The organism is Caballeronia sp. LZ028 (assembly GCF_031451415.1).
GTDB classification, from domain to species: domain Bacteria; phylum Pseudomonadota; class Gammaproteobacteria; order Burkholderiales; family Burkholderiaceae; genus Caballeronia; species Caballeronia zhejiangensis.
In genome coordinates this window covers 704,270-748,562 of sequence record NZ_JARUXN010000002.1, presented here as the reverse complement: position 1 = coordinate 748,562, position 44,293 = coordinate 704,270, and the positions used below count along the sequence as shown (strand labels likewise).

The following is a 44,293-nucleotide window of genomic DNA, read 5'->3' as shown; positions in this document are numbered from 1 at the left end:
GGCGATTGCAGTGAGATGGAGACGTTAGTAGAGAAGCACGCGCGGACCCGATTGACCGGTCGGCCGCGAAGCGGGCCGGAGCTATTTGGTGCTGAACCCATTTGTTATGTGGTGCGATGTGGCAGACCGTGCGCGAGCCAAGCCCGGTTGGGCCTATGAGGGCACTCTTTAGGCGAGTGCCGCCTAGGACGAGAGAACTACCCAAATTGCGTGTGACCGCGGGCATCAGTAGCTGCTTTCTTTGCTTACTTTCTTTGCAGCAGCAAAGAAAGTGAGTGCCGCCCCGCACAGGGGCAGTGCCAATAGACCGACGCGAAAGCGGGATCCGGCGAAAGCGAAAGCACGGCGAACAGAGGGCGATTCAAACTTCAAACAAGAGCCCGACTAGCCCGCCCCCGCAACCAATTGATGCTGGCAAAGAGCAGAACAGCAAACACGATCAGCATCGTAGCAACAGCAAGAATGGAAGGATCGATGGAATCGCGAATACCGCTCCACATCTGCCGCGGCACGGTTCGCTGATCCGGCCCGCCGATAAAGAGAATGACGATAACTTCATCGAACGAAGTAGCAAACGCGAACACGCTGCCGGTAGCCACAGCCGGCGTAATGAGCGGCAAGGTCACGCGCCGGAAGGCGATCCACGGCGTCGCCCCGAGCCCCGACGCAGCACGCAAGAGACTTTGATCGAAGGACAACAACGACGCCGTCACGGTAATCACGACAAAGGGCGTGCCAAGCGCCGCATGCGCGAAGATCACACCGGGATAAGAGTTGACGAGCCCGAGCGGCGCAAAGATCAGATAGAAGCCGGCCGCGACAACGACAATCGGCACGATCATCGGCGAAATGATGATCGGCATGATGACCGAGCGCAGCGGAAACTGCGAACGCGAAAGGCCGAGCGCTGCAAGCGTGCCGAGACACGTCGCGATCAACGTCGACGCCGCACCAATGCCGATGCTGTTCAAAAGCGAGCGCTGCCAGTCGGGACTCGTGAGCGCCTGCTCATACCAGCGCAACGAAAACCCCTGCAACGGATAAGAAAAGTAGGATCCCGAATTGAACGACAAAGGGATGATCGCGAGAATCGGCGCGACGAGAAAGAACAGCACGAGCGCGGTATGCACGCGCACCCATCGGGAAGCGATGCGTTCGGTCAGCACCCGGTTGCGTGATTCCGTCATGGAAGAATGGCCCCTTAACCGAAGCGCAACCGGTCGATGCCGACGATGCGGTTGAACAGGAAATAGAAGATCGCGGTGAAGATCACGAGGTACGCCGAGAGCGCGCCCGCAAGCCCCCAATTGAGCTGCGTATTCGTCTGCAGCGCGATGAGCTGGCTGATCATTTCATCGCCCGCGCCGCCGAGCAGCGCGGGCGTGATGTAGTAGCCGAGCGCGAGCACGAAAACGAGAAAGCATCCCGCGCCGACACCCGGCAACGTCTGCGGTATGTACACGCGCACGAACGCGGTGAACGGATGCGCGCCGAGCGATTGCGCCGCGCGCAGATAGACCGGCGACACGCCTTTCATCACCGAGAAGATCGCCAGAATCATGTACGGCAGCAACACATGCGTCATGCCGATCAACACGCCCGTGCGATTGAAGATGAGCGGCAGCGGATGCGTCGCGAGACCGAGTCCCATCAAGAGGCCATTGATGACACCGCCCGGCTGCAGCAACACATACCACGCAGTCGTGCGTACGAGCAGCGACGTCCAGAACGGCACGATCACGAAAAGCATCAGGCGGTTGCTGCTTTGCGTCGGCAGATTCGCGAGCAGCCATGCGACCGGATAACCGAGCACGAGGCACAGCAGCGTGACGGACGCGCTGATCGATATCGTGCGCAGAAACGCCTGTCGATACACCGACGAGTTATCCGCCACGAACGCGACGTTGCCTTGCGGCGTCACTTGCGCATCGACGGCGGCAAGCAGATAGTCCGGCGTCGGCGACGTGGCCGCGCGTTTCAACAGACGCCAGATCTCCGGCGAATTCCAACGTTCATCCATGTCGATCAAAACCGGCTTCCACGCGGGCGGCGTCTCCTCGCGCACGCTGCGCGCGGTCCGCATCAGCAAGCTGCGAAACTCGGGCTGCGCGAAGTTGAGCCTGCGCGCGACGGTGCCGAGTTGCCCGTTCTGTTGCGCATCCTTCAGGCCCGAGGCGAGCAGCGCGAACAGATGTTCATCGGGCACGCCGCGGCCGTCCCAGGCATCGAGAGCACGAGTGAGCGCCGGCATGCTGTCCGGCACCTCCTTGTTCTCGACACTGCGCGCAAGCAGCATCGCGATTGGCGCGATGAACGTCGACAGCAAAAACACGATCAGCGGCAAGGCAAGCAACAACGCCTGCACCGATGCGCGGCGGCGCGCTCTTTGATACGAGGCGCGGCCATCGGCTCTCGTCGGAGAACCGGCGGCGTGCGCGTGAATCGATGCAGGCATGTCGTTACTCTCATCCATGAACAGCGTTATTGCGTGAGCCAGACCTGGAAGCGCTTGTTGATCTGATCTGCGTTGTCGGCCCAAAAGTTCGCGTTGATCTGCACCGCGCGCTTGAAGTTATCCGGCGCGGTCGGCATGTCGGCGAGTCGCTGCTTGTCGACGAGCGCGACCGCATCCTTACGCGGCGGCGCATACGCGATGTACTTCGAGAGATCCGCCGATGCCTTCGGCTGCGCTTGCGACACGATGAACTTCGCCGCGGTATCGGCGTGCTTCGCGCCCGTCGGAATAGCCCACCACTCGAAGTCGTAGACTTGCGCGTCCCACACGGCCTTGAACGGCTTGTTGTCTTTCTTCGCGGCGTCGTCGATGCGGCCGTTGTAGGCCTGCACCATCACGACCGCGCCATCGGCGAGCAGTTGCGGCGCCTGCGCGCCCGATTCCCACCACACGATGTTCTTCTTGATCGTGTCGAGCTTCTTGAACGCGCGATCGACGCCGGCGGGCGTGCCGAGCACCTTGTAGACATCTTTCGGGTCGACGCCATCGGCGATCAGCGCCCATTCCATCGACACCTTCGGCGACTTGCGCAGGCCGCGCTTGCCGGGGTATTTCTGCAAATCGAAGAAGTCGTTGACAGTGGTCGGCGCGGTCTTCAGCTTGCTCGCGTCGTAGGCATAGACCGTGGACCACACCATGCTCGCAACCGCGCAATCGCTGATCGAGCCGGGGATGAAGTCGCTCGTCTTGCCGAGCATCTTCTTGTCGAACTTCTGCAGCAGGCCTTCATCGCATGCGGTGATCGCGTCGTTGGTTTCCAGATCGATGAGATCCCACGTCGTGTTCTTCGCCTGCTCCATCGCGGAGAGCTTGGCGAGGCCGCCGTCATACGATTCGGTCGAGAAGTTCACGCCCGTTGCCTGCGTGAACGGTTCGAACCAGGCTTTCTTGGCGGCGGCTTCGAACGCGCCGCCGAACGTCACGACGGAGAGTGTCTCCGCCGCCTGTGTCGAGATAGTTGCAAACGCAAATACTGCGAGTGCGGCGCATTGTGCTTTGATGTGATTGCGCATGTCAGTTGGCTCCTGCGGGTGCGGTCGGGATGAGAGAAGGTGAGGGCGGTGTGCTCGGGGCAATCGCGGGCGCGTTTTTTGGCGCCATCATCGCGAGAATCTTGCAGTCGTCGTGACGCCACGCGATATCGATCGTGCTGCCTGCGCAGGGCAATGCGTGACGCTGGGTATTGGGCACTTTGACGACGATGGAATCGCGCGAGCCGAGCTTCAGATGCACGCGATGATGATCGCCGCAGTACACGAGCTCCTCGACGCGTGCGCGCACGACGTTGCTGTGCTCGTCCGCGTGCGCGTCTTCCGTGCCGGGAATGTGCGCGCGTTCGGGGCGCAGCGCGAGCATCGCTTCATCGCCGGCGCGCAGGCCGTGCTCGCAGCGTCCGCGAATGACGCTGCCGTCCGATAGCGCCAGCGTCGCCCATTCGCCGTTCGCACTGACGACGCGCCCCGTGAGCCCGTTGTTCTCGCCGACGAAGTTCGCAACGAACGCGTTCTGCGCGTTCTCGTAAAGCTCGCTCGGCGTCGCGGCCTGCTGGATGCGGCCATCGGAAAAGACGGCGACCCGGTCCGACATCGTCAGCGCTTCGGCCTGATCGTGCGTCACGTAGACGATCGTCAGCGAAAGCTCGCGGTGCAGCCGCATGATTTCGTATTGCATCGTTTCGCGCAGGCGCTTGTCGAGTGCGCCGAGCGGCTCGTCCATCAGCACGACGCTCGGTTCGAACACGAGCGCGCGTGCGAGCGCGACGCGCTGCTGCTGCCCGCCGGAAAGCTGTGAGGGTCGCCGGCTCGCGAGATGGGGCAACTCGATCATCTCCAGCGCGCGCTTCACGCGCGTCTTCTGCTCGGCGCGGCTCACGCGTCGCACGGAAAGCGGAAAGGCGACGTTCTCCGCGATCGTCAGATGCGGAAAGAGCGCGTAGTTCTGAAAGACCATGCCGATGTCGCGCTGATGCGGCGGCTTGTCGTCGAGACGCCTGCCATCGAGACGAATCTCGCCTTGCGTCGGCGTTTCGAAGCCCGCGAGCATCATCAGCGTCGTCGTTTTACCCGAGCCGGACGGACCGAGCAGCGAAAGAAATTCTCCCTTGCGCACGTCGAGGTTCAAATCCTCCACGACGTAATGGGCGCCGTCATACGATTTGCTCACGCCGGAGAAGGAGATGAAGGAAGGGGCTGACATCGTGTTCGTGTCCTGTCTTTCAGTGCTGTGCGAGCTTCGTCGCGATATAGCGCGCAAAGTCGAAATTGGGCCGTTCAAGGTGGCTCAGATTTCCGGGCTTCGCGAGCGGCGCATGCACGCCGCGAAACACCGCTTCCACGCCGCGCCTGTCTTCCGCGTTCACTTCGTCGAGCAGCTTCTTCAATGTCGACATATGCGCGTTCGCTTCCGCGTCGGCGATGAATTCAGGCGCGAGACCGCCGCCGAAGCGGATATGCACTTGCCCGACGCCGCGCGGCTGCAACACGAGATACCAGAAATAGCCGGGCGTAAGCGTGACGAGATGCGTCGGATAGATCGCGAGCAGTGCGGTCGTCTTGCGCCAATGACCCGTTAAACGCGTGTTATCCGGATGAGCATTGCCAATGGGCAAGCTCGCTTCCTTCGTGATCCAGTGATAGTTGAACGCGGGATAACCCGGTGGACATTCCATCTCTTCGAGCTTCGAATGCGGCCCTACGGTCGCGCGATGCAGCATTGGCAAGTGATAACTTTCCATGAAGTTTTCGGCGAGGATCTTCCAGTTGGTATCCCACACATGCTCTTCATAGAAAGTTTCGATGTAGTCCGTCATGCCATACGCGCCGATCAATTCGCTCAGTTCGGCTAGCTGCGTTGCGACGGGCGGCGCGCTTTCATCGAGCGTCACATAGATCCAGCCTTGCCATTCCTCGCAGCGCACGGCGGGCAGCCTATAACTTTCCTTGCAGAAGCCTTCTTGCCGGTCCATGAGCGGCGCGCCCTTCAATTCGCCGTCGAGTCCATAACTCCACGCGTGATACGGGCACACGATGCGCCGCTTGTTGCCGCGCCCTTCGAGCAGCACCGACATGCGATGCAGGCACACATTCGACATCGCCTTGAGCTGCATCTGCTCGTCGCGCAATACGACGATCGGCTGCGCGCCGATCTGCGCCGTCAGGTAATCGCCGGGTTCCTTCAACGCGCTCGCGCGGCCGACGCATTGCCATTCATGCGCGAAGATCTCGCGCTCTTCGAGTGACAGGAAGTCGGGCGATGTATAGACGCCAGGCGGCATGGCGTGCGCATCGCTGAATGGTCGTTCGCAATTCGACCGTAACTGGTCGATGAGCGTGTCCACTGCGATCATGAAGCCCTCCTTGTCTCGACTCGTGAGAGCGCGCTGGCGCGGGCTTTGACCGCATTGCGCTCGACATGGACATCAATCTATCAAGCCAAATTGCCAGCCAAAATATTGTTTTCGGATACAAAGCAAAGCTTTTATCTATGCAGCGCCGATAACTTCACGTGTCGATATGCAGTCGCCTAATATAGTTCTCGCAGAACGACGAGAAGCGATGCACCACTTGCCGCGGACGCATCGTGCGAGATTGCGCGATGCCTAACGTAGTCGCGTTGACGTTGTCCTTGAAGCGCTTAATCACGAAGTCCTCGCCATCCACCGTGCGATTCGACTTCAGCGGAAAGTTGAGGATGCTATAGCCGAGGCCGTTCGCCACCATGCCGCGCACGACTTCCGGTTGCGATGACCGGAACGCGGGCACGGGACGGCTGCCGACCGCATCGAAGAGCGCGGCGAAATACTCGCGGCTATGCGGCAGATCGAGCATCACGTAAGGCTCCGATTGCAAATCGGCGAGCGATACCTTGCGCGCTCGCGCAAGCCGATGCGTCTTCGGCAAGATCGCATAAGGCGGCAACGAAAGCAGCGGCGTGAACGCGATGTCCTCGGTCAAGTCCAGACTATAGGTGAGGGCGATATCGAGCGAACCGTCATGCAGGCCGCGCAACAAGCCGTCCTGATGCGCTTCGACCGTGCGAAACGAAATGCCCGCGTGCCCTGCCGTGAAGCGGCTGATGAGTCCCGGCATCAAAGGCGGTGCGAGCGACACGAGACAGCCGAGCGCGATGGAGCCGGTCATGCCGCCATCCATTTCTTTCGCGGCCATTTGCAGTTCTTCCGCGATCTTCAGCAGATTGCGCGCTTGCCCGAGCAGATCGCGGCCGGCCTGCGTGAGCGACAGACCGCTCGCATGATGGCGAATGAATAGCTGCACGCCGAACGATGCTTCGAGATCGGCGAGGGCGGTCGATATCGACGGCTGCGAAATATGCAGTTTTTTCGCGGCGGCGGTGAAGGACAAGGCTTCGGCAGCGACCACGAAGTAGCGCAATTGCCGCAGCGAATAGCGCAAGGGATGGCTTTCCATCGATGACATTCCGGAAATGGAGCTTCGATGAGCCGCATTGTGAAGTGCTCAAAATTCATTGCATAGCCAAATCCGATGCCGTGCATTTTTTAAATATATTTTTCGGATTCGACCGGGACGCGTAGATTTTCACGAAGACATCACGGATACAACGGCCTTTCAGAAGGACATAGCCATGACAGTGGAAACAACGTCTATCGACACGCTCGTGGTCGGCGCGGGCCAGGCTGGCGTCGCGATGAGCGAACACCTGAGCAAGCTCGGCGTGCCGCATCTTGTGCTCGAACGCGATCGCATCGCCGAACGCTGGCGCACGGGCAGGTGGGATTCGCTCGTCGCCAATGGTCCCGCATGGCACGATCGTTTCCCTAATCTCGAGTTCGCGGATTTCGACCCCGATGGTTTCGCATCGAAAGATCAGGTCGCGGAATACTTCGTCGAGTACGCGAAGAAATTCGATGCGCCCATTCGCACCGGCGTCGAAGTGAAGAAGGTCGTGCGCAATGCGGGGCGGCCGGGCTTTACCGTCGATACATCCGACGGAACCATCGAAGCGAATCGCGTGGTCGTCGCGACGGGTCCGTTTCAGCGCCCCGTGATTCCGCCGATCGCGCCGTCGTCCGCAAAGCTCACGCAGATCCATTCCGCCGACTATCGCAATCCGCAGCAACTGCCCGAAGGCGGCGTGCTCGTCGTGGGCGCGGGATCGTCGGGCGTGCAGATCGCCGATGAATTGCAGCGCGCGGGCCGGCGCGTGTATCTGTCGGTCGGCGCGCACGATCGTCCGCCGCGCGGATATCGCGGACGCGATTTCTGCTGGTGGCTCGGCGTGCTCGGCGAATGGGACGCGGAAGTGATGAAGCCGGGCCGCGAGCATGTGACCATTGCCGTGAGCGGCGCGCGCGGCGGCCATACGGTGGACTTCAGGCGCCTCGCGCATCAGGGCATCACGCTCGTCGGTCTGACGAAATCGTTCGACGATACGCGCGTGAGCTTCGAAGCCGATCTCGCGGATAACATCCGTCGCGGCGACGAGAACTATTTGTCATTGCTCGATGCCGCCGATGCCTATGCGCAACGCAACGGCCTCGATCTGCCCGAGGAGCCCGAAGCGCGCCATATTCCCGCCGACCCGGAATGCATGACGCATCCGCTTCTCGAACTCGATCTCGCGCAAGCGGGTGTTACGTCGATCATCTGGGCGACCGGTTATGCCGTCGATTTCAACTGGCTGCAAGTCGATGCATTCGATGACAAAGGCAAGCCGAAACATCAACGTGGCGTCGCCAAAGAACCGGGCATCTATTTTCTCGGCTTGCCGTGGCTTTCGCGGCGCGGCTCCGCGTTCATCTGGGGCGTGTGGCACGACGCGAAACATATCGCCGATCACATCGTCACGCAGCGCAAATACCTCGCTTATTACGACGCGCCGCAACGTGCTGTCGAGACGAAGCGCGAAGAAGGCGTGGCCGATGCATCGCGCGTCCACAAGGTCAGCGAGATGGGCGTCAACTGATCAGAAACTATCCGGAATCAAGGTGCATTCGATGAGCCAACCTACGCATACCCGTATCCGCATGTTCAACACGAAGGATACGTACCCGAATCAGACCCTCGATAACGATCTCTGCCAGGCCGTTCGCGCGGGCAATACCGTTTATGTGCGCGGTCAGATCGGCACGGACTTCGACGGCAATCTCGTCGGTCTCGGCGATCCGCGCGCGCAGGCCGAGCAGGCGATGAAGAACGTGAAGCAGTTGCTCGAAGAAGCGGGCAGCGATCTCTCGCATATCGTCAAGACGACGACTTATCTCACCGATGTGCGCTTTCGCGAGCCGGTGTATCGCGAAGTCGGCAAATGGCTGAAGGGCGTGTTTCCGATTTCGACGGGCCTTACCGTCGTCGCGCTCGGACAACCCGAATGGCTGATGGAGATCGACGTGATCGCCGTCATCCCCGATGGATGGACGCCGCCTCAGGAGCGCGCATGACATTCTCGATCGTCGGACGATGTGAAGAGACCGGGCAGCTCGGCATCGCGATCAGTTCGTCGAGCATCGCGGTGGGCGCGCGCTGTCCGTGGGTGCGCGCGGGCGTGGGCGTCGTCGCGACGCAGAACGTCACGCTGCCCGCGCTCGGTCCGCAAATTCTCGATTACATCGAAAGCGCCAAGCTCGATGCGAACGCCGCACTCGAACGCGCGTTGAGCGCGAACGAATGGAGCGAGTATCGGCAGGTGACGGTCGTCGATGCGCAAGGCCACACCGCGTTCTTCAGCGGCAAGCAAGCGCTCGGCACGTATCACGCGGTCGCGGGCAGGCAATGCGTCGCGGCGGGCAACATGCTCGCGGGCGTGCATGTCATCGAAGCGATGATTCCCGCATTCGAGAACGCATCGGGCCAGCTTGCGGATCGTCTGCTTGCCGCGATGCATGCGGCGATCGCGGCGGGCGGCGAAGCGGGGCCGGTGCATTCGGCTGCGCTGAAGATCGCGGGCGAGCAAAGCTGGCCGCTCGTCGATCTGCGCGTCGACTGGGCCGATGACGATCCCATCGGCAAGCTCGATGACCTGTGGCATGCGTACGAGCCGCAGATGCAGGACTACGTGACCCGCGCATTGAACCCGACCGCTGCGCCGAGCTACGGAGTGCCGGGCGATGAGTGACACGACGAGCCGCGATCTGCTCGACAAGCTGATTAGTTTCGCGACCGTCAGCCGCGATTCGAATCTCGCGCTGATCGAGTTCGTTCGCGATTACCTCGCGCAGTTCGACATCGAAAGCGAGCTGTTCTACAACGCGGAGCGCACGAAGGCGAATCTGTTCGCGACGATCGGACCGCGCGATCGCGGCGGCATCGTGCTCTCGGGGCATACGGATGTCGTGCCGGTCGATGGCCAGCCGTGGACCGTCGATCCATTCCGTCTCACGGAAAATGATGGACGGCTCTATGGCCGCGGCACAGCCGACATGAAGGGCTTTCTCGCGTCGGTGCTGGCCGCCGTGCCGATGTTGATCGAGCGCGAACTGAGATTGCCCGTGCATCTGGCGTTTTCATACGACGAGGAAGTCGGATGCCTCGGCGTGCGGCCGATGCTCGCGCAACTGGAGAAGCGCGCGCACAAGCCCGTTCTGTGTCTGATCGGCGAGCCGACATCGTTGAAGCCGGTGCTCGGTCACAAGGGCAAGCTCGCGATGCGTTGTCAGGTGAAAGGCGCGCCTTGTCATTCCGCCTATGCGCCGTATGGCGTGAACGCGATTCAATATGCAGCGCGCCTCATCAATCGGCTTGAAGAAATCGGCGAACGGCTGGCGCAGCCCGAGCATCACGACGAGCGCTTCGATCCGCCGTATTCGACCGTGCAGACGGGCGTCATCAAGGGCGGTCGTGCGCTCAACATCGTGCCGGCGGAATGCGAGTTCGATTTCGAAGTGCGCGCGCTTCCCGGCTTCGAAGCGAGCACGGTCGCCAGGGATTTGCAGGCGTACGCACAAGCCGAACTGCTGCCGAAGATGCGCGCCATTGAACCCGAGACGGACATTCGCCTCGAAGCGCTATCCGCGTATCCCGGACTCGCGACATCGCCCGAAAGCGAAGCGGCGCGTCTCGTCGCGCTCTTGAGCGGATCGTCGGAATTCGGCACGGTGGCGTTCGGCACGGAAGGCGGACTCTTCGATCAGGCAGGCATTCCGACTGTCGTATGCGGTCCCGGCAGCATGGATCAGGGACACAAGCCCGATGAGTACGTAACCCTCGAACAACTCCACGATTGCGACGCGATGCTGATACGCCTCGCCGATCATCTTTCGACCACAGCCTGATTTCTCACACGCCGCAGGCGATACGGGCGCGATGCGCGTCAGGGCATCGCTTTGCCGCGCACAAACTGGAGACAACTTTGACTAGTGCATCACGCAACGCTTCTCCGTTGATCGAGAAGCACACCATCGGCTATGTGCCGCCCGAGGATCGTCACGGCAAAGTGCGCGACCTGTTCACGCTATGGTTCGGCGGCAATATCGCGCCCTTGCCGATCGTGACGGGCGCGCTCGGCGTGCAGATCTTTCATCTGAACCTGCTGTGGGGCATCGTTGCGATCGTCGTCGGACAGGCGGTCGGCGGCGTGCTGATGGCGTTGCATTCCGCGCAAGGGCCGCAAATGGGCATTCCGCAGATGATCCAGAGCCGCGCGCAGTTCGGATCGTGGGGCGCGTTGCTCGTGACCGTCATCGCGGGCGTGATGTACGTGGGCTTCTTCGCGTCGAACATCGTGCTCGCGGGGAAGTCGCTGCATGGCATCGAGACGTCGGTGTCGGTGCCCGTGGGCATCGTGATCGGCGCGCTGGGATCGGGACTGATCGGCATCATCGGATACAAGTTCATTCATATCCTGAACCGCATCGGGACGTGGGTCCTCGGCATCGGCATTTGCGTGGGCTTCGGCTACATCCTCACGCATGTCTCGACGGACGATTTCCTCACGCGCGGCGGCTTCAACTTCGCCGGCTGGCTCGCGACCGTATCGCTTTCCGCGCTGTGGCAGATCGCGTTCGCGCCTTACGTGTCCGACTATTCGCGCTATTTGCCGGCGACCGTGCGCGTCTCGTCGACGTTCTGGGCGACGTATCTCGGCTGCACGATCGGCTCGACGCTCGCCTTCGTGTTCGGCGCGGTCGCGGTGCTCGCGGTGCCGCCCGGCGCCGACGCGATGGATGCCGTGAAGCTCGCCACCGGACCGCTCGGCCTGCCGATGCTCGTGTTGTTCCTGTTGAGCGTCATCAGCCACAACGCGTTGAACCTGTATGGCGCGGTGCTCGCGGTGATCACGTCATTGCAGACGTTCGCGTATCGCTGGATTCCGACGGCGAAAGCGCGCGCCGTGTTGTCGGTCGCGATTCTCGTCGCGTGCTGCTATGGCGCGATCGGCGCATCGACGAACTTCGTCGCGAATCTCGTCGATCTCGTGCTTGCGCTGCTCGTCGTGCTGGTGCCGTGGACCGCGATCAATCTCATCGACTTCTATGTGATCCACAAAGGCAAGTACGACATCCAGTCGATCTTTCAGGTAGACGGCGGCATCTATGGACGATTCAATCCGCAGGCGTTGATCGCTTATGCGATCGGTATCGTCGTGCAGATTCCGTTCATGAACACGCCGATGTATGCGGGCGCGGTGCCCAAGTATCTCAACGGCGCGGATCTGTCGTGGATCGTCGGATTGCTGCTGACGTCGCCGGTTTATTACTGGCTTGCATCGCGCGATACGAGTTATCGGCGCAGACAGAACGGTGCGCGTGTGGCGTCGAATGTGGCGCGGTGATTCATAAGCGATGTCGGGCGGGACTCTTTCCCGCCCGACAATTCTGTTGTAACCCGGGCTGCATTTACGTCGAGTGTGCACATGCACATAATCGCGTCACCTGCTGCGAAAACCCTTCGCGGCGCATCGAGGCGGTGACGATCCCAGGCTTGCCGAACGGCGGCCTGCAAGTGCGGTTCAGTGATTCTGATTCGTTGCGGCAAACATCGCTCCTCCTCGCACACGCATTCAGGAGCTTGTCATGTCGAACGATCTTCCTCTCCGGACGGCTTCGCGCCGTCATTTCATCGGCGTCGCGGCGGCGAGCATCGCGGCGAGCGCATTGAGCCGCGTCGCATTCGCCGATTCGATCCAGAGCACGGCGGACATCGTGCAAGTGAAGAGCGGCGACAAGACCGCGATTCGCCCGCTTCGCGTCCACGCAACGGATGCGCAACTCGCCGATCTGAAGCGGCGCGTGCAGTCGACGCGCTGGCCCGAACGCGAAACCGTCGCCGATGCCTCGCAAGGCGTGCAACTCGCGACGATGCAGGAACTCGCGCGCCATTGGTCGACCGCTTACGACTGGCGCAAGGTCGAAGCGCGGATCAACGCGGTGCCGAACTTCGTCACCGAGATCGACGGACTCGACATCCACTTCATCAACGTTCGCTCGAAACATGCGAACGCGTTGCCGATGATCGTCACGCACGGCTGGCCCGGCTCGATCATCGAGCAACTGAAGATCATCGATCCGCTGACGAATCCGACCGCGCATGGCGGCAATGCATCGGATGCGTTCGATGTCGTGATTCCGTCGCTGCCCGGCTACGGATTTTCCGGCAAGCCGGCGACGACCGGCTGGGACCCGCAGCGCATCGCGCGCGCATGGATCGCGCTGATGCAGCGGCTCGGCTACACGCGCTATGTCGCGCAGGGCGGCGACTGGGGCAACGCGGTGACCGAGCAGATGGCGCTTATCGCGCCGCCGGAACTGATCGGCATGCACACGAACATGCCGGCGACGGTGCCGGACGATATCGCCAACGCGCTGAAGTACGGCAATCCCGCGCCCGCGGGTTTGGCCGGCGATGAAAAGCACGCGTTCGATCAACTCGATTACTTCTACAAACACGGCCTCGGCTACGCGCAGGAAATGGCGAATCGGCCGCAGACGCTGTATGGCATCGAGGATTCGCCGATCGGTCTCGCGGCATGGATGATCGATCACGACGCGGCGAGCCAGGCGCTTATCGCGCGTGTGTTCGACGGACAGGCGGAGGGTCTCACGCGCGACGACATCCTCGACAACATCACGCTTTATTGGCTGACGAACACGGGCGTTTCATCGGCGCGGCTGTACTGGGAAAACAAGCTCAACTTCTTCGCGCCGAAGCATGTTGCGATTCCGGTGGCGGTGAGCGTTTTTCCGGACGAGATCTATGCCGCGCCGCAAAGCTGGACGGAGAAGGCGTATCCGAAGCTGATCCACTATAACCGTCTGGCGAAAGGCGGGCATTTCGCGGCATGGGAGCAGCCGCAAGCCTTCACGGATGAAGTTCGCGCGGGCTTCCGTCCGCTGCGTTCGGCGTAAAGGCGGCGCATCGCGGTCAGCTCGCGCATGGACGCGCGGCCGATGCATCGGGCGGAACCCTGTCACAATCGCAATCTCCGACGTTTCTCGACGATGCGCTCGGGAGTGCGATTGACCGGGCCGTCTCATCGGATTGCGGCGCGCGAGGTGCGCCGCGCGTGTTTCTCCATGACAAGGAGCAAGCGATGCCAACGATGCAGGCAGTGCAGGTAACGAAAGCGAATGGTCCGCTGGAAGTCGTCGAGCGCGATGTGCCGGAACCGCCCGCCGGACACGTGCTCATCAAGGTGCAGGCGTGCGGGATCTGCCACAGCGATTCGCTGACCGTCGAAGGACTCTGGCCGGGTCTGCAGTTTCCGCGCGTGCCGGGACACGAGATCGCAGGCGTGATCGAGAAGCTCGGCGCGGACGTCGAAGGATGGGAAAAGGGTCAGCGCGTCGGCGTGGGCTGGCACGGCGGGCATTGCGGCCATTGCGAGCATTGCCGGCACGGCGACTTCGTGCTTTGCCAGCGCGCGCTGGTGCCGGGCATCAGCTATGACGGCGGCTACGCGGAATACATGGTGGCGCCGCAGGAAGCGCTCGCGCGTATGCCCGACGATCTCTCCGACGTCGATGCCGCGCCGCTTCTTTGCGCGGGCATCACCACGTTCAATGCGCTGCGCAACAGCGGCGCGCGAGCGGGCGATGTGGTCGCGGTGCTCGGCATCGGCGGGCTCGGTCATCTGGGCGTGCAGTTCGCGCGCAAGATGGGCTTCCAGACGGTGGCCATCGCGCGCGGACAGGACAAGGCGCCGCTCGCGAAGCAACTCGGCGCGCATCATTACATCGACAGCGAATCGCAGAACGTGGCCGACGCGCTCAAGGCGCTCGGCGGCGCGCGCGTGATACTCGCGACGGCGACGAGCGGCAAGGCGATGAGCGCGACCATCGGCGGGCTGGGGCTGAACGGCAAGCTCATCATGGTCGGGATATCGGAAGAGCCGGTCGAGGTGCCGATCACGCAGTTCATCATGGGGCGCAACTCGGTGCAGGGCTGGCCGTCGGGCACGGCGGCGGACTCGCAGGAAACGCTCGCGTTCAGCGCGCTGTCGGGCGTGAAGCCGATGATCGAGGAATATCCGCTGTCGCGCGCGGGCGAGGCGTATGAACGGATGATGAGCGGCAAGGCGCGGTTCAGGGTTGTGTTGACGCCGGGGAAGTGAGGTGAGCGAAGCCCCGCTGGGCGGGGCTTCGAAAGCCGCCTAATCCCCCTCCCTCGTCAACAGACACCAGATCGCGAAAAACGGCACATCACCCGACCGCATCGCGTGCGGATTATTCCGCACGTTATGAATCCCGCCGCCGATGCCCGGATCGCGCCATTCTCCGCCGTTCTGCCGAAACTCGCCCGGCGTGAACAGCACATAAGCTTCCTCGGGCGGATGACTGTGATCCGGATAACGCGTATGCGGCAGCATCAGCGAAAAGCCCAATTGCACGTCATAACGGCTCTCCGCGCCGCCGGGACCGCAGATCATGCCGTGCACGTGTGCATCGATATAGCCGTCGCTACCGTTCACGCCCGATGATCGGCGCGACCAGCCGAGATCGGGTTCGAGCGCCTTGATCGCGCGCGCGGCGGTGCCGAAGCCGGTGTCATCGTCGATGAAAGGCGCGAGCGTCGCGTCGAGCCATTCGCATGCGGGATAGCGCGTGCGATGCCGCGCGCCATCGTCGGATGGCGTCCGCAATCGCTCGAACACGCGCGCCGCGATGCGACGTCCCGCTTCCGGCAGCTTCTCCGATTGAAACAGCTTCTCCGCGATGGCGATGTAAGCCGCCACGTTCTGCGCACGACGATTCATGAAGCGCTCTCCGTCACAACCAGTCGGTCTCGAAGCTGCATGCCGTGAGCGGCACGCAGCCGTGCTCCGTAAGCACCACTTGTTCCTCCAGTTTCACGCCCTGACATCCGCCTTCCGCGCCGATATAGCTTTCGATGCACAGCGTCATCCCCGTTTCGAAGACGCCGTCATAGCCCGCGCTGTCCCAATCGACCTGATGCGCGATGGCCGGCGCTTCATCGACCATGCCGATGCCATGCGCGATGCAGCTATACCGGTTCTTCACGTACGGCGCGGGAATCTTCCACGCCTTCTCGGAGAACTCGCGATAGGTCATGCCCGGACGCAGCAGGTCCATGTTGAAATGCACCTGAGAATAAGCCAGTTCGTACAGCTTGCGTTGCTCGTCGGATGGACGCGTGTCGCCCACCGTCCAGGTGCGCGAAATGTCGGAGCAGTAGCCGTGCGGGCCGACCATGTCGGTATCGAAGGCAAGCAGTTCGCCGTTTTGCAGCACGCGCGACGAACATTCGCGCATCCACGGATTGGTGCGCTCGCCGGACGCGAGCAGTCGCGTCTCGATCCATTCGCCGCCGTGACGGATGTTCTCGAAGTGAAGATGCGCCCATAGCTCCTGCTCGGTCATGCCGGGCCGAAGCTCGCGACGCATCCGTTCGATACCGGCCTCGCACGCGCGCAGCGATTCGCCGATCAGCACGAGCTCGCCCGCCGACTTGATCGCGCGGGCGTCTTCCATCATCGCCTGACCGTCGAGCAAGGTAAGGCCGCGATTGACGAGCAGCGCCGAGCCGATCGGATCGAGCCGGTCGACCGCGAGCCGGCTGTCGCCGCGCGCGTGCGCGCGAAACACATCGACGATTTCGTTCGCCCACACTTCGGCGCGGCTTTCCGCTTCGTGGCCCGCGCTGAAATAAATCCAGCTCACCGCGCCGCGCATTTCGACGTTCAACTCGATGCCGTCCCAAACGTGCTCGCAGCTATGAAACTCCCACGCGACGATGCGGCCATCCGCGAACACCATGATGTAGCGCGACGGATTGCGCGCGGTCCATATCTGCATGTTGGACGTGTCCGTCGCATAGCGGATATTGACGGGGTCGTACAGCAGGATCGCGGGACATTCGTGTCGCTTCAATTGCGCAAGCACGCGCGCGAGCCGATAGGTTCTGACATCGCGCATCGTCCGCACCGGGTCTTCGACCGCCATGTGCGCGTCTCCTCACAGTTCCAGTACGAGGTCCGAAGTCGGACGGCTGCAGCACAACAGGCGAAATCCCTTCTGGACTTCCCTTTCGCGAATGCCGCCGTTGTGATTCATGTCGACGGTGCCTTCGAGCACCTTGGTCTTGCACGTCCCGCATATGCCCTGACTGCACGATGACGCCACCGCGACGCCCGCCTTCTTCGCCGCCGACAGCACCGTTTGCGATGCGTTCATCGTGAACGATTTCGACGAGCGCGACAGCTTCACGGTGAAGGTTTCCTGCGCAACGCCGGCTTCGTTCGGCGAAGGCGCGGGCGCGACGCCCGCACCGATATCGAAGCTTTCCTGGTGATAGCGCGCCGGATCGTGACCGCCTTCGCGAAGCAACGTCCGCACCGCGCTCATGTAGCCGGCCGGGCCGCACGTGAAGACCTCGCGCTCCAGATAGTCGGGCGCCCATTGCGACAGCAATTGCAGGCTGAGACGGCCGATCGGACCTTGCCACTGCGTCTCGTCGCCGATGCCTTCGCACACGAAGAACACGCGCAGGCCCGGCGAAAGCTTCGCGAATCGCGCGAGTTCATCGCGGAACACGATATCCGCAGGCGTACGCGCGCTGTGGATGAACACGATGTCGCGATCCAGCCCAAGGTCGATGCTCGCGCGCGTCATCGACATGAGCGGCGTGACGCCCGATCCCGCCGACAGAAACAGCGATTTCGTCGCGGGCGCGACGCTCGGCGTGAAAGCGCCGGAAGGACCGTATGCACGCAGTTCGCTGCCGGGCTTCATGTTGTCGTGCAGCCAGTTGGACATCGTTCCGCCCGGCACGCGCTTCACCGTTATCGAGAGCAAAAACGGGCGCGTCGGTGCGGAGGAGATCGTGTAGCAACGCTCGACCGATTGCCCTTGCACCTTCGCCGACACCGTCATGAACTGGCCCGGTTCGAACCGCACGGGCAGGCCGTCGGCGGTGCGGAATTCGAAGCTCTTGATATCGTGCGTTTCGTCGACGACGCGGCAGCACGTCAGCGTCTGTTGCTCGCCGCTCGGCCATAGCTTGCCGCCATGTTCCCAGGTGGCGGCATCGGCGAGGCGATCGTCGAGATCGACCGCGGGAGCAAAAATTCTGTCGACGGAATTCATGGCGCGAAAAAGAGTGCGTTGGCGATGAGCGAAGTATTGGATCGCCCATAAACACCGTCAACGCGCTTTATTTTCCGCGTTCCATTACTTGATGTTATGCGTCAGCCGTCGACCGGCGCGACGGGCGTTTCGAGCTTGAGCTGATAGAACGCCGCATCCAGCCAGCGGCCGAATTTGAACCCGGCTTCGGTGATCGTTCCCGAATGCGTGAAGCCGAGCCGCGTATGCAGGCGGATGCTGCCCGCATTCGTCGCATCGACGCAGCCGACGAGCACATGCACTTGTGCTTCGCGCGCGCGCCGGATCAGTTCGCGCAGCAGCCGCTCGCCGAGCCCGAGGCCACGGCAATCGCGATGCACATAGACGCTGTGCTCCACGGTGTACTTGTAGGCGGGAAACGCGCGGAACGTGCCCCAGCTCGCAAAGCCCATGAGCTTGCCCGACGCATCGACGGCGCCGACAACCGGAAAGCCGCCCGCGCGTTTCGCGGCGAACCACGTCGACATGGCTTCGGCTGGGCGCGGCACGTAGTCGTACAGCGCGGTCGAGTTGACGATGGCTTCGTTCAGTATGTCGAGGATGGCCGGCGCGTGTTCGGCCTCGTTGCAATCGATGAGGCGCACGTCGTCGTGCGGATCGGTGGTGTTCATTCGATATCCGTTCAGGCTGAAGATGAATCAGTTGGCGGACGCGTCGCCGATGGCGAGAATGTAGCGCGCCGCTTTCGAAGCCGGGTTGCTGAAGATGAGCGGGCGGTCGAGGCGCATCGCGAGGCAGTCGCCTTGCTGAAGCGCGTGAAGCTCGTCGCCGATCACGATGTCGATGCGTCCGCTCATCACCCAGACTTGCTGGTGCATGTTCGATTCGCGTCCGCCGGTTTCATACGCGACGCGCGCGCCCGGCGGAAAGTCCACTTCGACGAGCTGAAACGGCGACGGCCAGCCCGCAGGCGATAGATTGCGGCGCGTATAGCCGGATTCGGGATCGCGCCATTTCAATTGCTGGCGGCGCCGCGCGAGCGGTTGCGCGGGCGCGCCTTCCGCTTCCCCGCCGAAAAGGCTCGCGAGCGATACGCCCAGGCCCGCCGCGAGCTTGTCGAGCACGACGGCGGTCGGGCTGGCCGCGCCGCGCTCGATCATCGAGATCATCGAGCGGCTCACGCCGCAGCGCGCCGCGAGCGCGTCCAGCGTGTAGCCGCGCGCGGCACGCAACTCGCGCACGCGATCCGCGATGCGCTGGTTGATGTCGGCTTCAGCGGAAGGCTTGTCGGTATCTAGCATAGTGGACGGAGTATCCAATAAACTAGACGTCGATGTCAAGCGAAAGCGGGCTTCGCTGCACGAAGACAGCGAAGCCCGCCGATCACGCCTATAACCGGTTCAGATCAGCCGTACACGGGGAAGCGCTTGGTCAATTCCGCGACCTGCTGACGAACGCGTTCGAGGTTGCCCGCGTCTTCCGGGCTTTCGAGCACATCGGCGATCAGGTTGCCGACGATCTCCGCTTCCTTCGTGCCGAAGCCGCGCGTGGTCATTGCGGGCGAGCCGAGGCGCACGCCGCTCGTGACGAACGGCTTCTCCGGATCGTTCGGAATGGCGTTCTTGTTGACCGTGATGTGCGCGGCGCCGAGCGCGGCTTCCGCTGCCTTGCCGGTGATCTTCTTTGCGCGCAGATCGACAAGCATCACATGGCTTTCCGTGCGGCCCGAGACGATACGCAGACCGCGCTTCACGAGCGTTTCGGCCAGCACGCGCGCGTTGTCGACCACGCGCTGCTGATATTCCTTGAACTCCGGCGACAGCGCTTCCTTGAACGCGACGGCCTTCGCGGCGATCACGTGCATCAGCGGACCGCCTTGAATGCCCGGGAAAATGGCCGAGTTGATCTGCTTCTCGAACTCGGCCTTCATCAGAATGACGCCGCCGCGCGGGCCGCGCAGGCTCTTGTGCGTGGTCGTCGTGACGAAATCGGCGTGCGGCACCGGATTGGGATACACGCCCGCCGCGATCAGGCCGGCATAGTGCGCCATGTCGACCATCAGATACGCGCCGACGCTCTTCGCGATCTTCGAAAGACGCTCGAAATCGATCTTCAGCGCAAACGCCGACGCGCCCGCGACGATCAGCTTCGGCTTGTGTTCATTCGCGAGTTGCTCGGCCGCTTCGTAGTCGATGTCTTCGGCTTCGTTGAGACCGTAGCTCACGACGTTGAACCACTTGCCCGACATGTTGACCGGCGAGCCGTGCGTAAGGTGGCCGCCGTGCGCGAGGCTCAGGCCCATGATGGTGTCGCCGGGCTTGAGCATCGCGAAGAACACGCCCTGATTGGCCTGCGAGCCGGAGTTCGGCTGCACGTTCGCGGCTTCGGCGCCGAAAAGCTCCTTCACGCGATCGATCGCGAGCTGCTCCACCACGTCGACATATTCGCAACCGCCGTAATAGCGCTTGCCCGGATAGCCTTCCGCGTACTTGTTGGTGAGCTGCGAGCCTTGCGCGGCCATCACGGCCGGGCTCGTGTAGTTCTCCGACGCGATCAGCTCGATGTGATCTTCCTGGCGTCGGTTTTCATTCGTGATGGCCGCCCAGAGTTCCGGATCGACGTTTTCAACGGTGCTGGTTGCGCGATTGAACATGATGGTACCCATGTAAGAGAGAAGCGGGTTGCTGCGGGAACGCGTGACTGTCCCGTATTCCATCGAAAGCCGGCTCGCGCGGATAGAAGAATTACGACATTGCGCTGGAATGCGGGCACCTGCGCATTCGCCGCAGTGAATGCTTATTTCATCGGGCGGCTGATTCGCATCAACGTGAACGCGTGACGCAGCTCGAAGCCGAGCCGTTCATACAGCGCGATGGCGCTTTCGTTGTGACTGAAGACATGCAGAAACGGCGTGTCGCCGCGCTCGCCGATTTCCTTGCGCAGGATGTTCATGAGCCGTCCGGCCAGACCGCGTCCGCGGCAACGTTCATCGACGCATACCGCGCTGATCTCCACATGACCGTCGATGGCCATGCGCTCGCCCGCCATCGCGATGAGTTCGCCTTGCTCGCGAATCCCGATGTAGCGGCCCATTTCGCGCGTGCGCCTGCCGAACGGACCGGGTTTCGTGCGTTGCACGAGCGCGAGCATGGCGTCGATATCGGCAGCGCCGAGCGCGATCACGTCGCGGTCGTCGATGCTTTGCGTGAAACGCGACGTCGCGATCATCTGATGGATGGTGCCGACGCGCTCCGCGTGCAATGCGCCGATGTCCGCGAACGCATCCGCCGACAGCATCGCGACGTGTTCGCCGGGTTGCAGCAGCGCGTGCAGCGCGCGCCAGGCATCGGGTGTATCGGAGGCGATGGCCCCGAACGGCGCGACATCCGGATGGAAACGCCGCGCGAGTGTGTCGCCGAGGCCGAGATGCGCCTGCTTCGTGGTCAGCGCGGTCCAGATCGGGCGGTCGAGTGCGGCGTGGGTCGGGCGGATCATATCGGCTCCGGTTGCGAAAGGTGATCGAATGCCGATCACTTTAGGCAATTCCGAGCGTTCCGGCTATTGTCGGAAATGACAGTTTCGGGGGCATTTGCGCCAAACGAAACGCGTCAGGGGTAGCGCGCTTCGTCCAGATCGGCGATGAGCGTCGGGCCTGTCGGTTTCCATCCGAGGCGCGCCTGCGTCAGCGCGCTCGACGCGGGCATGTCCAGGCCGACGAACATCGCCATCCAGCCGAAATGCGCGGCTGCATCGTCCGGAGAAATCGACGCGACCGGCAGCTTCAGCCCGCGTCCGAGCGCTTCGGCAATCGCGCGGCTCGCGATGCCTTCCTCGCCGACCGCGTGATAACGCGCGCCGCTTTCCGCCTTCTCGACGGCGAGCCGGTAGAGCCGCGCGGCATCGGAGACATGGCCCGCCGGCCAGCGATTGCCGCCATCGCCCACATAAGCGACGACGCCCTTGTCGCGCGCAATGCCGATGAGCGGCGTGATGAGACCCTGCTTCAACGGATCGTGAACCTGCGGCAGTCTCACCACCGACACGTTGATGCCGGAATCGAGCAGCGCGTTCCCCGCCAGTTCGGACGCGATGCGCGGATTCGGATGACGCGTGTTGAAGACGTCCTCGCGCGCCGGTTCGCCGTGCTCGCCGCTGCCCATGCCGGTGCCCGACGTGATGACGAGCGGACGATTCGTGCCCGCGAGCGCCGATCCGAGCGCGGCGATCGCGCGCTTGTCCTTTTCGCAGTTCTCGACGAAGCGCGAGAAGTCGTGATCGAAGGCCGTGTGGATGACCGCATCCGCCAGCGCCGCGCCCCGCGCGAGGCTTTCCGGATCTTCCAGCGTGCCGCGATGCACTTCGGCGCCGGCATCTTCGAGCGCCCGCGCGCCCGCATCCGAGCGCGTCATGCCGATCACCCGATGACCCGCGTTGATCAATTCGTGCACCAAGGCCGAGCCGATGAAGCCGGTCGCGCCCGTCAGAAAAATTCGCATGGTGAAGCTCCCTGGTCGAATGGCGCTCACTATCCGACGTTTTTTTATCCCGTTAAAGTAGTGACGTCATCCTATTAAAACGACTAACAGGGTTTCATATCCGTGGATACGGCCAGATCGCTCGGCGATTTTCTGCGCAGCCGGCGCACGCGTCTCGATCCGGCGAGCTTCGGTTTCGCCGGACGCCGCCGCACGCCCGGCCTGCGCCGCGAAGAGGTCGCCCAGCGCGCGAACATCAGTCCGACCTGGTACACGTGGCTGGAGCAGGGACGCGGCGGCGCGCCGTCGGCCGATGTGCTGGAGCGCATCTGCGGCGCGCTGTTGCTCACCGATGCCGAGCGCGAGCATCTCTTCATGCTCGGGCTGGGACGGCCGCCGGAAGTCCGTTACCGGTCCGCCGATGGCGTCAGTCCGCGGCTTCAGCGTCTGCTCGATTCGCTGCAGACCAGCCCGGCCATCGTCAAGACGCCGACGTGGGATGTCGTCGCGTGGAATCGCGCCGCGGCCGTCGTGCTGACCGATTACGGCACGCTGCCTCCCGGCGGGCGCAATATCCTGCGATTCCTGTTCCGCAATCCCGATGTCCGCGCGCGGCAGCACGACTGGGACAGCGTCGCGCGCTTCGTCGTCGGCGCGTTCCGGGCGGATGTGGCGCGCGCGGGGCTGGTGTCGGAAGTCGGCGAGCTCGTCGAAGAGCTTCGGCACGCGAGTCCCGAATTCGACGCGCTCTGGCGCGACAACGACGTCCACAGCCACGAAGAAGGCGGCGGCATCAAGCGTCTGATGCATCCGGCGCTCGGATCGGTCGAGCTGGAATATTCGGCGTTTTCCGTCGATGGCCGGCCGGATCTCGGCATGATCGTCTACACGCCCGTCGACCGCGGGATGGCCGAGCGGATCGGCCAGCTCGCCGCGAGCGCGTGACGCTTCAGAACTTCTCCGCCCACGGCCGCAGCTCGATTTCCCACGTCCACGCGCTGCGATGCTGGCGCAGCACATCGAGATAGGTTTGTGCGATGGCGTCGGGATCGAGCGTGCTGTCCGGCGCGTCGGGCGGATCGGCGCGATGTTCGGCGCGCACGCCGCCGTCGATCACGAAATGCGCGACGTGAATGCCCTTCGGCGCCAGTTCGCGCGCGGCGCTTTGTGCGAGGCCGCGCAACGCGAACTTGCCCATCGCGAAGGGCGCGGACAGCGCGAAACCCTTGACGCCCGCCGTCGCTCCCGTCAGCAGGATCGCGCCTTTGCCGGCGGGAATCATGCGGCGCGCGGCCTGCTGGACGGCGTGAAACGCGCCGAGCGCCGAGACGGCGACAGCCTGCGCGACTTCTTCGGCATCGAGTTCCGCGATGGGTCCGCGCACGCGCCCGCTCGCGTTGTAGATGACGATTTCCGGCGCGCCGATGCGGGCTTCGGTCTGGGCGAAGAGCGTTTCGATCTGACCGGCATCGGATGCATCGACGGGTAGCGCGATGGCGCCGGTTTCATCGACGAGCGCCGCGAGCTTCTCGACATTGCGCGCCGCGATGACAACCGGAATGTTTTCGGCGCGCAGACGCCGCGTAAGAGAGCCGCTGATGCCTGGCCCGGCACCGACGATGAGGGCGCTACGGTAGGGAAGTGTGCTCATGGTTTCACGCTCGGACGAAAGGTGGAACCGATGATAACTGGGGTGGGAAATCGGCGCGCGGACCGGCTGCTGCGGGGCTGTTTTTGATGAAAGTCGATGGGTTTCTCAGCGCGACGTGATCGTCGCTACATCCGGCGCGCTGACGAACGGTGGCACGCTCGCGGCGCAGCGGAATACGAGCGTCAATGCGGGCAGCGCAAGACCGATGCAGGTCATTGGCGCATCAGCAAAAAAAGGATTCTGACTCGGCAACGCGGCGCGTGTCGGACGTTGGTGATCTGAACATCGTCAGCGTGCAGGATGTGACCACGAGCAGCGCGCATCGGAGCAGCGCGGGCGGCGGGTTCACGATTAGTCAAGCGGAGGCAGCGCGAGCTTCGGCGCGCAGAACGCGTGTTGTATGCGCTTGATCGTGATCACGTAGATCCGTGATCACGGCCCTCGATGTCGCTGTATGTCGGCGTGCCAGTGTACTCAAGCTGTTCTGCGGTGCGTCCGCGGCACTTGCAATCACCGCGCCTTTCAGATCGATGTTGCCCTTCACATTGACGTTAAAGCCGCCTTCGCCGGCCAGAATCTCCGCCTGCTGATTGACCTACGGATAGTCGCCGTCGGCGTGACGCGCGAGGCCGCACCGCAGCCGACAGCAGGACGGAATGACTCTCAACATCTGACCCCTATTGAAATGGTCCAACGATAGTCACAATCTTTTTCTGATTGAATGGAAAGATCAGGAAAGGATTATTTACGGCCACGACGGAGACGGCGATAGTAAGAAGTTTCCGTCGGTCGTCCGAGAAGGCGAAGAAAAAGTAAAAGGACGGATCGTAGTTAATCAGAGCACGGCTCATTCACCGGGCCGGGTTCAGGCGCTCATGAGCGTCGTTCATGGTAATGACGACGCTCTCTCCACGTCCGACACACGCATCAGCAGCGGCGTTCTGCTCGGCCTTGGTCGGGTAAGTCGCTCGGGTTTGGCGTATGGATGTTGTCGCCGCCCGCGACGGTTTTTTTGTTCCATTCAGACCTAGAAGTTAGTTGATGATTTACCGAAAAAGGCTTGCGGCTCTGCCGTTCACAGCCCTGATGTCGCTCGCAGCAAATGCGCAGCAAATTCCATTCACAGACGAAGCCGCCGCCGCGCGCGCGAATGCGATACAGGATCAGCAAATCCAGCAACAACGCGAGGCACAGCAACGCGAATCGGCGATTAGAGCGCCGGCCGTGCGCTCGGAAATCCCTGACGAAAAGCGATATCCGTTGCTTCCTTCAGAGACGCCGTGCTTTCGCATCGACGCCTTCGAGCTCGATGTGCCGCAAACGCTGCCCGAGCCGATTCGGAAGCAGGGCGCATCATCGCTGCCGCTCGATCCGTTCGCGTTCGCCCGCGAGTGGCTCGACCACTACAAAGGTCAATGCATCGGCAAGGACGGCGTGAACGTACTGACCAAGGCGCTTCAGCAGGCAATCCTGAGCCGCGGACTGATCACGACGCGTGTGCTGCTGCCCGAACAGGACCTGTCGACCGGCACGCTCAAGTTCGCTCTGATCCCCGGCGTGATCCGCGAATTGCGCTTTGCCGATCCCAACACGTCGGGCACATGGAAGACCGCTTTTCCGGCGCGTCCCGGCGACGTGCTGAACCTGCGCGATCTCGAGCAAGGCCTGGAGCAGATGAAGCGCGTCGCGAGCCAGGACGTCGACATGAAGGTCGATCCGACCAGCTCGCCCGGTGAGAGCGATGTCGTCATCACCGTCAAGCGCGCCAAGCCTTGGACGTTCGTCGCCTCTGTCGACAACTCCGGCAGCCGTGCAACCGGCAAGTGGCAAGGCAACGTCAGCCTGGGCATCGACAATCTTCTTGGACTGAACGACATCCTGAGCGTAGGCGCGAATCAGGACCTGTACTTCGACGACAAGACTTTGGGCTCGCACGGCTTCAACGGTTCCTACTCGATCCCATGGGGCTATTGGACCGCGACGCTGTATGGCAACACGAACACTTACTATCAGCAGATCGCCGGTGTGAATCAATCGTTCGTGTCGAGCGGCAATTCGCAGAGCGCGGGGCTCAAACTGCAGCGCGTGCTGCGCCGCAGCCAGAGCGACGTGCTCAGCAGCTATATGCAACTCTCGAAGCGCTTCGGTGCGAGCTTCATCGAAGACACGGAGATCGAGCTACAGCGACGCAACAATACTTTCCTCGAACTGGGACTGACCGATCGACATTACTTCGGCGGTGCACAGTTCGACGCGACATTGGCATATCGCCAAGGCATCGGTGGTCTGGGCGCGAGACCCGATCCGGAACCGGATCCTTACTCCATATCCACGCGGGCACCGACCTACCGCTTCAAGATGGCCGTGCTGGATATGAACCTGTCGATGCCGTTTGCCATTGCGAAGCAAAGCTTCCGCTACGTGACGACCGTACACGGGCAATACACCAACGATCAGCTTTACTACATCGACGACCTGACGATCGGCAGCCGCTACACCGTGCGCGGCTTCGACGGCGAACAAATGTTGGCCGCAGAAAAAGGCTTCTACTGGCGCAACGAATTGCAGATGCCGATCGGACAGACGCGCCAGTCGCTCTACGTCGGCGTGGATTACGGTCGCGTGTTCGGCCCGAATACCGAGTTTCTCGCGGGCACGCAGCTCGTCGGCGCGGTGATCGGCGTTCGCGGCGGCATTCCGTCGAAGTACGCTGGGTTCAGCTATGACTTCTTCGCGGGCACGCCGATTTACAAGCCGTCTTCACTCGAGACATCGCGCGTGACGGTCGGGTTTCAGATGACCGCGCAATTCTGACGCGCGATCGACCTCGGGCTGCATTGCATGGTCAAGACACTGCGGCCCAAATAACGAAGGAGAAAACATGGCCAACGAGAAGAGTCTGACGCTCGCGTCGATTCATTCGACGGCGAAGGCGCTCATTGCCGGACTGCTGCTCGCGCTCGCCGCATGTGGAGGCGGAAGCGGCAGCGGTCTATCGGCTGTCGAGAACAACGGCAACGGGGCGACGGGAGGGACATCGTCGAATTCGGCGGATACGGCATCGACTTCATCGGACGCGCCCACATCATCCAGTGCGGCCGCGAGCTTCTTCAACAGCATCTTCTTGAAGGACAGCGGCAGCGGCTTCTATCAGTTCGATGCGAACTATCCCGGCAGCGGAGGCTACACGCCCGTCGCTTCGGGCAGAACCCGGTTCTACGTCGACAGGGATAGCGACGACAACTTCATCGCAGAGACCACAACGATAGCGGGCGCATATACGCAAGACTATGAGACGCAGCTGTATATCACGGCGGAAGGTGCGTTCACGTCGCGATCGACCCCCTACATCCATTTCGGTTCGAACTCGAAGATCTTCCAGAAGCTATCGCAAGGTTATGAGCTCGGCATGCGGGGCATGTCGACGGCCTTGGAGCGAATCACGATCAAATTGGACGACGTATCGGGTCTGCCGATCTCGGATGCCATTCGCAAGGACGAGGGTCCGGCCATCAACGGACTGCCGTTTCTGCTTGCCGCCGACAAATCGCCGATGCCGAAGGGATCCATCATCTATCAGTTGCCGTACACGGTCGTGACCACGCACTTGTGGGCGAACCTGACAAAGGGGAAGGATCCGTTTGCGTCTCTGGAGGAGATCCAGGCCAGGACCGGAGGGGCCATCCAATCGTTGGGCGGCTATCGCTATCTGCAGCCCGCGCCGAACAGCATGATTCATATCGAGTACGACGGGGCTCTGTACCACGGTGAACTGGTGAAGGCGGGTGACATCCACGATGTCGTTCCGGCTGCGTATAACAGCATTGCCGCGGATTTCATCGCGCAGCGCGAGGCAGTTGCGCTCGCAAAGTAGTGAAGAAAGGAGAAGGAAGCACAATTGTTCCTTCTCCCGTCGACGGTGCTGCTTCAGTTCTTCACGCTTTCACGCCGTGCAGCAGGCTGCCGATGGCGTCGAGCGACTTCGTCACGTTGGTCAGATCGACCTTGGTGTACTGCGATGCATCGACCTGCGTCACCGGCGCCACGTTGATCTGCGGGCTCGCGAACGCGAAGCCCGTGATCGAGTTGGCGTTGATGCCGTTGTTCTGGAAGATGCTCGCGCCGCCGACGATGGCGCCCATTTCAGCGCGACCAAGTTCCTTGCTGACGGCGAGGTTTTCGATTCTCAACATGATGTCTCTCCTGATGACGTGAATGGCTGTGTGAGGGCTTACAGCTTCACGCCGCCGAGCACGCTGCCAACCGCATCGATCGACTTCGTGACGTTGGTCAGATCGACGTTCGTGTGCGTCGAGGCATCGACTTGCGTGACGGGCGCGACGTTGGTCTGCGGGCTGGCGAACGAGAAGCCGCCGTTGACATTAGCGTTGACGCCGTTGTTCTGGAAGATGCTGGAGCCGCCGACGATAGCGCCCATTTCTTCACGGTCGAGTTCTTTGCTGACTGCGAGGGATTCGATCTTCAACATGATGGTTCTCCGGATGCGTGGATGATTGCGATGAGATGGGGAATCAGAGTGCGACGCCGCCAAGCAGGCTGCCGACCGAAGCGAGCGACTTGGTGATGTTCTTCACGTCGACGTCGGTGTGTTGCGAGGCATCGACTTGCGTGACGGGCGCGACGTTCGTTTGCGGGCTGGCGAAGGAGAAGCCGCCGTTGACATTGGCGTTAACGCCGTTGTTCTGGAAGATGCTGGAACCGCCGACGATGGCGCCCATTTCAGCACGGCCGAGTTCTTTGCTGACAGCGAGGTTGTCGATCTTCAACATGATGTAGCTCCTGACTTGGTTGGTTGGATGAGCACCAATCGTTGCGCTCGCAGCTACATATGCGAGGGCTGTGCCAGCGGCTACTAGAGGACCTGTTCGGTTAATGCAAGTCATTGATCGACATACAAAATCGAGGTACTCAAAGCAGATCTCTACGCGCAGTCCAGGTCGCTAATGGTCGCCGGCTGTCGGCCGTCCAAAGACAGATACTCGAAACATGTCTGGAGCCGGCGAACACGCAAGGTAATCAGACACGCGACACGTTTCACGCCGCAAGAAGAGAGACGAAACTATGGAATACGAAGTATCGATGAAAAAGACGAACAGCGCTCGCATCGAGCGTTGGGTCGCAACTTGGGGAAGGAAGAACCGGCAGGAAGGGAGTACAGGGAAGAGAAGCAAGGAGAAGGAAGCAGCGTTGTCCCTTCTCCCCTTGTAGACGATGCCTTACAGCTTTCCGCCCACGATCAGGCTGCCGACGGAATCAAGCGTCTTCGTCACGTTCGTCAGGTCGACGTTGGTGTGCGTCGAAGCATCGACTTGCGTGACGGGCGCGACGTTGGTCTGCGGGCTGGCGAACGAGAAGCCGCCGTTGTAGTTGGCGTTGATGCCGTTGTTCTGGAAGATGCTCGCGCCGCCGACGATGGCGCCCATTTCAGCACGGCCGAGTTCTTTGCTAACGGCGAGGTTTTCGATCTTCAGCATGATGTGTCTCCTGGGACGGGTTGGGTTGGACGAGCACCAATCGTTGCGCTCGCATCTCCATATGCGAGAGCTGTGCCAGAAGCGTCCGGATGTTGTCCGGTTAGGCCGATCCATTGAATAGCAAGGCTCACCGGGCATCTACAGCATCATTCACGAACGAGCGGCGCATCGATTCGTCGGCTGCGCGATGACAGATCGCCGGACATGTCGGCGCACGACCGACGGTCCGCGTACACGAATGCGACGGGCTCAGTGAAACAGCCCATATCACATGCACGCGCCGTACAACGCTGGTGACAAAGCCACTTGCAGGCGATTGCCTTAGCGGAAAAAAGCCAAAAGAGGAGCGGCCTGGTCAATCCGCGCATTGCGCGCGTGCGGCCTTCGGAACAATGACGAGAGGGAGAAGGAAACGTCGTCGGTTCCTTCTCCCTTCGAGGGATGATGCTTACAGCTTCGCGCCGAGAATTTCGCTGCCGACGGTGGTGAGCGACTTCGTGATGTTCTTCACGTCGACGTCGATATGTTGCGACGCATCGACTTGCGTGACGGGCGCGACGTTGGTCTGCGGGCTGGCGAACGAGAAGCCGCCGTTGACATTGGCGTTGACGCCGTTGTTCTGGAAGATGCTGGAGCCGCCGACGATAGCGCCCATTTCTTCACGGTCGAGTTCTTTGCTGACTGCGAGGGATTCGATCTTCAACATGATGGTTCTCCGGATGCGTGGATGATTGCGATGAGATGGGGAATCAGAGTGCGACGCCGCCAAGCAGGCTGCCGACCGAAGCGAGCGACTTGGTGATGTTCTTCACGTCGACGTCGGTGTGTTGCGAGGCATCGACTTGCGTGACGGGCGCGACGTTCGTTTGCGGGCTGGCGAAGGAGAAGCCGCCGTTGACATTGGCGTTAACGCCGTTGTTCTGGAAGATGCTGGAACCGCCGACGATGGCGCCCATTTCAGCACGGCCGAGTTCTTTGCTGACAGCGAGGTTGTCGATCTTCAACATGATGTAGCTCCTGACTTGGTTGGTTGGATGAGCACCAATCGTTGCGCTCGCAGCTACATATGCGAGGGCTGTGCCAGCGGCTACTAGAGGATCTGTTCGGTTAACTCGCCGGCCTGATAGGAAAGGGATTTCGGGGTGGAAGCGCGATTTGCGCGCCGAAACCATCCGCAATAGGCGAGGCCGAAGTGTGGGCCGCAGAGAAACAGAGGGCGGGGACTTGTCGGATTCCGACGAACAGCGTGGTCAACGATACGGGACGCGCGTGCGCGGACGAGCCGCGTCCCGTATCAGAGTCGATGAGATGAAGATCAGCTTAGAGCTGCGGAGAAACACCGAGCGGCGCAATGGGTTCCATGACCGGCGCGCTTTCCGGCTTCAGATCCTTGATGAAGGTGTCGGACATCGCGATCACCGTGGCGAGCGCGCGCGTGTCGTAGAGCGCGTGATCGACATCGCCGCACACTGCGGCCCGGACGCGCGTCGTTCGAGACAGCTTCTTGCCGTGCCTGCCGAAATGCGCGTTCAGTTGATCGAGACCTTCGTCGCCTGCGCCGTACACGAGCAGCGTGCGCACGCCTTTGCGTTCGAGCGCATGGACGATGCTGTGCGGATCCGTGAGCGAACCGTGATCCGCCTGAACGACCTTCTTGCGCGTCACACCGGGCATCTGCGATTGCAGCCGCGCCGCCGCATTCGATGCGAAAGCTTTCAGGATCGGCTTGAGTCCGCGCTTGCCGCTCAGCACGAGCCACCATTTTTGCGGCTTCAGGATCGCGGGTCCGAGACGCGCCATCGTGTTGCGCCGCTGCGCTCTGAGCTCTTGCAGCGTCAGATGCTCAGGTACATGGAAGCGCTGCAGATTCACGGCGATGACAGCGCCGATAGCCGGCTCGATCAGCGACGCGCGCAACGCGCTATATGCACCCGAGCAGATGCCGAACACAACGACGTTATCGTAGCCCTTGCGTTTGAGCCATGCAGCTGCGGTCGCGACATCCTCGATCGTGGTTTGCGCATGAATCGACGCAACGGTGTCGTGCGTGCCATCCGGCGAACGTGCGGGACTGTCGCCGATGCCACGCGCATCGAAGCGCAACGATGCGATGCCGCGTTGTGCCATCTCCCGCGCCATGCGGACGGACAGCCGGCTGTCGCCTTGATGCACGCTGCCCGCTGTATTCGTGATGACGATCACAGGGCCGCCCGGCAGTCCGTCGCGCGGCTCGCACAAGATGCCGAAGAGTCCTGCAGCGCCGAAGATCACCGGGCGCTCGATCGCTTCCGGCGTTTCGATGATCGCATCGTCGCTCATGCTCGGCCGCGCTGCCTTTCTCGTGCGGGCCGGCTTGAGATCGCGGGCCATGCCTTCGGCCACGCCCTCCGCGATCCATTGCGCCGCGCGCTTGAGCGTCTTCTCGGGCAGGACCGACGATGCAGTCTCCTGCATGAATTCGAAGTAGTCGTCGAAGGCTTCCGTCTGCACGTCGACGCCTCGATCGAGCAATACGTTGCATAGCGACCGGCTCGCGCCCGGCCGCAAGTCGGCCACGAACACGCGCTTGGGCAGAGCGGACTGATGACTCATCGCCTTGCCGAGATCGAGCCCGCTCAGGCGGCTGCGAAACGCTTCGCTATAAACCTGACCGAGCACGTGATATGGCGAATCGACCTGCACCGCTCTCACGACGACGGGAAGATTTTCGACCCACGTCTGTCGCAGCGCGGTGAGTTCGCGCAGATAGTGGCGTCCGTTGACCACGGGCGCGAGGAGCGCGAGCGAATCCACCAGCGGATGATGCGATGCCAGCGCAGCCAGTGTGCCGCCCAGACGCAAGCCGCACAGCGTGACTTTCGTTACGCCCGTTTCCTGTCGCAAACGTTCGATAGCCGCGCCGATATCCGCGATGAAGTGATCGACCCGATCGCTCTCATGATCGATGCCGACTGAATCGCCGGTCGCCAGATAGTCGAAGCGCAAGACCGGAATACCGCGTCGGGAAAGCTCTTCGGCCAGATAGCGCATGGCCTTGTGGCCCCACGCTTCCTCATGCCCGAATGGGTTGCATAGCACGACGCCGTGGCTTCCATGGCCGACGTGAAGCCACCCGAAGCGGCCTCCAAAGACGATCGGCGTCATGCGTCGGCCCCACTTCCAATATTACCGACGCATAGGCGCTCGCTTCGGTAAGAAGCGATATTGGCAACGCACTGAATCCCTGGGCCGCTCGATGTTTTATTTAGGTCGCGCATTTGTTGAGGTTCTCATTGCACGTTTTGCAAGATTTAACCTCCTTTCGTTTCTGGCCTTCGGTGCGCTGGACAACAAAGTGATGTTTTGCCGCATGCATGGGGTATACCGCCATGCATGCACGAGACCGGACGTCTAGACGTCGATGCAATGTTCGCTATCGCACATTCGCGTCTCTTGGCACGGAAAGAAGTTAAGTAGATCTACATGAATGGAAGGCCGGAATGAAGCGGTTCGCGAGGACCGACATAACGCTTGGCAATGGTAGAAGGGCATCTATTGACTATTCGGAGGCATCGTCTAGATTTTCGTCGTGGCCGCGCTCAATCCATCGATTCGATTCGCCAAGGAGACGATCATGTGCACTCGCCTGAAACCCGGACGCCCTCACTCCATCTATTGCATTCTGCCGCCGCACATGCTGGAGCACATCGCGAAGCATGGCGACGCGAAGGAGCGCGAGATCGCCATCGACACGCTGTCGAAGGATCACACGATGCGGTCCTTCCGTGCCGTGGAGGCCACGCTCGCAGTCCGGCGCGCAGCGCCGATGCCCACTGCCGCCGCGCCTTCCGCGCATCGCACGATCTACACGGCCGACGAAACTGAAACGTTGCCCGGCACGGTCATTCGTACCGAAGGCGCAAAGCCCGTAAAAGACGATGCCGCCAACGAAGCCTATGACGGTCTCGGTGCGACCTTCGAGTTCTATCTGGAGGTGTTTCATCGCAATTCGATCGACGATGCGGGCATGCCGCTCATCGGCACCGTCCATTTCGGCAAGGACTATGACAACGCGTTCTGGAACTCGCAGCAGATGGTTTTCGGCGATGGCGACGGCGAGCTCTTCAACCGCTTCACCATTGCACTGGATGTCATCGGTCACGAATTGACGCATGGCGTGACCGAACATACCGCCGGCCTGAATTACATGACGCAGGCGGGCGCGCTGAACGAGTCGATATCGGATGTGTTCGGCTCGCTCATCAAGCAATACGCGCACAAGCAGACGGCGGACAAGGCGGACTGGCTTATCGGCGAGGGATTGCTCGCGAAGGGCGTCAATGGCGTCGCGCTTCGCTCGATGAAGAATCCCGGCACGGCCTACGACGATCCGAGGCTCGGAAAGGATCCGCAGCCCGCCGACATGAGCGAGTACGTTCGCACGACGCAGGACAACGGCGGCGTGCATATCAACTCAGGCATTCCAAACAAGGCGTTCTGCATGACCGCTCTTGAAATCGGCGGATATGCTTGGGAGAAGGCGGGGCGAATCTGGTATGAGACGCTGACCGACTCGCACCTCAAGCCGACCGCGACCTTCAAGACATTCGCGAAGCTGACGCTAACTGCGGCGAGCAGGCTATATGGCGCGAGCAGCGCGGAGGCATCGGCGGTCAAGAAGGGATGGCACGAAGTCGGTGTATTGTGATCGTGCGCGCGCTCGCATCTTCGCCGCGCTCCTGTTGTCGGGCGCGGCGCTGGTGTGCGCGGGCTGCGCTTCACATCAATCGTCGTGGGAGCCTTCAATGCACGCGGAGCTGACGACCGATGGCGGGTTAGCTGCCTTTCCCGGACTTGCACGGCCGATCGTTCTCGACGAGAAGGATCTTTCGCCCGACGATGGCGTTGCATTCGCGCATCTCGTCGTGGCGGCGCGTGCCGAGGCGAGCGCATCGAGGCCACGCGCAACGAAACCTGTTCCGGACGGCCGCACCTATCGGATCCATGTCGATGGCGACGATACGCTTCACCTTCAGGCCGCCGATCCTTCCATACCCCCTGCCTTTGCCGCCTTGATGGAGTTCATCAAGCGGCATGGACATCGCTAACTTCCGGCTGTGCATGCGTCGACACTTCGGCTGAATTGGATAATTCCCAGCTAACTCTGCATTCTTAAGATGTGCTTGCAGTTTGCTGATTCCATACATTCAAACGGAGTGTCTATGAAGCCCGCCAAAGTTCTGCTTCGATCATCATCGAGATGCCCTCCGTCGATCGATCGGCGGCGATCAGAAGCATCTACACGTCAATCAAAGGCAGAACGGCAACCGCTCGATAACTTCGACGACTGCCGTTCTCGCGTTCGATCACCTCACCCGCGCGAGCTATCAAACCAGCCTTAGACCGAGGCTAGGATTCAAGAATTATGTATGTGCGTTGGCTCATACAAAACACCGGTTTTTCGTTTGCGCAATCCCGGCGTGCTGTATAAGATTGCCAAACATTACAGAATGTAATGTTAATGATGAACGTTTTCCTTGCCTCTTTGTCTGTAAATGCGCAAGGCGCCGAAACCTTGACGGAGCCAGATTGCTGAATGAGCGAGCGCAGACTCTCTCCCGCTCTCTCGATGACCGATCAAGCCGCACTATAAGGAGACTTCATGGCAACTCCCGTTTTCGAGTCCGTACGTCTAGACGATGTGTTGCTCGAACCAGATCCGATCGACCCCGCATGGATACTCGAAGGCAATCCTGTCGCCCGCAGTGGCAGATGGTCGCAAAGTCTCGACACGACGACCTCCTCGTGGGTCTGGGATTGCACCGCTGGCCGCTTCAACTGGTACTTCGAGCAAGACGAGACCATCTATGTGATCGAAGGCGAAGTCATCATTACCGCCGAAGGTCAGGAACCGCGCACGCTGCGCGCGGGACACGCCGCATTGTTTTACGCGGGCACGCGATCTCAGTGGTACGTTCCTAAGTATGTGCGCAAGCATGCCATCCTTCGTCCGCACATCACGAAGCCGGTGTTGTTCGCGCTCAAGGTGAGCCGCAGATTGCAGGGCAAGCCGAGCGGCTATCTGCCTCGCACGTCGCTCTGACAATCTCCTTCGAAGAACATCACGGAACTATCGAAGTGATGAGTCACGCGATGGATAACCTCGTCCATTGGTCAAGGCATTGCGAACGGATCAGGCAGGAGAGCGCACGGTTCCCGAGTTCCTGCGAGGCGCGTGGCACGCCGGAGTAGTCCGTAATACGCCAGCGCTTTAGTTCATTGCCGATGCCATCTGCCGCCGATTCGCAGAAAAGAATCGAACGCGCCAATGCCGGCATGCATGACCGCGCGTGATGCGAATTGGCTCTTTGCTCATTGCCTTTGGCGAATCAATCGACGCACGCTCGTCATAACATATGATTTGAACGCAACGCGGGATAGCTTTTGATTCTGCTGCATCCGTAAAGATACTTCCAGCGAGAGGCGGGCGCGAATTCGCGCCCGTTTTTGTATTGCTCACCGCGCGAATACGCTTCTTCACCTAACTTCGCGAAACGCTACGAAAGCAAACGATTGCGAGTGCGATCATGCCGGCGTTTGCAAATGTACCGTCCACGACTATGCCGTCTGTCCATACGAACGTGCGTATCCGTTCAACGCCGCGAGCGATTAAGAAGTTTTTTCATATGGAAGTCTATTTTTATCGTTGCCTCGACGCAATTTTTTCTTACCTGTAACCTGCGTCTGTGAGAACGCCTGGTGACTCCCAAAAGTTAAACGACGCCCACAGTCGACACGCTCGTTCGGAAGGAATAACACTAACGCAACGAATTGGAGGCTCCGCGATGTCAACCTCAACTGACGTCCTCGAAGCTACGTCCGTCGCTGGCGACTGCGCGTATGCGATGCATGATTCGACGGTAATCAAGCACATCGGCATTGTTTTATACGATGGTTTCTCTTTGCTGGCCGCAGGCACCCTCGCCGAAGCGCTGCATGTGGCGAACGAGTTGCAATCCGAAGCAGCGAATCATTCTTTGAAATATCGCGTGAATCTGGTATCGGCTCGCGGGGGTACGGTCTCGTGTTCTTCTTCCATGTCCGTGTGGACGGAACAACTCGCCGGAGGAAAGTTCGATAGTCTCGATAACCTTTTCGTCGCAGGAGGCAGCGGCGTGGCACGCGCGTCCTCGGACGACAATCTTATGGAACTTCTGAGACGCGTGAGCGGGAAGAGCGTCACCATTACCGCGATGGGAAACGCGCACATGCTCTTGTCGGCCGCGGGCGTTACGCCGCGGGACTGGCCTTCGATGAAGCAGGATATTCCGCCCAGTTCGGCGACCAAAACCCTATCAGAGGATGAACGCGATCAGGCATTGATGACATCGCTTGCATTCGTCAAGAAGGACTTGGGCGCCGATCTGGCTATGCGTGTCGCGGACCGTCTCGAATCGGGCGGAGGCTTGTCGCTGGAGGCGGCGTTCGAAGAGATGTATGACACGACGCTGGCCGAGAAGGCGCGCGCGGCGGCGCGTTGGCTCGTGCTGAACTGCGCAAAGGCGATATCCGTCGTCGATGCAGCGCGCATGTCTTCGATGAGCGAGCGCAACTTCCTGCGTCTGTTCAAGCGCGAGATCGGCGTCACGCCTTCGAAATATCTGCTTCGCGCGCGGCTCGATCTCACTTGCAAGCTGCTCGAAAATAGCGATCTTCCGGTCGACAAGATCGCCCGTCGAACGGGCCTCAGCAACGGAGAGAGACTGTCGAAGCTATTCCGCAAGGAATTCTCGATGTCCCCAACCGAATTTCGCGCACGAAGCCGGAATAAGCGCTGAGAGCGAAGCGCTCAGGTTGTCGGCGCCTGATCGCCGACACCTCGTTTGGCCTTGACCGAACTACGCAGACGCGCCTCGAATTGCAGAAGGATCGATTCCTTGGCGAGATTCGATGCCGCGTATTGTCGGCCGAGCGCACCAAGACGCTCACGAAGCGAGCGGTCATTGGCGAGACGAAGTATGGCTTTAGTCAATGCAGTCGGAGACTCGGGTTCGACCGCGAGGCCGACGGAATTCACGACGTCCCATAGCTCGGTGCCTTCATTCGCCGTGGCGATAACCGGCCGATTGCTCGACAGCATGGCGCCGAGCTTCGATGGCATGACGAGATCGGCGGCATCGGCGCGTTGCGGCAGAACATGCATGTCCGCGAGCGCGAGCAGTTCGTGGAAGCGCTCTTTAGGCTGCAAATCGAGGAATTTGACATTGGGTAAGTCGCGGGCCTTATCGAGCAGGAACGATCTTGCGGGCCCGGCACCGCAGATCACGAACATGATGTCCTCGCGCCACGCGAGAAGCTTTGCCGCATCCGCGATAACTTCCAGACCTTGCTTGAGCCCGAGATTGCCGGAATAGAGTACGACCTGCACGCCGCGACCGAGAGCGAGTTGCGCGCGATACGAGTTGTCCGCGCTGTCCGATTGTGCATGCTGCATGTCGACCCAATTCGGAAATGTAAAAGCGTTCTCGCATAGGACGCCTTTTTGCACCGCCAGTCGTGTCATCGCGGCTGAAGGTGTGGAGACCACGTCGGCGCGAGACATCAGCCATTTTTCAGCGGACGATGCGAGCTTCTTCGCCGCACGGCCCTTCAGGATTCCAAGCCGGAAAGCGGCATCGACCTCGTAGTCCTGTACGTGAAGCCAGAACGATGCACTCGCGATGCGCGCTGCCAACAGCGCCATGGGCGACGCGAACAAGGGCGGCTCGACGAGCCATACGGCTTGCGGACGCCACGCGATTTGCACTGCCGCGGCGGGTATGGAGAAGAGTGCGAAGCTCATCAGATGCAATATGCGCTTCAAGCCCGAAGGGCGTTTCGGGCACCAGAAGGGCACGCGTATCACCGAAACATTGTTGAGCTGTTCCGTCACGTATGTGTGCGAGTTATAGCCGGCGCGAACGCGCCATTCCGGATAATACGGAGAAGCGGTGATTACGCGTACCGTATGTCCGCGCAATGCAAGCCATTCCGCCAGCTCGGCAGAATACTTTCCAACCCCGGTTACTTCCGGGGCGTAGTTGAGCGAGATCATCAGCACTTTCATCGAGCCACCCAATGTGGTTGAAACTGAAAAGTCGGCGCGCCGAACGCGCTGACTTTCAATCGAAGCGCTTGCGAATGAAGCGGCATGGGTTGCCGCCATAAACGCCTTCGGGCTCGAGCGAACGATGTACGACGGAAAGCGGTGTAACGACCGCCGAACGGCCGATGGTCACGCCCATTTGCACGACACAATTCGCCGTGATCCACACGCCGTCTTCAATGACGATCGGTGCAACGCTCAGATTCATCGTCGTGCTCATTGCGTGCGAGCCGGCTGTGAGGAACGTGCCTTGTGAAATGCACACATGCGATCCGACGCGGATGGGCGCCTGGTTATAGATCCACACATCGGCGCCGAACCATGAGTGATCGCCCACTTCGAGATTCCACGGTGCTTTCACGCGAAGCTGTTGCAGGAAGCGGCAACCGACGCCTATCTTCGCGCCGAAGAGACGGAGTAACGCAACTCGCACATTCGAAAACGGGTTGAGCTTGTTATTGATGACGCAGGCTTCGACAACAAACCATAGTGCTTCGATGAGCGTCGATCGCGCCTTCTCATAGTTGCCCTTTCCTGCTCGGTTCAGATCGATGATGCGATTGGCAGGGTGCTCGTCCTTGACGTCGTGGACAAGGGATTCCGCGTTCGGCACCGCATTGTCGGTGAGGAGTTCTGACGCCATTTGGAAGCTCTCCCAGCAGTCGTTGCACCTTTCAGGTATTGGCGGTGCGGACAGATCGACTTAACTGTCGCCAATCCGGGACATCTTCGGAGAGGGCTGCCAGCACATACGGCGCACTCGAAACGTCTCCAGTGCATGACGAAGCACCGACAGCCTGCGGTCGTCCGTCAAGGATTCGATGCGGTGCTTGCCTCGCTGGATCAGCCGCATTCTCAGGTCGGGGTCGATGATGAGCTCACGAAGTGCATCGGCCATGCTGTCCGGGTTCACAAGATCGATGAGAAGCCCCGCGTCGTCAATCTGGTCTCGCAGGTTTTTCAGGTCGGAATACAGCACGGGCACGCGAAGCTGAAACGCCTCGTAGGGCGGCAGGTTCGTGGGCCCGAAATACGTGGGCATCACCAATGCGACCGCCTGACGATAGAGGCAGGTCACTTCGATATCGGACACGAAGCCTGCAAAGCGGATTCGGTCCGCCAGCCTGAGCTCATCGGCCACTGAGCGTACATGAGCCAGGTTGCCGAAGTCGCGCCCAGAGAATATGGCGCCGACCCTGATCCCGAAGCGATCCTCCAGGCTGCGCAATCCCCGCAATAGATAGACATGGTTCTTATGCGGCCAGAACTGGGCGGGATAGTAGACGTAGTCGCAATCCAGGCCATACTTTGCCTTGATGTCGATAAAGCGATCCGGATGATCAAGCTCATGCTCGCGCAACTGCGTTCCAATCGCAGGAGAAAAGGGAATCACATGAACTCGTTCCTCATCGACGGCGTATCGTCGGATCACGTTATCGCGTCCCGCTTCTGAATCGACTACGACGCCGGTCGCTTTCTTCAGCGCAAGTTGATAGATCTGCTCGCGGCGCTCGAACTCGCCGCCACAGCGAACTTCAGGAAAGTCCACTTCATCGCGGTGCGCCAGATCCCAGACCGTAAAGAGATAGCTGAATTGTGCAGTCACGAGAGCCAGATAGGACGGACCCGTGAAGTAGACGAGGTCCGCGCCCATTTCCCGTAAAGACCGGTCGAGCCAATTGAAGTACACGTGCTTTCTGAATAGTTGAGGCGGATTGAGCAGGCGCCACATGACATGGAAACGCGCAAGCAGCTTTTGCCAGCGGTGAACGCGAAGATAGCGAGCATCGATTCCATTCCGATGCAGTTCTTCGATCGCGGACCTGCGCGTCGTGATGAAGGTCACGTTACAGAGTTCGGGCGGCAGGCGCTTGGCCAGAAGCGCAGCATTCGTCGCTTGCTGAAATCCTCCGCCTACTGAATTGTCCAGTTCGATAAAGACCACCATCCGGATGGGCCGGACATGAAAGCCGATGCCGGTGACATCCGCGCCGCTCGCATGTTCACGAGTTTCAACGCGGCGATGGGCGAATCGGGGAACTGCCAGATCACTTTGATAGGTAGTGCTCGAAGCGGCTCTCTTGAACAACATATCTTGAGTTCCCCGCAGAAGAAAGGACATGTTGCGTTCACAGCGACACGATCAATATCGGATCGTCTATCGTGGGCTGGTCTAACGATAGCCTGCCGTATATCCGCGCGACCCGTTATGACGGATGACGGCAAGACGTTGGCTGACCGATGAGTGAGACCGCGCCCGCTATCGCCGCGGACTCAGCACGCGGACGCCCGGCCAAAAGCTTGATGATTTCCGCCAACGGACCTTGCCGGGCATCCGCGGCGCTACGATGCCTTTCCGGGGCGTTGCACGAGGCTGTCGAAAGGTGTCGACGAACATTGCCGCTCCCGCATGCGTCCTGGCTCACTGGAGAACGTCTTTGAAAACGCTCCACATCATTCCGTCTATCGAGGCAAGGAGTGGCGGTCCGGCGGAGGCAATCAAGAAGCTCGCCGCAGAACTGCGGCTGTTTGGACACACGGTCGATATCGTCTGTCTCGATCCTTCGGTCCATGCCGACACGTCAGATGACGCTGTGTTCGATCGAGTGGTCCGCCTTGGACACCGTGCAGGGAAATACTCGTTCAACTTCCGCCTCGTTCGCTGGCTGATCGAGCACGGCAGGCAATATGACGCGATTGTCGTGGATGGCATTTGGCAGTTTCATAGCGCGGCGGCCGTGTTTTCGCTGCGTCCGCGGAAGATTCCATACTTCGTCATGCCGCACGGAATGCTGGATCCATGGTTCAACATAGGCCATCCACTGAAGTTCGCGAAGAAGCTTGTCTATTGGTTATTCGTTGAACGACACGTCCTGAGCAACGCGAAAGGCGTTCTTTTCACTACGGATAGCGAGCGAACCCTGGCGCGCAAAGCATTCCCGCTATATCGCGCCAAGGAAAACACCATGACGATCGGCACCGTGCCGCCACCTTTGATCGAAAAGGCAGAGGTTATAAAGTGGCGCGCGTCGGGTTATTCGAATGACAAGAAGTTGATGTTGTTTCTAGGGCGGCTCCATGAAAAGAAAGGCTGCGACCTGTTGATTCGCGCCTTTCATGATCTGCGAGACGCCGCGAACGACTATCAACTAGTTATTGCGGGGCCTGACAACAACGGCGTCGCGGCGAAGCTGCGTCGTGAAGCCGAGCAACTCGGGCTTGCGAGGAAAATCATCTGGATCGATATGGTGACGGGCGCGGACAAGTGGTCCTTGTTGCGGGCGGCGGACGTCATGGTCTTACCTTCGCATCAGGAGAACTTCGGCGTCGTGGTGGCCGAGGCGCTCGCATGCGGCGTGCCGGTGCTACTGACCGACAAGGTCGGAATCTGGCAGGAAGTCGTGGCGGACCGAGCGGGCCTCGTCGATGTGGATACGCTGCCCGGCATCACTCGGTTGCTCATGCAATGGACGAGCTTGCCGGAGCATGAAAAGGATGCGATGAGATCAGCTGCGAGGCAGTGCTTCGACGACCGCTTTCATGTATCTCGCGCGGCCAGGAACTATATTTCGCTGATGAGTGACGGCCGCGCCTAATGATCGAGGCAAGATACGTGCGTTCGTGCGCGCGACCTTCGCATGCGCGACTTATATGACGAGAAAGGGTGGAGCCGCGACGCGAATCGGTCAACACCTTGCCAGATTCCGTCACTTGACGAGAGACGAATCACAACGGGCGCTAAGCTTCAGTTGCGGACGATGCGCGTTCCGGCCTCTGCTACGCGTTTCAAAGCGCGTCCATGTCGGACATTCTCCAGTCGGGACACATCATGCGGGTATTTTCGGCCGAGCAGGACATTGGGGTTGAAGAAAGCGTCGATATCATCGCTCACGACGGCGTCACACTTGCTCTTATCATCCGTGCTTCCTTCTCGAGAGAAGGCGTGAATTTTTTCACGCCGCGCGAATACTCGCAGCAACTCGCGCATATGGAGCATGCCGCCGGAACGAAGATATGCGCGCATGTGCATAACATCATGGCGCGTGAAGTAAAGCTGACGCAAGAAGTTCTGCTGATCAAAAGAGGACGCGTTCGCGTCGATCTTTATGGTGCGAACCTGCACTATGTGACGAGCCGGACACTTGGGCCCGGAGACGTCATATTGCTGTCCGCGGGCGGTCACGGCTTCGAAATGCTCGAGGACGCGGCCTTCATCGAGGTGAAACAAGGGCCTTACATGGGCGATCACGACAAGGTTCGATTCGAACCGCGGTCGTGAGTTACGGCGTTGAAGAAAGCGGCATCAAGACCCTGAGATTGTTGTTCGCATGTGACTTGGCATAAGAGGAGAAGAAACGATGCCGAATAAGGTCGCGCTTGTTACCGGAATAACCGGTCAGGATGGTTCCTATCTCGCTCAATTCCTGCTCGATAAAGGATATGAGGTGCATGGCGTCAAACGCCGTTCATCGCTCTTCAACACCGACCGTATCGACCATCTTTACGAAGATGATCACGTAGCGCAGCGAAGGTTTCATTTGCATCACGGCGATCTCACCGATTCTTCGAGCATCCTGCGTATCATCCAGCGCGTTCAACCGGACGAGATCTACAATCTCGCCGCGCAAAGTCACGTAGCGGTCTCGTTCGAGGAACCCGAATACACGGCCAACGCGGACGGTCTGGGCGCTCTGCGAATACTGGAAGCGATGCGCATATTGGGTCTCGAGAAAAGCGCTCGCTTTTATCAGGCATCGACATCCGAGTTATATGGGCTGGTCCGGGAAATACCCCAGCGGGAAACCACGCCTTTTTATCCGCGAAGCCCGTATGCCGTTGCGAAGCTGTACGCGTACTGGATCACGGTGAACTATCGCGAGGCTTATGGCATCTATGCGTGCAACGGCATTCTGTTCAACCACGAATCGCCGGTTCGTGGAGAGACGTTCGTCACGCGTAAGATCACGCGCGCGATTGCTCGCATCGCAATCGGATCGCAGGACTGCCTGTATCTCGGCAATCTGGGCGCAATGCGCGACTGGGGACACGCACGCGATTATGTTCAGATGCAGTGGCTCATGCTGCAACAGCCCGAGCCGGAGGACTTCGTGATCGCGTCCGGCGTGCAATACAGTGTGAGGGAATTCGTGCAACTTGCTGCCGCGGAGCTCGGTATCGTTCTGCGCTTCGAGGGCAGCGGTGTCGACGAGGTCGCGATCGTGGAGCGGATCACCAGCAAGGAATGCCGTGTCGCGCCAGGGACCGTGATTGTGCGTGTCGATCCTCGCTACTTCAGGCCGACGGAAGTAGAGACCCTGCTGGGCGATCCGTCGAATGCTCACGCGAAACTCGGTTGGGCGCCAACGGTGACTTTTCCAGCGCTCGTCAAGGAAATGGTGCAGTCCGATTATCAGATAGCGAAGCGCGATGCTCTGATAACCCTAGCCGGATACCGTGCGCTGGAACATCACGAATAAGCGCGCACGTGCGAGTGTCGACCGGGCCCGCTGGCTTCGCAGCCAGCGGACCTTTGATCG

General features: G+C 60.8%; 42 protein-coding genes. 17 read left to right on the top strand and 25 right to left on the bottom strand.

Going from position 1 to position 44,293, the window contains the following annotated elements:
- Positions 1–368: 368 nt before the first annotated feature.
- The 6 genes from QCE58_RS17585 to QCE58_RS17560 form a co-directional block, all read right to left on the bottom strand.
- Complete coding sequence (locus tag QCE58_RS17585; RefSeq protein ID WP_008346213.1) at positions 369–1,187, bottom strand: ABC transporter permease; 819 nt, start codon at positions 1,185–1,187, stop codon at positions 369–371.
- A 14-nt stretch (positions 1,188–1,201) separates the two neighbouring features.
- Positions 1,202–2,455 (bottom strand): ABC transporter permease, encoded by a 1,254-nt coding sequence (locus QCE58_RS17580; protein WP_175980279.1) that lies wholly within the window; start codon positions 2,453–2,455, stop codon positions 1,202–1,204.
- A 26-nt stretch (positions 2,456–2,481) separates the two neighbouring features.
- A complete protein-coding gene (locus QCE58_RS17575) occupies positions 2,482–3,528 on the bottom strand; it encodes an ABC transporter substrate-binding protein (RefSeq protein ID WP_250441637.1) in 1,047 nt (348 codons plus the stop codon).
- Position 3,529: 1 nt separating this feature from the next.
- Complete coding sequence (locus tag QCE58_RS17570; protein ID WP_250441638.1) at positions 3,530–4,711, bottom strand: ABC transporter ATP-binding protein; 1,182 nt, start codon at positions 4,709–4,711, stop codon at positions 3,530–3,532.
- Between the two features lie 19 nt (positions 4,712–4,730).
- Positions 4,731–5,861 (bottom strand): aromatic ring-hydroxylating dioxygenase subunit alpha, encoded by a 1,131-nt coding sequence (locus QCE58_RS17565; protein ID WP_250507891.1) that lies wholly within the window; start codon positions 5,859–5,861, stop codon positions 4,731–4,733.
- Positions 5,862–6,015: 154 nt separating this feature from the next.
- Positions 6,016–6,942 carry a LysR family transcriptional regulator gene (locus QCE58_RS17560; protein ID WP_008346221.1) on the bottom strand — a complete coding sequence of 309 codons (927 nt, stop codon included), beginning with the start codon at positions 6,940–6,942 and terminating at the stop codon, positions 6,016–6,018.
- Between the two features lie 175 nt (positions 6,943–7,117).
- Here QCE58_RS17560 and QCE58_RS17555 point away from each other — a divergent pair, with 175 nt between their 5' ends.
- The 7 genes from QCE58_RS17555 (at position 7,118) to QCE58_RS17525 (ending at position 15,040) form a co-directional block, all read left to right on the top strand.
- Entirely contained in the window at positions 7,118–8,458 is a 1,341-nt protein-coding gene (locus tag QCE58_RS17555) for an NAD(P)/FAD-dependent oxidoreductase (protein ID WP_250522419.1), read from the top strand.
- A gap of 31 nt (positions 8,459–8,489) precedes the next feature.
- Positions 8,490–8,933, top strand: a complete 444-nt coding sequence (locus QCE58_RS17550; RefSeq protein ID WP_008346225.1) for a RidA family protein — start codon at positions 8,490–8,492, stop codon at positions 8,931–8,933.
- On the top strand, positions 8,930–9,607 hold the full coding sequence (locus QCE58_RS17545) for a DUF1028 domain-containing protein (RefSeq protein ID WP_008346226.1): 678 nt from the start codon (positions 8,930–8,932) through the stop codon (positions 9,605–9,607). The genes QCE58_RS17550 and QCE58_RS17545 overlap by 4 nt, the downstream gene beginning before the upstream one ends.
- Positions 9,600–10,763, top strand: a complete 1,164-nt coding sequence (gene argE / locus QCE58_RS17540; protein WP_250522420.1) for an acetylornithine deacetylase — start codon at positions 9,600–9,602, stop codon at positions 10,761–10,763. The genes QCE58_RS17545 and argE overlap by 8 nt, the downstream gene beginning before the upstream one ends.
- A gap of 77 nt (positions 10,764–10,840) precedes the next feature.
- The gene (locus QCE58_RS17535) at positions 10,841–12,262 is read left to right on the top strand and encodes a cytosine permease (RefSeq protein ID WP_309779950.1); all 1,422 of its coding nucleotides are present in this window, start codon (positions 10,841–10,843) and stop codon (positions 12,260–12,262) included.
- 241 nt (positions 12,263–12,503) lie between these two features.
- Entirely contained in the window at positions 12,504–13,835 is a 1,332-nt protein-coding gene (locus QCE58_RS17530; protein ID WP_250522422.1) for an epoxide hydrolase family protein, read from the top strand.
- A 185-nt stretch (positions 13,836–14,020) separates the two neighbouring features.
- Complete coding sequence (locus QCE58_RS17525) at positions 14,021–15,040, top strand: alcohol dehydrogenase (RefSeq protein ID WP_008346234.1); 1,020 nt, start codon at positions 14,021–14,023, stop codon at positions 15,038–15,040.
- A gap of 39 nt (positions 15,041–15,079) precedes the next feature.
- On the opposite strand, the gene QCE58_RS17520 is transcribed toward QCE58_RS17525, so the two are convergent.
- The 8 genes from QCE58_RS17520 to QCE58_RS17485 all read right to left on the bottom strand — a co-directional run bounded on the left by QCE58_RS17520 (position 15,080) and on the right by QCE58_RS17485 (position 22,507).
- On the bottom strand, positions 15,080–15,682 hold the full coding sequence (locus QCE58_RS17520; protein WP_250522423.1) for a dimethylsulfoniopropionate lyase: 603 nt from the start codon (positions 15,680–15,682) through the stop codon (positions 15,080–15,082).
- Between the two features lie 13 nt (positions 15,683–15,695).
- Positions 15,696–16,889: a Xaa-Pro peptidase family protein gene (locus QCE58_RS17515; protein ID WP_250437557.1), complete on the bottom strand. Its 1,194-nt coding sequence runs from the start codon at positions 16,887–16,889 to the stop codon at positions 15,696–15,698.
- A gap of 12 nt (positions 16,890–16,901) precedes the next feature.
- On the bottom strand, positions 16,902–18,032 hold the full coding sequence (locus tag QCE58_RS17510; RefSeq protein ID WP_250522424.1) for a hybrid-cluster NAD(P)-dependent oxidoreductase: 1,131 nt from the start codon (positions 18,030–18,032) through the stop codon (positions 16,902–16,904).
- 101 nt (positions 18,033–18,133) lie between these two features.
- Complete coding sequence (locus QCE58_RS17505; protein WP_250437559.1) at positions 18,134–18,682, bottom strand: GNAT family N-acetyltransferase; 549 nt, start codon at positions 18,680–18,682, stop codon at positions 18,134–18,136.
- A 27-nt stretch (positions 18,683–18,709) separates the two neighbouring features.
- Entirely contained in the window at positions 18,710–19,312 is a 603-nt protein-coding gene (locus QCE58_RS17500; RefSeq protein ID WP_250522425.1) for a helix-turn-helix domain-containing protein, read from the bottom strand.
- 104 nt (positions 19,313–19,416) lie between these two features.
- The gene (gene glyA, locus QCE58_RS17495; RefSeq protein WP_250441646.1) at positions 19,417–20,664 is read right to left on the bottom strand and encodes a serine hydroxymethyltransferase; all 1,248 of its coding nucleotides are present in this window, start codon (positions 20,662–20,664) and stop codon (positions 19,417–19,419) included.
- Positions 20,665–20,807: 143 nt separating this feature from the next.
- Positions 20,808–21,506 carry a GNAT family N-acetyltransferase gene (locus QCE58_RS17490; RefSeq protein ID WP_250437560.1) on the bottom strand — a complete coding sequence of 233 codons (699 nt, stop codon included), beginning with the start codon at positions 21,504–21,506 and terminating at the stop codon, positions 20,808–20,810.
- Between the two features lie 113 nt (positions 21,507–21,619).
- On the bottom strand, positions 21,620–22,507 hold the full coding sequence (locus QCE58_RS17485) for an SDR family oxidoreductase (RefSeq protein ID WP_250522426.1): 888 nt from the start codon (positions 22,505–22,507) through the stop codon (positions 21,620–21,622).
- A 102-nt stretch (positions 22,508–22,609) separates the two neighbouring features.
- Here QCE58_RS17485 and QCE58_RS17480 point away from each other — a divergent pair, with 102 nt between their 5' ends.
- The gene (locus QCE58_RS17480) at positions 22,610–23,431 is read left to right on the top strand and encodes a helix-turn-helix transcriptional regulator (protein ID WP_250507901.1); all 822 of its coding nucleotides are present in this window, start codon (positions 22,610–22,612) and stop codon (positions 23,429–23,431) included.
- A 4-nt stretch (positions 23,432–23,435) separates the two neighbouring features.
- Here the strand turns inward: QCE58_RS17480 and QCE58_RS17475 are convergent, their stop codons facing one another.
- Entirely contained in the window at positions 23,436–24,137 is a 702-nt protein-coding gene (locus QCE58_RS17475; RefSeq protein ID WP_250507902.1) for an SDR family NAD(P)-dependent oxidoreductase, read from the bottom strand.
- A 1,041-nt stretch (positions 24,138–25,178) separates the two neighbouring features.
- On the opposite strand from QCE58_RS17475, the gene QCE58_RS17470 reads away from it, so the two are divergent.
- Together QCE58_RS17470 and QCE58_RS17465 are read left to right on the top strand one after the other, a co-directional pair.
- Complete coding sequence (locus QCE58_RS17470) at positions 25,179–26,951, top strand: ShlB/FhaC/HecB family hemolysin secretion/activation protein (protein WP_250522427.1); 1,773 nt, start codon at positions 25,179–25,181, stop codon at positions 26,949–26,951.
- A gap of 67 nt (positions 26,952–27,018) precedes the next feature.
- Positions 27,019–28,011 (top strand): hypothetical protein, encoded by a 993-nt coding sequence (locus QCE58_RS17465; RefSeq protein ID WP_250522428.1) that lies wholly within the window; start codon positions 27,019–27,021, stop codon positions 28,009–28,011.
- Positions 28,012–28,072: 61 nt separating this feature from the next.
- Here QCE58_RS17465 and QCE58_RS17460 read toward each other — a convergent pair whose 3' ends face one another.
- The 7 genes from QCE58_RS17460 to QCE58_RS17430 form a co-directional block, all read right to left on the bottom strand.
- Positions 28,073–28,330, bottom strand: a complete 258-nt coding sequence (locus QCE58_RS17460) for a hypothetical protein (protein WP_008346261.1) — start codon at positions 28,328–28,330, stop codon at positions 28,073–28,075.
- 38 nt (positions 28,331–28,368) lie between these two features.
- Positions 28,369–28,626, bottom strand: a complete 258-nt coding sequence (locus QCE58_RS17455) for a hypothetical protein (RefSeq protein ID WP_008346263.1) — start codon at positions 28,624–28,626, stop codon at positions 28,369–28,371.
- 43 nt (positions 28,627–28,669) lie between these two features.
- Positions 28,670–28,927 carry a hypothetical protein gene (locus tag QCE58_RS17450; protein ID WP_250458684.1) on the bottom strand — a complete coding sequence of 86 codons (258 nt, stop codon included), beginning with the start codon at positions 28,925–28,927 and terminating at the stop codon, positions 28,670–28,672.
- Positions 28,928–29,374: 447 nt separating this feature from the next.
- Complete coding sequence (locus tag QCE58_RS17445) at positions 29,375–29,632, bottom strand: hypothetical protein (RefSeq protein WP_008346266.1); 258 nt, start codon at positions 29,630–29,632, stop codon at positions 29,375–29,377.
- Between the two features lie 448 nt (positions 29,633–30,080).
- A complete protein-coding gene (locus tag QCE58_RS17440) occupies positions 30,081–30,338 on the bottom strand; it encodes a hypothetical protein (RefSeq protein ID WP_008346268.1) in 258 nt (85 codons plus the stop codon).
- A gap of 43 nt (positions 30,339–30,381) precedes the next feature.
- Positions 30,382–30,639, bottom strand: a complete 258-nt coding sequence (locus tag QCE58_RS17435) for a hypothetical protein (protein WP_250458684.1) — start codon at positions 30,637–30,639, stop codon at positions 30,382–30,384.
- Positions 30,640–30,952: 313 nt separating this feature from the next.
- Positions 30,953–32,710 (bottom strand): alpha/beta hydrolase, encoded by a 1,758-nt coding sequence (locus tag QCE58_RS17430; protein ID WP_250522430.1) that lies wholly within the window; start codon positions 32,708–32,710, stop codon positions 30,953–30,955.
- Positions 32,711–33,245: 535 nt separating this feature from the next.
- Between QCE58_RS17430 and QCE58_RS17425 the strand changes: the two genes are divergently transcribed.
- The 4 genes from QCE58_RS17425 to QCE58_RS17410 all read left to right on the top strand — a co-directional run bounded on the left by QCE58_RS17425 (position 33,246) and on the right by QCE58_RS17410 (position 37,449).
- Positions 33,246–34,319 carry a M4 family metallopeptidase gene (locus QCE58_RS17425; protein ID WP_250522431.1) on the top strand — a complete coding sequence of 358 codons (1,074 nt, stop codon included), beginning with the start codon at positions 33,246–33,248 and terminating at the stop codon, positions 34,317–34,319.
- A 97-nt stretch (positions 34,320–34,416) separates the two neighbouring features.
- Positions 34,417–34,719: a protealysin inhibitor emfourin gene (locus tag QCE58_RS17420; RefSeq protein WP_033536023.1), complete on the top strand. Its 303-nt coding sequence runs from the start codon at positions 34,417–34,419 to the stop codon at positions 34,717–34,719.
- Positions 34,720–35,273: 554 nt separating this feature from the next.
- On the top strand, positions 35,274–35,714 hold the full coding sequence (locus QCE58_RS17415) for a cupin domain-containing protein (RefSeq protein ID WP_250522432.1): 441 nt from the start codon (positions 35,274–35,276) through the stop codon (positions 35,712–35,714).
- A 643-nt stretch (positions 35,715–36,357) separates the two neighbouring features.
- Positions 36,358–37,449, top strand: coding sequence for a GlxA family transcriptional regulator (locus QCE58_RS17410; RefSeq protein ID WP_250522433.1), 1,092 nt, complete (start codon positions 36,358–36,360; stop codon positions 37,447–37,449).
- A gap of 11 nt (positions 37,450–37,460) precedes the next feature.
- On the opposite strand, the gene QCE58_RS17405 is transcribed toward QCE58_RS17410, so the two are convergent.
- From QCE58_RS17405 to QCE58_RS17395, 3 genes are read right to left on the bottom strand one after another with little or no spacing between them, the layout of a single operon-like run.
- Positions 37,461–38,717, bottom strand: coding sequence for a glycosyltransferase WbuB (locus tag QCE58_RS17405; RefSeq protein WP_175980261.1), 1,257 nt, complete (start codon positions 38,715–38,717; stop codon positions 37,461–37,463).
- Between the two features lie 55 nt (positions 38,718–38,772).
- Positions 38,773–39,399, bottom strand: a complete 627-nt coding sequence (locus QCE58_RS17400) for a DapH/DapD/GlmU-related protein (RefSeq protein WP_250522434.1) — start codon at positions 39,397–39,399, stop codon at positions 38,773–38,775.
- Between the two features lie 60 nt (positions 39,400–39,459).
- Positions 39,460–40,878 carry a glycosyltransferase family 1 protein gene (locus QCE58_RS17395; RefSeq protein WP_250522435.1) on the bottom strand — a complete coding sequence of 473 codons (1,419 nt, stop codon included), beginning with the start codon at positions 40,876–40,878 and terminating at the stop codon, positions 39,460–39,462.
- Positions 40,879–41,194: 316 nt separating this feature from the next.
- On the opposite strand from QCE58_RS17395, the gene QCE58_RS17390 reads away from it, so the two are divergent.
- From QCE58_RS17390 to gmd, 3 genes are all read left to right on the top strand, one after another.
- Positions 41,195–42,352: a glycosyltransferase gene (locus QCE58_RS17390; protein ID WP_250522436.1), complete on the top strand. Its 1,158-nt coding sequence runs from the start codon at positions 41,195–41,197 to the stop codon at positions 42,350–42,352.
- A 203-nt stretch (positions 42,353–42,555) separates the two neighbouring features.
- On the top strand, positions 42,556–43,035 hold the full coding sequence (locus tag QCE58_RS17385) for a hypothetical protein (RefSeq protein WP_175980258.1): 480 nt from the start codon (positions 42,556–42,558) through the stop codon (positions 43,033–43,035).
- A gap of 79 nt (positions 43,036–43,114) precedes the next feature.
- Positions 43,115–44,233 carry a GDP-mannose 4,6-dehydratase gene (gene gmd / locus QCE58_RS17380; protein WP_175980257.1) on the top strand — a complete coding sequence of 373 codons (1,119 nt, stop codon included), beginning with the start codon at positions 43,115–43,117 and terminating at the stop codon, positions 44,231–44,233.
- The last annotated feature ends 60 nt before the right edge of the window (positions 44,234–44,293 follow it).

What these genes read in the sequence shown, in the direction of transcription:
- QCE58_RS17530 (WP_250522422.1), top strand. Translation starts at nt 12,504, where the DNA reads ATGTCGAACGATCTTCCTCTCCGGACGGCTTCGCGCCGTCATTTCATC.
- QCE58_RS17425 (WP_250522431.1), top strand. Translation starts at nt 33,246, where the DNA reads ATGTGCACTCGCCTGAAACCCGGACGCCCTCACTCCATCTATTGCATT.
- QCE58_RS17465 (WP_250522428.1), top strand. Translation starts at nt 27,019, where the DNA reads ATGGCCAACGAGAAGAGTCTGACGCTCGCGTCGATTCATTCGACGGCG.
- QCE58_RS17485 (WP_250522426.1), bottom strand. Translation starts at nt 22,507, where the DNA reads ATGCGAATTTTTCTGACGGGCGCGACCGGCTTCATCGGCTCGGCCTTG.
- QCE58_RS17570 (WP_250441638.1), bottom strand. Translation starts at nt 4,711, where the DNA reads ATGTCAGCCCCTTCCTTCATCTCCTTCTCCGGCGTGAGCAAATCGTAT.
- QCE58_RS17565 (WP_250507891.1), bottom strand. Translation starts at nt 5,861, where the DNA reads ATGATCGCAGTGGACACGCTCATCGACCAGTTACGGTCGAATTGCGAA.
- argE (WP_250522420.1), top strand. Translation starts at nt 9,600, where the DNA reads ATGAGTGACACGACGAGCCGCGATCTGCTCGACAAGCTGATTAGTTTC.
- QCE58_RS17550 (WP_008346225.1), top strand. Translation starts at nt 8,490, where the DNA reads ATGAGCCAACCTACGCATACCCGTATCCGCATGTTCAACACGAAGGAT.
- QCE58_RS17470 (WP_250522427.1), top strand. Translation starts at nt 25,179, where the DNA reads ATGATTTACCGAAAAAGGCTTGCGGCTCTGCCGTTCACAGCCCTGATG.
- gmd (WP_175980257.1), top strand. Translation starts at nt 43,115, where the DNA reads ATGCCGAATAAGGTCGCGCTTGTTACCGGAATAACCGGTCAGGATGGT.
- QCE58_RS17520 (WP_250522423.1), bottom strand. Translation starts at nt 15,682, where the DNA reads ATGAATCGTCGTGCGCAGAACGTGGCGGCTTACATCGCCATCGCGGAG.
- QCE58_RS17510 (WP_250522424.1), bottom strand. Translation starts at nt 18,032, where the DNA reads ATGAATTCCGTCGACAGAATTTTTGCTCCCGCGGTCGATCTCGACGAT.
- QCE58_RS17525 (WP_008346234.1), top strand. Translation starts at nt 14,021, where the DNA reads ATGCCAACGATGCAGGCAGTGCAGGTAACGAAAGCGAATGGTCCGCTG.
- QCE58_RS17515 (WP_250437557.1), bottom strand. Translation starts at nt 16,889, where the DNA reads ATGGCGGTCGAAGACCCGGTGCGGACGATGCGCGATGTCAGAACCTAT.
- QCE58_RS17395 (WP_250522435.1), bottom strand. Translation starts at nt 40,878, where the DNA reads ATGTCCTTTCTTCTGCGGGGAACTCAAGATATGTTGTTCAAGAGAGCC.
- QCE58_RS17450 (WP_250458684.1), bottom strand. Translation starts at nt 28,927, where the DNA reads ATGTTGAAGATCGACAACCTCGCTGTCAGCAAAGAACTCGGCCGTGCT.
- QCE58_RS17460 (WP_008346261.1), bottom strand. Translation starts at nt 28,330, where the DNA reads ATGTTGAGAATCGAAAACCTCGCCGTCAGCAAGGAACTTGGTCGCGCT.
- QCE58_RS17585 (WP_008346213.1), bottom strand. Translation starts at nt 1,187, where the DNA reads ATGACGGAATCACGCAACCGGGTGCTGACCGAACGCATCGCTTCCCGA.
- QCE58_RS17560 (WP_008346221.1), bottom strand. Translation starts at nt 6,942, where the DNA reads ATGGAAAGCCATCCCTTGCGCTATTCGCTGCGGCAATTGCGCTACTTC.
- QCE58_RS17385 (WP_175980258.1), top strand. Translation starts at nt 42,556, where the DNA reads ATGTCGGACATTCTCCAGTCGGGACACATCATGCGGGTATTTTCGGCC.
- glyA (WP_250441646.1), bottom strand. Translation starts at nt 20,664, where the DNA reads ATGTTCAATCGCGCAACCAGCACCGTTGAAAACGTCGATCCGGAACTC.
- QCE58_RS17435 (WP_250458684.1), bottom strand. Translation starts at nt 30,639, where the DNA reads ATGTTGAAGATCGACAACCTCGCTGTCAGCAAAGAACTCGGCCGTGCT.
- QCE58_RS17490 (WP_250437560.1), bottom strand. Translation starts at nt 21,506, where the DNA reads ATGATCCGCCCGACCCACGCCGCACTCGACCGCCCGATCTGGACCGCG.
- QCE58_RS17475 (WP_250507902.1), bottom strand. Translation starts at nt 24,137, where the DNA reads ATGAGCACACTTCCCTACCGTAGCGCCCTCATCGTCGGTGCCGGGCCA.
- QCE58_RS17445 (WP_008346266.1), bottom strand. Translation starts at nt 29,632, where the DNA reads ATGCTGAAGATCGAAAACCTCGCCGTTAGCAAAGAACTCGGCCGTGCT.
- QCE58_RS17420 (WP_033536023.1), top strand. Translation starts at nt 34,417, where the DNA reads ATGCACGCGGAGCTGACGACCGATGGCGGGTTAGCTGCCTTTCCCGGA.
- QCE58_RS17545 (WP_008346226.1), top strand. Translation starts at nt 8,930, where the DNA reads ATGACATTCTCGATCGTCGGACGATGTGAAGAGACCGGGCAGCTCGGC.
- QCE58_RS17500 (WP_250522425.1), bottom strand. Translation starts at nt 19,312, where the DNA reads ATGCTAGATACCGACAAGCCTTCCGCTGAAGCCGACATCAACCAGCGC.
- QCE58_RS17440 (WP_008346268.1), bottom strand. Translation starts at nt 30,338, where the DNA reads ATGTTGAAGATCGAATCCCTCGCAGTCAGCAAAGAACTCGACCGTGAA.
- QCE58_RS17400 (WP_250522434.1), bottom strand. Translation starts at nt 39,399, where the DNA reads ATGGCGTCAGAACTCCTCACCGACAATGCGGTGCCGAACGCGGAATCC.
- QCE58_RS17575 (WP_250441637.1), bottom strand. Translation starts at nt 3,528, where the DNA reads ATGCGCAATCACATCAAAGCACAATGCGCCGCACTCGCAGTATTTGCG.
- QCE58_RS17455 (WP_008346263.1), bottom strand. Translation starts at nt 28,626, where the DNA reads ATGTTGAAGATCGAATCCCTCGCAGTCAGCAAAGAACTCGACCGTGAA.
- QCE58_RS17580 (WP_175980279.1), bottom strand. Translation starts at nt 2,455, where the DNA reads ATGCCTGCATCGATTCACGCGCACGCCGCCGGTTCTCCGACGAGAGCC.
- QCE58_RS17415 (WP_250522432.1), top strand. Translation starts at nt 35,274, where the DNA reads ATGGCAACTCCCGTTTTCGAGTCCGTACGTCTAGACGATGTGTTGCTC.
- QCE58_RS17555 (WP_250522419.1), top strand. Translation starts at nt 7,118, where the DNA reads ATGACAGTGGAAACAACGTCTATCGACACGCTCGTGGTCGGCGCGGGC.
- QCE58_RS17505 (WP_250437559.1), bottom strand. Translation starts at nt 18,682, where the DNA reads ATGAACACCACCGATCCGCACGACGACGTGCGCCTCATCGATTGCAAC.
- QCE58_RS17405 (WP_175980261.1), bottom strand. Translation starts at nt 38,717, where the DNA reads ATGAAAGTGCTGATGATCTCGCTCAACTACGCCCCGGAAGTAACCGGG.